Origin of the sequence: Haloferax chudinovii (assembly GCF_042663345.1) — an archaeon.
In the GTDB taxonomy this organism is placed as follows: domain Archaea; phylum Halobacteriota; class Halobacteria; order Halobacteriales; family Haloferacaceae; genus Haloferax; species Haloferax chudinovii.
This window is the reverse complement of record NZ_JBHTAB010000007.1, coordinates 164,161-206,903: the sequence shown is the minus strand read 5'-3', so window position 1 is coordinate 206,903 and position 42,743 is coordinate 164,161. Positions and strand designations below refer to the sequence as shown.

Annotated in this window: 42 protein-coding genes (1 of these 42 running past the window's edge); 18 read left to right on the top strand and 24 right to left on the bottom strand. The window is 67.8% G+C overall.

The genetic code is table 11. The features are described from left to right. Positions 1-498 precede the first annotated feature (498 nt). A complete protein-coding gene (locus ACFQI8_RS13800) occupies positions 499-813 on the bottom strand; it encodes a non-histone chromosomal MC1 family protein (protein ID WP_004968662.1) in 315 nt (104 codons plus the stop codon). Between the two features lie 238 nt (positions 814-1,051). Here ACFQI8_RS13800 and ACFQI8_RS13795 point away from each other — a divergent pair, with 238 nt between their 5' ends. From ACFQI8_RS13795 to ACFQI8_RS13785, 3 genes are all read left to right on the top strand, one after another. After that, on the top strand, positions 1,052-1,249 hold the full coding sequence (locus ACFQI8_RS13795; protein WP_004044784.1) for a hypothetical protein: 198 nt from the start codon (positions 1,052-1,054) through the stop codon (positions 1,247-1,249). Positions 1,250-1,309: 60 nt separating this feature from the next. Further along, positions 1,310-2,365, top strand: coding sequence for a quinone-dependent dihydroorotate dehydrogenase (locus ACFQI8_RS13790; protein ID WP_390245712.1), 1,056 nt, complete (start codon positions 1,310-1,312; stop codon positions 2,363-2,365). Between the two features lie 94 nt (positions 2,366-2,459). Further along, a complete protein-coding gene (locus ACFQI8_RS13785) occupies positions 2,460-3,809 on the top strand; it encodes a DUF6498-containing protein (protein ID WP_390245710.1) in 1,350 nt (449 codons plus the stop codon). 74 nt (positions 3,810-3,883) lie between these two features. On the opposite strand, the gene ACFQI8_RS13780 is transcribed toward ACFQI8_RS13785, so the two are convergent. The 4 genes from ACFQI8_RS13780 to pheS all read right to left on the bottom strand — a co-directional run bounded on the left by ACFQI8_RS13780 (position 3,884) and on the right by pheS (position 11,157). Further along, positions 3,884-6,496: a valine--tRNA ligase gene (locus tag ACFQI8_RS13780; RefSeq protein ID WP_390245708.1), complete on the bottom strand. Its 2,613-nt coding sequence runs from the start codon at positions 6,494-6,496 to the stop codon at positions 3,884-3,886. A 91-nt stretch (positions 6,497-6,587) separates the two neighbouring features. Then, complete coding sequence (locus ACFQI8_RS13775; protein WP_390245707.1) at positions 6,588-7,793, bottom strand: trans-sulfuration enzyme family protein; 1,206 nt, start codon at positions 7,791-7,793, stop codon at positions 6,588-6,590. 152 nt (positions 7,794-7,945) lie between these two features. Next, on the bottom strand, positions 7,946-9,658 hold the full coding sequence (pheT, locus tag ACFQI8_RS13770) for a phenylalanine--tRNA ligase subunit beta (RefSeq protein ID WP_390245705.1): 1,713 nt from the start codon (positions 9,656-9,658) through the stop codon (positions 7,946-7,948). Beyond that, entirely contained in the window at positions 9,658-11,157 is a 1,500-nt protein-coding gene (gene pheS / locus ACFQI8_RS13765) for a phenylalanine--tRNA ligase subunit alpha (RefSeq protein WP_390245703.1), read from the bottom strand. Before pheS ends, pheT begins: the two co-directional genes overlap by 1 nt. Before the next feature lie 309 nt (positions 11,158-11,466). On the opposite strand from pheS, the gene ACFQI8_RS13760 reads away from it, so the two are divergent. Beyond that, positions 11,467-11,739: a hypothetical protein gene (locus tag ACFQI8_RS13760; protein ID WP_390245701.1), complete on the top strand. Its 273-nt coding sequence runs from the start codon at positions 11,467-11,469 to the stop codon at positions 11,737-11,739. A 17-nt stretch (positions 11,740-11,756) separates the two neighbouring features. Here the strand turns inward: ACFQI8_RS13760 and ACFQI8_RS13755 are convergent, their stop codons facing one another. Then, positions 11,757-12,953, bottom strand: a complete 1,197-nt coding sequence (locus tag ACFQI8_RS13755; RefSeq protein WP_390245699.1) for an NAD(P)/FAD-dependent oxidoreductase — start codon at positions 12,951-12,953, stop codon at positions 11,757-11,759. Positions 12,954-13,044: 91 nt separating this feature from the next. On the opposite strand from ACFQI8_RS13755, the gene ACFQI8_RS13750 reads away from it, so the two are divergent. Further along, the gene (locus ACFQI8_RS13750) at positions 13,045-14,076 is read left to right on the top strand and encodes an ornithine cyclodeaminase family protein (RefSeq protein WP_390245697.1); all 1,032 of its coding nucleotides are present in this window, start codon (positions 13,045-13,047) and stop codon (positions 14,074-14,076) included. 130 nt (positions 14,077-14,206) lie between these two features. Here the strand turns inward: ACFQI8_RS13750 and ACFQI8_RS13745 are convergent, their stop codons facing one another. The 3 genes from ACFQI8_RS13745 to ACFQI8_RS13735 form a co-directional block, all read right to left on the bottom strand. Next, positions 14,207-15,841: a tryptophan--tRNA ligase gene (locus ACFQI8_RS13745; protein ID WP_390245695.1), complete on the bottom strand. Its 1,635-nt coding sequence runs from the start codon at positions 15,839-15,841 to the stop codon at positions 14,207-14,209. Beyond that, the gene (gene endA / locus ACFQI8_RS13740; RefSeq protein WP_390245693.1) at positions 15,838-16,857 is read right to left on the bottom strand and encodes a tRNA-intron lyase; all 1,020 of its coding nucleotides are present in this window, start codon (positions 16,855-16,857) and stop codon (positions 15,838-15,840) included. The genes ACFQI8_RS13745 and endA overlap by 4 nt, the downstream gene beginning before the upstream one ends. Before the next feature lie 167 nt (positions 16,858-17,024). After that, positions 17,025-17,756 carry a DUF91 domain-containing protein gene (locus ACFQI8_RS13735; protein ID WP_390245691.1) on the bottom strand — a complete coding sequence of 244 codons (732 nt, stop codon included), beginning with the start codon at positions 17,754-17,756 and terminating at the stop codon, positions 17,025-17,027. A 102-nt stretch (positions 17,757-17,858) separates the two neighbouring features. Between ACFQI8_RS13735 and ACFQI8_RS13730 the strand changes: the two genes are divergently transcribed. After that, entirely contained in the window at positions 17,859-18,509 is a 651-nt protein-coding gene (locus ACFQI8_RS13730) for an HAD family hydrolase (RefSeq protein WP_390245689.1), read from the top strand. 40 nt (positions 18,510-18,549) lie between these two features. Here ACFQI8_RS13730 and ACFQI8_RS13725 read toward each other — a convergent pair whose 3' ends face one another. Next, on the bottom strand, positions 18,550-20,889 hold the full coding sequence (locus ACFQI8_RS13725; RefSeq protein WP_390245722.1) for a DEAD/DEAH box helicase: 2,340 nt from the start codon (positions 20,887-20,889) through the stop codon (positions 18,550-18,552). 603 nt (positions 20,890-21,492) lie between these two features. On the opposite strand from ACFQI8_RS13725, the gene lipA reads away from it, so the two are divergent. The 5 genes from lipA (at position 21,493) to lpdA (ending at position 27,819) form a co-directional block, all read left to right on the top strand. Then, positions 21,493-22,428: a lipoyl synthase gene (lipA, locus tag ACFQI8_RS13720; protein ID WP_390245687.1), complete on the top strand. Its 936-nt coding sequence runs from the start codon at positions 21,493-21,495 to the stop codon at positions 22,426-22,428. Between the two features lie 317 nt (positions 22,429-22,745). Then, a complete protein-coding gene (gene pdhA, locus ACFQI8_RS13715) occupies positions 22,746-23,852 on the top strand; it encodes a pyruvate dehydrogenase (acetyl-transferring) E1 component subunit alpha (protein WP_390245685.1) in 1,107 nt (368 codons plus the stop codon). Then, positions 23,849-24,832, top strand: coding sequence for an alpha-ketoacid dehydrogenase subunit beta (locus tag ACFQI8_RS13710; protein WP_390245683.1), 984 nt, complete (start codon positions 23,849-23,851; stop codon positions 24,830-24,832). Before pdhA ends, ACFQI8_RS13710 begins: the two co-directional genes overlap by 4 nt. A gap of 3 nt (positions 24,833-24,835) precedes the next feature. Beyond that, complete coding sequence (locus ACFQI8_RS13705) at positions 24,836-26,392, top strand: dihydrolipoamide acetyltransferase family protein (RefSeq protein WP_390245681.1); 1,557 nt, start codon at positions 24,836-24,838, stop codon at positions 26,390-26,392. After that, entirely contained in the window at positions 26,392-27,819 is a 1,428-nt protein-coding gene (gene lpdA, locus ACFQI8_RS13700; protein WP_390245679.1) for a dihydrolipoyl dehydrogenase, read from the top strand. The genes ACFQI8_RS13705 and lpdA overlap by 1 nt, the downstream gene beginning before the upstream one ends. 31 nt (positions 27,820-27,850) lie before the next feature. On the opposite strand, the gene ACFQI8_RS13695 is transcribed toward lpdA, so the two are convergent. The 4 genes from ACFQI8_RS13695 to serB all read right to left on the bottom strand — a co-directional run bounded on the left by ACFQI8_RS13695 (position 27,851) and on the right by serB (position 29,553). Next, positions 27,851-28,063, bottom strand: coding sequence for a helix-turn-helix transcriptional regulator (locus ACFQI8_RS13695; RefSeq protein WP_390245677.1), 213 nt, complete (start codon positions 28,061-28,063; stop codon positions 27,851-27,853). Further along, positions 28,060-28,476, bottom strand: coding sequence for a DUF2178 domain-containing protein (locus tag ACFQI8_RS13690; RefSeq protein ID WP_390245675.1), 417 nt, complete (start codon positions 28,474-28,476; stop codon positions 28,060-28,062). The genes ACFQI8_RS13695 and ACFQI8_RS13690 overlap by 4 nt, the downstream gene beginning before the upstream one ends. Positions 28,477-28,662: 186 nt before the next feature. Further along, positions 28,663-28,854, bottom strand: coding sequence for a hypothetical protein (locus tag ACFQI8_RS13685; RefSeq protein ID WP_390245673.1), 192 nt, complete (start codon positions 28,852-28,854; stop codon positions 28,663-28,665). A 51-nt stretch (positions 28,855-28,905) separates the two neighbouring features. After that, entirely contained in the window at positions 28,906-29,553 is a 648-nt protein-coding gene (gene serB, locus ACFQI8_RS13680) for a phosphoserine phosphatase SerB (protein WP_390245671.1), read from the bottom strand. A 144-nt stretch (positions 29,554-29,697) separates the two neighbouring features. Here serB and ACFQI8_RS13675 point away from each other — a divergent pair, with 144 nt between their 5' ends. After that, positions 29,698-30,135, top strand: a complete 438-nt coding sequence (locus ACFQI8_RS13675) for a DUF7522 family protein (protein ID WP_390245669.1) — start codon at positions 29,698-29,700, stop codon at positions 30,133-30,135. Between the two features lie 30 nt (positions 30,136-30,165). On the opposite strand, the gene ACFQI8_RS13670 is transcribed toward ACFQI8_RS13675, so the two are convergent. Continuing rightward, positions 30,166-30,831 carry a DUF7504 family protein gene (locus ACFQI8_RS13670; RefSeq protein WP_390245667.1) on the bottom strand — a complete coding sequence of 222 codons (666 nt, stop codon included), beginning with the start codon at positions 30,829-30,831 and terminating at the stop codon, positions 30,166-30,168. Between the two features lie 139 nt (positions 30,832-30,970). Here ACFQI8_RS13670 and serA point away from each other — a divergent pair, with 139 nt between their 5' ends. Next, on the top strand, positions 30,971-32,548 hold the full coding sequence (serA, locus tag ACFQI8_RS13665; protein ID WP_390245665.1) for a phosphoglycerate dehydrogenase: 1,578 nt from the start codon (positions 30,971-30,973) through the stop codon (positions 32,546-32,548). 39 nt (positions 32,549-32,587) lie between these two features. Here serA and ACFQI8_RS13660 read toward each other — a convergent pair whose 3' ends face one another. The 6 genes from ACFQI8_RS13660 to ACFQI8_RS13635 all read right to left on the bottom strand — a co-directional run bounded on the left by ACFQI8_RS13660 (position 32,588) and on the right by ACFQI8_RS13635 (position 36,311). Then, the gene (locus ACFQI8_RS13660) at positions 32,588-33,049 is read right to left on the bottom strand and encodes a hypothetical protein (RefSeq protein WP_390245663.1); all 462 of its coding nucleotides are present in this window, start codon (positions 33,047-33,049) and stop codon (positions 32,588-32,590) included. Between the two features lie 135 nt (positions 33,050-33,184). Beyond that, positions 33,185-34,444, bottom strand: a complete 1,260-nt coding sequence (gene thrC, locus ACFQI8_RS13655; RefSeq protein ID WP_390245661.1) for a threonine synthase — start codon at positions 34,442-34,444, stop codon at positions 33,185-33,187. Between the two features lie 94 nt (positions 34,445-34,538). Next, a complete protein-coding gene (locus tag ACFQI8_RS13650; RefSeq protein ID WP_004044838.1) occupies positions 34,539-34,910 on the bottom strand; it encodes a helix-turn-helix domain-containing protein in 372 nt (123 codons plus the stop codon). Between the two features lie 83 nt (positions 34,911-34,993). After that, on the bottom strand, positions 34,994-35,233 hold the full coding sequence (locus ACFQI8_RS13645; RefSeq protein ID WP_390245658.1) for a hypothetical protein: 240 nt from the start codon (positions 35,231-35,233) through the stop codon (positions 34,994-34,996). A 102-nt stretch (positions 35,234-35,335) separates the two neighbouring features. Then, on the bottom strand, positions 35,336-36,028 hold the full coding sequence (locus ACFQI8_RS13640; RefSeq protein WP_390245656.1) for a DUF5828 family protein: 693 nt from the start codon (positions 36,026-36,028) through the stop codon (positions 35,336-35,338). Between the two features lie 73 nt (positions 36,029-36,101). Beyond that, positions 36,102-36,311 (bottom strand): hypothetical protein, encoded by a 210-nt coding sequence (locus tag ACFQI8_RS13635; RefSeq protein ID WP_390245654.1) that lies wholly within the window; start codon positions 36,309-36,311, stop codon positions 36,102-36,104. Positions 36,312-36,399: 88 nt separating this feature from the next. On the opposite strand from ACFQI8_RS13635, the gene ACFQI8_RS13630 reads away from it, so the two are divergent. Then, the gene (locus tag ACFQI8_RS13630) at positions 36,400-36,780 is read left to right on the top strand and encodes a cupin domain-containing protein (protein ID WP_390245652.1); all 381 of its coding nucleotides are present in this window, start codon (positions 36,400-36,402) and stop codon (positions 36,778-36,780) included. Beyond that, entirely contained in the window at positions 36,777-37,439 is a 663-nt protein-coding gene (locus ACFQI8_RS13625) for a DUF8052 family protein (protein ID WP_390245651.1), read from the top strand. The genes ACFQI8_RS13630 and ACFQI8_RS13625 overlap by 4 nt, the downstream gene beginning before the upstream one ends. A 53-nt stretch (positions 37,440-37,492) precedes the next feature. Here the strand turns inward: ACFQI8_RS13625 and ACFQI8_RS13620 are convergent, their stop codons facing one another. The 3 genes from ACFQI8_RS13620 to ACFQI8_RS13610 form a co-directional block, all read right to left on the bottom strand. Next, complete coding sequence (locus ACFQI8_RS13620) at positions 37,493-39,313, bottom strand: carbon starvation CstA family protein (protein ID WP_390245649.1); 1,821 nt, start codon at positions 39,311-39,313, stop codon at positions 37,493-37,495. Between the two features lie 136 nt (positions 39,314-39,449). Beyond that, positions 39,450-40,415 (bottom strand): ArsA family ATPase, encoded by a 966-nt coding sequence (locus ACFQI8_RS13615; RefSeq protein ID WP_390245647.1) that lies wholly within the window; start codon positions 40,413-40,415, stop codon positions 39,450-39,452. 1 nt (position 40,416) lies between these two features. Beyond that, on the bottom strand, positions 40,417-40,713 hold the full coding sequence (locus ACFQI8_RS13610) for a DUF7990 family protein (RefSeq protein ID WP_390245645.1): 297 nt from the start codon (positions 40,711-40,713) through the stop codon (positions 40,417-40,419). Positions 40,714-40,814: 101 nt separating this feature from the next. Here ACFQI8_RS13610 and ACFQI8_RS13605 point away from each other — a divergent pair, with 101 nt between their 5' ends. From ACFQI8_RS13605 to upp, 3 genes are all read left to right on the top strand, one after another. After that, the gene (locus ACFQI8_RS13605) at positions 40,815-42,176 is read left to right on the top strand and encodes a CobW family GTP-binding protein (RefSeq protein ID WP_390245643.1); all 1,362 of its coding nucleotides are present in this window, start codon (positions 40,815-40,817) and stop codon (positions 42,174-42,176) included. Continuing rightward, positions 42,173-42,409: a hypothetical protein gene (locus ACFQI8_RS13600; RefSeq protein ID WP_390245641.1), complete on the top strand. Its 237-nt coding sequence runs from the start codon at positions 42,173-42,175 to the stop codon at positions 42,407-42,409. Before ACFQI8_RS13605 ends, ACFQI8_RS13600 begins: the two co-directional genes overlap by 4 nt. Positions 42,410-42,517: 108 nt before the next feature. Beyond that, positions 42,518-42,743, top strand: the 5' end (the start) of a protein-coding gene (gene upp / locus ACFQI8_RS13595) for a uracil phosphoribosyltransferase (RefSeq protein WP_004044864.1). 455 nt of this gene lie beyond the right edge of the window; only the first 226 of its 681 coding nucleotides appear in the window; its start codon is at positions 42,518-42,520; its stop codon lies beyond the right edge, outside the window.

The window sequence follows — 42,743 nt, the reverse complement described above, 5'->3', positions numbered from 1 at the left end:
GAATCGCCCTGCAATCGCGGTGTGTCGTTCGCATTCATCCGAAATGCCTTGGACCACTTAAGGCCGTCGTATCGTGGCGACCCCCGGGAAGGTGTATCATCCCGGCGAGCGCCTGACGACCTTGGGGTCGGGGCGTTCGGTGGAAGCCGTCGGGGGGAGTACCCCCGTGCGCTTCTTCGCATTAGTCCGAATGGCACGGTTACATAAAAGGTCGTCGAACCGATGGCGCTTCGTCATGCGGTTTCATGGCGGGATTACTCATAAGATGATGACAGACTGTCGGCGAGAACGATGACTCTCGAAGAAACAGGTATCGCGCGACTGGAGGCCGGTCAGTCATCCCGCGCGTCGTACGTTCGGTCTGACCGGGTGTCGGTCGCGCAAGCAGACGCTGGCGGCGCTGTTTGAAAGGCGTATCGACTGCACCTGCTCTACGACCCGAATGGTGCTACGCGTGCGTACGCACGCCGAGAATAATGGCGCATGGCGCCGGTCGCGCTACTCGTCGAGGTGCTCGATACCCCTCTTTGAGACGTTCCCCTTGGTGATTTTTCCCTCCATCCAGCCGGGCTTGTCCTCGGGGGCACTGCTGTTCCACGCCCACGCGTCGAAGATGTGGACCTTGTCGGTCCCCTTCTCGCGGAGTCGAATCTCGACTGCGTCCGACTTCGCCTCGTCCTCGGACCCGGCGGGGTCGAGTCGTCGGGCCGCCTTGAGCGCCGCTTGTCTCGGCATACTGCCGGAAAACACACTCGTCTCTGTACCGTCCTCCTCTCGGAGCACGAAGTTTCGCTTACCGTCCTCGCGTACCATGATTTTCCACCTCTATGGCAATCAACCACATGGCACATGATAAATATATCGCCGGATTTCGACCGACGACGCCGTGTTGCTTATAAACTCGACCGCTTTGCCGGGGGGCCAACCCTCACCGAAGTAGCGACAATTTTCGCTGCGAGATGGTCCGGTTGCGGCGAAAATCACCACTCCACGGGCAGACGGAGACAACACTTATGTATCCCCTGCGGCGAACCAACGGATAGACCCCCAGATGGTCCGGAAAAAGAAGCTCAGTCCGAGTGGCGCCAAAGACGAGAACGGCGAGTACCACAACGTCCACGTCAACCTCCACGAAGACGAACTCGCGGTCGCCGGGATGGAGATCGGCGACGAGGTGTTCGTCCGCGTGCGGGACGGCAAAATCATCATCCAGAAAGCGGACCCAGACCAGGTCGAACACGACTTCTGAGCGCGTGATCCGTATCGTCTCGAACCAAGCCGCCGCCAGCGAGAGGCCCGACAGACAGCAATGAACCCCTACCGACTCGCCAAACCGCTCCTCTTTTCGTTCCCACCGGAGACCGCCCACCGGACCATCCACGGACTGCTCGCGACCGCTCGCGGCACCCCCGCCGAACCGCTCTTGGAACGGCGCTACCGCGTCGACGACTCCCGACTCGCCACGCGCGCGTTCGGCCTCGACTTCCCGAACCCGGTCGGCGTCGCGGCGGGCTTCGATAAAAACGCCGAGATACCCACGGTCCTCTCGGCGCTCGGCTTCGGACACGTCGAGGTCGGCGGCGTCACCGCGGAGCCCCAGCCCGGAAACCCGCGCCCGCGGATGTTCCGCCTCCCGGAAGACGAGGCGCTCATCAACCGCATGGGCCTCAACAACGAGGGCGCGGACGCGGTCGGAGAGCGCCTCGCCGCCGGACCCCATCCAGACATCCCGGTCGGCGTCAACCTCGCGCTCTCGGAGGTGACGCCCACCGAGGAGGCCCCCGAGGACTACCGCTACACCTACGAGCGCGTCGCCGACGGCGCGGACTACTTCGTCGTCAACGTCTCGTGTCCCAACAGCGAGGGGTTCCGCGACCTGCAGAACCGCGACTCCCTCGAAGCGATTCTCGGGACGCTCGTCGACGCCGGTGCCGACCCGCTCCTCGTGAAACTCTCGCCGGACCTCCCGGACCCCGCCGTGGAGGACGCGCTCGAAGTCGTCGACGACCTCGGGCTGGACGGCGTCATCGCCAGCAACACGACCACCTCGCGGCCCGACACCCTGCGGAACCCAAACCGGGCAGAACGCGGCGGCCTCTCCGGGAAGCCCATCGAGGCCGAGGCCACGAACGTGATTCGCTTCATCGCCGAGCGGACCGACGTACCCGTCGTGGGCGTGGGCGGCGTCTCGGACGCCGAAAGCGCCTACCGGAAGATTCGCGCCGGAGCCGAGATGGTCCAACTCTACACGGGCATGATTTACGAGGGCCCGTCCATCGCCCGCGACATCAACCGCGGCCTCCTCGACCTCCTCGACCGCGACGGCTTCGACGACGTGGCCGACGCCGTCGGGTCGGACCTGTAGCGTCGCCCGCGACGACCGCTCACCGCGATAACCGACCGCCCGCGTATCGGTGTCGAACCGAAAACTGATTTTCCGTCCAGTCGCTTGACGAGACGTGCGCCCTCCCTCCACACGTGACTCCGGCGTGCTCGCGGTCCTCGCCTCGAACGTGGTCGCGCCGGTCGGCGTCCTGTTCCTCGGGTGGTCCCCGACCGTGCTCTTCGGCGTGTTCGTCGCCGAAATCGCCGCCGTGCTGTGCTGGACGCTCGTGAAGATACCCTTCGCGGCGAAGCGCCCCAACAACGCCATCGGCGACGGGGACCGGCTGTTCGGCCCGTTGCAGGCCAAGCGAGGGTCAGTTTCGCTCCCCGGCCCCCTCCCGGAGTGCTACCCGCGGAACGTTCCGACGTTCCTCATCGCGGCGTTCTTGCTCGTCCCACTCGAACTCGCCGTCGCCTTCGTCGCCTTCGGCCTGACCGACCCGGTCGTCACCGACGAGGTCGCCGGGCAAATCCTTCTGGGCGGCGTGGGCGTGTTCGTCGGGCGGGGCGTCGAAACGCTCACCGGCTACTTCGCGGCGGGCGGCTACCGCGACCACTCCGCGCGGTCGGTGTTGCTTCCCCCGTTCAAGCTCCTGTTCGCCGTCGGACTGCTGATGTTCGTCTTCGGGCCGTTCGCCGTCGAACTCGAAAACGACGTGTTCCTCGTGGTCCTCGTCGGCCTGAAACTCCTCTACGACTGCCGCGCGCTCCAGCTCGAACGCGCCGACGAAAAGCGGGGCGTCTTCTACCGCCTCTACGGGAGCGAGGAGACCGAGATAGAACCGGTTCCGGTCGAGGAACCGACGGGAGCGCCGACCTATCGAACCACGCCCGCCCGCGCGGTCGCTCTCACCGATGCGGCCTACCAAAGCCTCCGGTACACGGTCACGAGCGGCGTGCTCTGGTGCTACGGCGTCGCCGCCGCGCTCGTCTTCTTCGGCGCGTGGACGCTCGCGCTCGCGCCGCTCGCCCTCGCCGCCGCGCTCGGTACCCTCCGAGGAGTCTCCCGCTATCTCGCCACCGGTCCCGTCGAGTTCCGGAGCTACGGTGACGTACTCGTCTCCCACGACGCGCTGTTGGGTGAGCCCCAAGCCCGCCTCGAACGCGGCGCGGTCACCGACGTCACCGTGTCCACCGACGCCGTCGACCGCCTGTTCGGCACGGAGACGGTACGGTTCGAGACCGGCGTGGACACGAGTCCGGACGTGCAACTCACTGTCCCTGACCCTGCGGAGGTCCGCGACGACGACGCGAACGCGAACCACCCGATGACGGTTCCCCACGTCGAAGACGCGGCCGCGGTGCTGGCCGCCTTCGATGGCGGCGGTGAGACCGAGGCTGAAGCCGAGTCGGAGGCCGAGACGGAAGCTGAGACCGAGGCCGAGGTCGAGACCGAAACACCAGTGTCGAGCCGCGACGACTAACGAGCCGTGGGCTGGGTGACTGGGTACTGAGAAAAGAACGCGAACGAAACCGCCCGGGCGACCGGGCGACCGACTCAGTCGCCGTGCTGGACGATGACGATGGCGTCGCCGGCTTCGAGCATGTCGCCGTCGCCGACGTACTCCCGGGACTCCTCGATGGTGAACATCTCGGGGTCAAGTTCGACGCCCGCGACGTGCATCACGCCGTCTTCGACCTCGTAGTCGTCGCGTTCGAGCGCGGCCTCGATGTCCGGGACCTGCGCGCCGTACTCGGGGCCGACGAGCGAGTAGTCGAGGTCGACGCCGGTGACGACCGACTCGATTTCGGGCTCCTCGTCGAGCAGTTCGAGCTCCTCGATGTGCATGACGCCGCTCACGTCCTCCTCGAAGCCGTGGATATCGCCGTACACCTGCACGAGGTCGACCGAGGCGTTCATCGAGAGCTGGTTGTCGCTTTTGTACTTCCGGAGCGCGCCGACGACGGCCATCGCCGTCTCGCCGGCCGCCACGTCGGCGTCGAGGCCGAGCGGTTCGGGCCACGGTTGGTCGTGGACGCTCGCCTCGTCGTACATGTCGCGCCACAACTCCTCCGTGACGTGCGCGAGGATGGGCGCGAAGCAGGTCAGGAACCGCTTGTGGGCGGTCTGGAGCGTGTACGCCGCCGAGGGGTCGTCGCCCTCGCGGACGCGCTGTTTGGCGATTTCGAGGTAGTCGTCGCAGAACGTGTGCCAGAAGAAACTGCGGAGGCGGTCGCGGGCCTTCGAGAACTCGCGGTTCTCCAGTTTCTCCGTGACGAACTGGAGTTCGCGGTCGAGCGAGGCCAGAAGCCAGCGGTCGATGGCCTTCAGATCGTCGTGGTCGAACGCATCCGGCGCGTCCTCGGTGAGGCTCTCGACGAGCTTCGAGGCGTTCCAGAGCTTCCGCATGAGCTTCTCGCCCGCGACGAGACCCTTCTCTTGGTACGGCAGGTCGTCGCCGACGGCGCTCCCGGCGGCCCAGTAGCGGGCGGCGTCGACCGGGAACTTCTCGAGGACCTCGTCGGGCGAGACGACGTTACCGACTGACTTCGACATCTTCTCACGGTTCTCGTCGAGGACCATCCCGTTTATCATGACGCTGTCGAACGGGACCTCGCCGGTGTGCTCGTAGCATTTAACGACCGTGTGGAACAGCCAAAAGGAGATGATGTCGTGGCCTTGCGGGCGCATGTCGAACGGGTAGAGTTCGGGCCGGTCGAGTTCCATCGCCTCCGTCTCGGGGTTCCAGTCCCAGCCGCCGTTGATGAGGGGCGTGAGCGACGAGGTGGCCCACGTGTCGAACACGTCGTCCTCGGCGGCGAACTCGTCGTGGCCGCACTCGGGACAGGACTCGACCGGCGGGTCGTCAGAGAGCGGGTCGACCGGTAGGTCCTCGCGGTCGGCGACGACGACGTGCTCGCAGTCCTCGCAGTACCAGACGGGGAACGGAATCCCCGACGAGCGCTGTCGCGAGATGGCCCAGTCCCACTGGAGTCCCTCGATCCAGTTCTTGTACCGCGTGAACATCTTCTCGGGGTACCAGTCCATCTGCTCGCCGGCTTCGAGGTACTCCTCGCGCTTGTCGAGCAGTTTGATGTACCACTGGTCTTTGACGAGGAACTCGACGCTCGTGCCGCACCGCTCGTGAACGTTAACCGTGTGCGTGATGGCGCGCTTGTCGAGGAGCGCCCCGGCGTCGTCGAGGTCGGAGACGATGGCCTCCCGCGCCTCGTCGGCGGAGAGCCCGGCGTAGTCGTCGGCCTCCGCGGTCATCGTGCCGGACTCGTCGATGGCGACGCGGAGCGGCAGGTCGTGGGCCTGATACCACTCGATGTCCGTCTGGTCGCCGAAGGTACAGCACATGACGAGGCCCGTCCCCGTTTCGAGGTCGACGCGCTCGTCTTCGAGGATGGGCACCCGCTGGCCGAACAGCGGGACCTCGGCTTCCTGCCCGACGAGGTGCGCGTTGTCGTCGTCGTCGGGATGGACGAAGACGGCGACACACGCCGGAAGGAGTTCGGGACGAGTCGTCGAGATGACGAACGACTCGTCCGAATCTTCGACGCCGAACTCGATGTCGTGGAAGTGCGAGGCCTGTTCGTCGTCTTCGGTCTCGACCTGCGAGATAGCCGTCTCGCACTCGGGACACCAGATGGCGGGCGCGCGCTGGCGGTACTGTCGGCCCTTCTCGTAGAGGTCGATGAAAGAGAGCTGAGAGACGCGCTGGACCTCGGGCGAAATCGTCTGGTACGTCTGGTCCCAGTCGATGGAGATGCCGAGGTTCTGCATCTTCTCCGTGAACTCGCCTTCGTACTCCGCGGTGACCTCGCGGCAGAGCTTCTGGAACTCGCGTCGCTCGTAGTCCTGGTGTTTGATGCCGAGTTCGTCCTCGGTCAGGAGCTCCGAGGCGATGCCGTTGTCGTCGTAGCCGAACGGGAAGTACACCTCGTCGCCGCGCATCCGGTTGAATCGGGCGACGAAGTCCTGGAGGGTGAAGCCGTAGACGTGGCCCCAATGCAAGCTCCCGGACACCGTCGGCGGCGGTGAGTCGATAGAGAAGACGGTGTCGGGGTCTACCGCACGCTCCGGGTACGCGTACAGGTCTTCGTCGACCCACCTCTCTTGCCACTTCGCCTCGACGGTTTCCGGATCGTATTCTCCGCTCGGCATTGCGTTGGCGTACCTACAGCCGGGCGGACTGTTAAACGCCTCGGTTAAGTGCCCGAGGGGACGGAATTCGGCCGCGCGAGCGCCGATACCCTCACAGAATCGACAGCGCCGACGCGAGGTCCGAACGCAGGTCGTCGACGTGCTCGACGCCCACCGACAGCCGCAACAGCGAGTCCGAGATGCCGAGCGTGTCGCGTTCGGTCTGCGACAGCGGCGAGTGCGTCATCGTCGCCGGGTGCTCGATGAGGCTCTCGACGCCGCCGAGACTGACCGCCAGCGGGAACTCCCGGAGTTCGCCGAGGAACTCGGCGGTCCCGTCGAGGTCGGTGTCGAGTTCGAACGACAGCACGCCGCCGAAGCCCGACTGTTGGCGCGCCGCGAGGTCGTGTTGCGGATGGGACTCCAGCCCCGGATACAGCACCCGCGTCACGGCCTCGTGGGAGTCGAGGAACTCGGCAATCTCCATCGCGTTGGCCTCGTGCTGGTGCATCCGTAGCGGGAGCGTCTTGATGCCCCGGAGCGTCAGATAGGAGTCGAACGGCGAGAGCATCGACCCCATGCCGACGCGCTGGAGGAACGTGAGCTCCTCCAGTACGTCCTTTCGGTCGGTGACGACCGCGCCGCCGATGGAGTCGGAATGTCCGTTGAGGTATTTCGTAGTGCTGTGGACGACCACGTCGGCCCCGAGCGACAGCGGGTTCTGGAACTGCGGGCTGAGGAAGGTGTTGTCCACGCCGAAGACCGCGTCGCCCTCGTCGGCGATAGCCGCGATGGCCTCGATGTCGCAGAGGTGCATAAGCGGGTTCGTCGGCGTCTCCATCCAGACGAGCGCCGTCTCCTCGCGCATCGCGGCCGCGACGTTCTCGGGGTCGGTGGCGTCGACGAACGACACGTCTACGTTCAGTCGGTCGGCGAACAGCCGGTTGAGCATCGTCTTCGTCCCGCCGTAGAGGTCCTCGAACGCGACGATGTGGTCGCCCGGCCGGACCACCGCGGTCATCGTCGCCGCGATGGCGGCCGTGCCGGAGACGAACGCCAGCGCGTGGTCGGCTCCTTCGAGCGCCGCGAGCCGGTGTTCCAGCGCGTTCCGCGTCGGGTTCGACAGCCGCGAGTAGAGGTACTCGCCGGCGTCGGGGTCGAGCGTCTCCAAATCCGCGTCGGGGTCGATGCTCGGTACCGCGTAGGTCGACGAGAGGTGGACCGGAACGACGACGTCCTCGACGCCCGGAGCCGGAGCCTGCCCGCGCTCGCCGTGGGTCACCGCTAGCGTCTCGCGGCGTACATCATTATCGTTCATACAGGAAACGCGACGACTCGCGTCCTAAAGGTTTCTATCGTGTTCTGACCAAATGCATGAAAAGAATTACTGGAGGCGTGGAATTACCCGAGGTTATCCGTATTCGGTTCGTGGACCCGCAAAAATCTGGACCAAAAACGAACCCGGAACGACTACGCCAGCGCCGACAAGTCGAACTCGAACGCCGCGACCGGCAGTTCGAGGTCGTGTTCGACGATGACCTTCGGGTGGAGTTCGCCGACGACGCCGACTTCCTCGCCGTCGATGACGACCGCGGCGGTGCGGCCGTCGATGAACGACGGGTGGTCGGTCGCGGGCGTCTCCAGTTCAACGTCGAAGTCGCGGCAGAGCGCCGCGAGGCGGGCCTTGGCGTCCTCGTAGGTCGCGTCGTGGCGGGCGAGGACGGCCGCGACGTGGCGGGCCTCGGCGACGCGGGTGTTCTCGTCGTCGTCGCGGTGGGCCACGTGGCCGATTTCCGCGAGGTCCTGCGGGTACGCCCGGTGGGTGTTGTTCTCCAGCACCATCGTCAGCGAGGGCAACACCCACGTCCGAAGCATGGTGTAGTCCTCACTGTACGGTTCGGTGATGGAGGCGGGGTCGCCGCCACCGAGGTAGTCGGAGCCGACCTCGACGTCCATGCGCTCGTAGTTCTCGCCCTCCGAAATCATGTGGAAGTTGAGTAGGTCCTCGAAGCCGAGGCCGACGAGCGAGGTACGGACGGCGTCTTCGAGCCGCGAGCGCTCGTGGCGCTGGCCGACCGTTCCCACGTCGGGGTAGCGCGGTTCGAGTTCGTTGAAGCCGTAGGCGCGACCCACGTCGTCCACGAGGTCGAGCGGGTGGAGTACGTCGACGCGGTACGGCGGAATCGAGACCTCGTAGACGGTCTCTTCACCCAGTTCGGCGTTCGCGTCGAGCCCGGAGCGCTCGAACAGGTCGATGACCTCGTCCAGCTCCAACTCGACGCCGAGGACCGTCTCGATGCGGTCGTGGGAGACGCGTTTCGTCTCGACTTCGAAGTCGGGCTTCGTGACGGTGCCCGTCTCGTACTGGACCTCGACGTCCTCGATGGTCGCTCCGCGGGCGGCCAGCGCGTAGCAGATGATGTTGCACATCCGGTCGATGGTCCACTGGTCGGTGCCGGTGAGTTCGACGAGCAGGTCGCGGGAGTCCGTCGAGACCTCGGTCCGGCGGCCGTTGATGACCGGCGGGAACGAGAACAGGCCGATTTCGTCGTAGATGGCCGGGTAGCGGTCGTACTCGCTGACGAGGTCGGCGTACTTCCGACCCGTGGCGTGCTGTTCGAGCACCTCGGCGGGCGTGAGTTCGTCGTTGGAGTCGAGCGCGACGAAGGTGTCGCCGTCGGGTTCGATGCCCGTGTACGTGATGGAGTTGCCGGAGGCGTTCTCCGAGAGCACGTCGCCTTTCAGCATCGTCAGGTCGTGGATGCCGATGGCTCCCTTGGCGCGCTTGCGGCCCATCGTCGCGTGGAGTTTCTCCTGCAACTGGATGAGCGAGTCGAGCGCGGCGTCGTCCAAGTCGACCCCGCGGACGACCGCGCCCGTGACGTAGGGCCGCTCGTCGGGCACGTCGTCGTCGACGACGAACGTCCAGTCGGGGTCGTTCGTGTTCGGCACGGAGACGCCGCGGGCGTCGCCGTACTGGTAGCGAAGCGAGCGGGCGACGCCTTCGACCGACAGGCGGTCGAGGCGGTCGGGACCGAACTCGAGTTGGAACGCCCCGTCGTCGGTGACGCCCTCGAACTCCAGTCCGAGCGCGAACAGGTCGTCTTTGAACTCCTCGTCGGACTTGTCTTCGTGGCCGGTCAGGCGGCGCAGTTCGTCGGGTTGAACGTCGACTACGGGCATTACTTGAGCACCTCCGTCTCGCGGAGCAGGTCGAGGTCACACAGCGTTCCGTGGACGTCGCGGATGTCGTCGAAGCCGTACATGAGCATCAGGAGGCGCTCCAGCGCGAGGCCCCACGCCATCACGTCGCACTCGACGCCGAGCGGGCGGAGCACCTCCTCGCGGAACATCCCCGAGTTACCGATTTCGATGAGTTCGCCCGTCTCGGGGTGTCGGCCGAACAGCTCGAACGACGGCTCCGTGTAGGGGTTGTAGTGCGGCTTGAACTGGATGTCCGTGATGCCGAAGTGGGAGTAGAACTCCTCGAAGGTGCCCATCAGGTCGCGCACGGAGAGGTCCTCGGCCATCACCCAGCCCTCTATCTGGTAGAACTCCAAGAGGTGCGTCGGGTCGAGCGTGTCGTTGCGGTACACCTTCTCGACCGAGAAGTACCGCTGGGGCGGCTCTAACTCGCCGACCTCGTGACCGGAGAGATAGCGCATCGACAGCGACGTGGTGTGGCCGCGGAGCGCGATGGCCCGCGCGAAGTCCTCGGACCACGGCGAGTGGTAGCCGTCGCCGTCGTCGCCGACGCCCTCCAAGTGGGCGTCGCGGACGTTGTCGATGAGGTCCTCGGGGATGTCCTCCATCGGCGGCACGTCGAGGGCGAAGCGGTCCCAGTGGGTGCGCGCCGGGTGGTCCTGCGGCATGAACAGACAGTCGTTAATCCAGAAGTCCGCGTCGGCGTGCGGGCCTTCCATCTCGGCGAAACCCATGCCGGTGAGCACGTCCTTCACGCGGTCGGCGGTCTGCCGGAGGATGTGCTTTTTGCCGCCGCGGGCCTCGGGCGCGTCGGCCTCGACGTTGTACTCGGTGAACTCCACGTCCTCCCACTCGCCGGAGGTGAGCATCTCGGGGGTGAGGCGGTCGACCGTCTCGGCCGCCTCGACGCCCTCCATCAGCGCCGTGACGCCCTCGTCGGTGAGGGTGACGGCGCGGATGGTGCGCTCGTGGCGGACCACGAGGTTCCGCGATTCGAGCCGGTCGAGCACGTCGCCGTCGACGGACTCGCCCGCGTCGAGGGCCGCGAGCGCGGCGGCCTCCTCGTCGGCGTCGGGGTCGGCGTCCGCGTCGGGCGTGAGTTCGCCCGAGTCGATGTGCCCGTAGCCCTTGCGCGCGAAGTTCGACAGCGCGATATCGACCTGCGGGCCGCCGAGGGAGGACGCGCCGATGACCTGTCCCATCGGGACCGCGTCGCCGTCGCCCGCGTCGACCGCGGCGCGGTAGAGACGGACCTCGGGGAGGCCCTCGCCGGCGTACTCGACGCCCTCGCCTGTCAGTTCGACGGACTCCGCCGTGGTCTCCGTGACCGAGACGAGTCCCTCGTCGCGGAGGTCGAAGACCGCGCCCGTCACCGTCTCGGGCTTCTGGTCCGTCGCCTCCGCGAGCTGTGCAATCGTTCGTTCGTCCGTGGCGCTCGCGGCGTGCAACACCGCGACCTGTGATTCCGGAAGTCGCATCTGGTTCGTTGTGGCGTTAGCCGTCTGGTGGTCGGTTAGCAGTTTCGAAGCCTCGCCGCGCTGGCGGGGCTGACCGGCGGGGTCGGTTTCGTCCGGCGGGCGCGGTGACGCCCGGCCGGAGTCCGCCGACCTCAGGCGGTCGGGAAAAAGAAGCCGAACCCGTCGGTGGTCGGTTCGCTCGCTCGCGTCCCGCGTTTGGGTTCGGTTGCCATATGCGACCGATTGTGAGTGCCGAGTAAAAACGTTCCGCGTCAGGGCCAAACGCAGATACGTTCTTGACGCCGGCCGACCGAAGAGATGCGAAGACGAATGCGAGACCTAGACGCGACTCTCTCCGCGATTCGCCTCGGCCACGAGGCGTCGCTCATCGTCAAACCCCCGCGCCGCCCGGACGACAGAGACGACGTCGAGGCCGTCCTCGTCCGGGCCGCGCCGCCCTACGAGTTCGACGACGGCGAACTGACCTACCGCGTCGTCGAAGGCGAGGGCGACACCGACTTTCGCGTCCTCGCGTCGCGCGATGTCGCCGACCCCGTCCGCGAACTCGGCGAACTCCGCGCCGTGGTCGATATGAGCGCGTAACGCGGCGTCGGACTCTCTCAGGCCACGTTCCGCTCGCGGAGCGTCTCGCCCGACTCGAACCGGTCGAGCGACAGCGCCGACACGTCCACCTCGCAGGCGTCCTCGCCGAGACACAGGTCGGCGACGGCCTCGCCGGTCGCGGGCGCGTGCTGGAAGCCGTGGCCCGAAAAGCCCGCGGCGACGACGAGGCCGGGGGCCGCCTCGTCCAGAATCGCGTGGTGGTCGGGCGTCACGGCGTACAGTCCGGCCCAGCCGTTGCGAATCCGCGTCTCCGGGCCGAAGTAGGCCGCGGCGTCGTCGGCCCGCTCGGTTGCCTCGACCGCCCACTCCACGTCCATCGATTCGTCGAACCGGTCGGGGTCCACGTCGGGGTCCGACGCCGAGAAATGCCCGCCGACGACGGCGGTCCCCTCCCGCTCCGGTCGGAAGTACGCCCCCGTGTCGAGGTCGATGGTGAGCGGGGCGTCCGCGGGGAGGTCTCCTTCGGGTTCCACGACGGCTATCTGTCGGCGGCGCGGCGCGACTGGGAGGTCGATTCCGGCGAGCGCCGCGACCCGGGCGGACCACGCGCCCGCCGCGACGACCACGGCGTCTGCATCGATGGGACCGTCCGGCGTCTCGGCGCGCCAGCCCCCGGTGTCGGGAGTGGCCGCCACATCGGCCGAACCGTCGTCGGAACCGCCGTCGCCGACGCGAGCGAGGTCGGTCACCGGCGTCTTCGTCCGAATGTCGACGCCGGCGGCGCGGACCGCGTCCGAGTAGCCCTGTACCGCGGAGTGCGGGTCGGCGACGCCGTCGGCCGCCGAGAACGTCGCCGCGACGAACGACTCGGTCCGGAGTTGCGGGAGGTACTCGGCGGCCTCCGCGGGCGAGAGGACGCGACTCGGCGCACCGGCCTCGGTCTGCATGGCGACGTTCTCTCGGAACGACGCGGCGGTCTCCTCGGTCCGGGCGAGAAAGAGGTAGCCAGAGCGCCGGTAGTCGATATCGACGCCGAAGTCGTCCGCGAAGGACTCCCAGACCGGGACGCTCGCGAGCGAGAGTTCGACGTTCACGCGGGTCGAAAACTGCGTTCGGATGCCGCCCGCCGCGCGACCCGTACTGCCGCCGCCGAGCGTCCCCGCCTCGCAGACGGTGACCTCGGCCCCGCGGCCGGCCAGCGCGTGCGCGCTGGCGAGTCCGACGACCCCGCCACCGACGATAAGGACGTGCATGGTCGTGTCTGATTCGCCACCGACATGAGTGTGTCTGTCACATACTGTCGAGGTGCAATGTTTTCACGCGGCCGCGGAGAGTAGTCAGGGTATGGTCCGTATTCTCTCCGCCGACGCCGTCGGCGAGTTACTCTCGCTCGCGGAGCTGTTTCCGGTCGTCGAGGAGGCGTTCGTCAAGCAGGGCCGCGGCGAGGTCGAACGCCCCCCGCGACCGCACTTTCCGGTCGGTATCGACATCGACAGAGTTCGCGACGGAACCGGCGGCGAGGGAGCCACAGGCTCGGCAGAGGAACCGACAGGGCTGGACGGCCCGCTCGGGACCGGCCTCACCATGCCGGCGTACATCCACGGCCGCGAGGTGTACGCGACGAAACTCGCCGCCGTCCACCCGGAGAACGCCGCCCGTGGCCTCCCGACAGTGAACGCGCAGGTCGTCCTCACCGACGCGACGACCGGCCTCCCGCTCGCGCTCCTCGACGGGACCACGGTCACCAGCGCCCGGACGGGCTGTATCGGCGGCCTCGCCGCGGAGTACCTCGCGGCCGACCCGATTCGCCTCGGCGTCCTCGGCGCGGGCGCGCAGGCCCGCTGGCAGAGCCGCGCCATCGCCGTCGGCTCCGCGGTCGAGTCGGTCACGGTCTACTCCCCCAGCGACTCTCGGGAGGCGTGCGCCGCCGACCTCCGCGATGACGGCCTCCCCGCCGAAGCCGTCGACTCGCCCGAGGCGGCCGTCTCCGGCGCGAACGTCGTCGTCACCGCGACGACCAGCGAGACGCCGGTGTTCGACGGTTCGTGGCTCGACCCCGGAACGCTCGTCGTCGCCGTCGGAGCCTACACGCCCGAGACGCGGGAGCTCGACGCCGAGACGTTCGAGCGAGCCGCGAGGGTGTTCGCCGACGTGCCCGAGGAAGTCGCCGACATCGGCGACGTGCGCGGGGCCGCCATCGACGAGTCCGACCTGATTCCGCTCTCGGCGGTCTTCGAGGGCGACGCCGGCCGCGACGACGCCGACGAGATTCTGGTCGTCGAGAGCGTCGGTTCGGCGGTGCTCGACGCCGCGACCGCCGAGTATCTCTACGAGAAGTCGAGCGCGCGCGGCGTCGGAGAAGAAGTGGGGTTGTGAGCGGTCGTGCGGTCGTGCAGTCGTGCAGTCGTCCGGTCGTCCGGTCGTGCAGTTTCGGTCGCGGTCGGCGGCCGCCGCTAGTCGGCCGCGACACCGCGTCGTCTTTCAGACGCCACGAGCCACTGCCTCGCTAGTGTTCGGCGGCAACGCCGCGCCGCTCCGTCTCTAGGTCGATGTCCAGCGAGTCGAGGACCGCCTCGGCCTCCTCGCGCTTTTCGTGGTGGTCTTCGAGGAACTCGCGCATCATCGTCGCCGCCTGCTCCTTACAGCCGCCGCAGAGGCGCTCGCCGCCGACGCACTCGTCGTAGATCTCCTTTGCGAGTTCGTCGTCGTCGCCCGTCAGCAGGTAGGCGTACAGCTCGTACACCGGACATTTATCGGCCTCGCCGCCGAGTTCGCGCTGTTCTTCGGCCGTGTCGCGGCCGCCGGTCGTCGCCGACTTCACCTTGTCGTAGCCCTCCTCGGGCGCGTCGAGAAGCGAGATGTGGCTCGCCGGAATCGACGACGACATCTTGCCGCCGGTGAGACCGGTCATGAAGCGGTGATAGATGGACGACGGCGGGATGAAGCCGTAGCCGCCGTGGTGGGCCTCGACCTCGCGGGCGAGTTCCTCGGCCTCGTCGACGCCCACGTCGAACGCGTCGATGTGCTGGTCGTACCGGCGCTTTTCGCCCTCGATGACCTCGATGAGCGCCTCGAACGCCTCGTCGGTCGCCTGCCGGGCGAAAAAGCGAATCCGCGGGCGGAGCGGTTCCATCCCGGCGTTTTCGAGCTTCTCGACCGCCGACTCGCGGACCGACTCGGAGACGAGCACGCCGGCCGCGTCGAGGTCGGCGTCGGCGAGCCAGTCGGCCGCCTCGCCGCATCGCGGCACGTCGCCGTCCTCGGCGTACTCCTCGCGGGCGTCGTGGGCGGCCGCGACGAGCGGGCGCTCGGCGTCGGCGAGTTCGAAGCTCGCGAACGCCTCGGTCACCTTGAAGAACCGCATCCGGGTGGCGAGGTCGCGGGCGAACCGGACGTGAGGGTCCTGGTCGGGCCCGACGGGGATGACCGTCGGCTTGGGGTCGTCCAACTGCGGGTAGAGGATGTCCGCCATCTGCGTGACGACCGACTGCATGTGCGAGACGTTAGTCTCGCCGTCGAAGCCGTAGATGGACTGGAACTCCGAGAAGTTGGCCTTCCCGCCGAGTTCGAACGCGAGCCGCTGGAGGCGGTCGTTGTCCGACTGCCGGTAGAGTTCGCCCGCCTCGGGGTCGAAGCCGAGCGCGATGAGCGACAGCAGGTAGTCGCGGCTGTGCTCGTTGATTTCGTCCCACGGGATGCCGCGGGCGGAGTGGGCCTCCATATCCGCGATGAGGCCGTAGGCGTCGCCGCCCTGCTGTTGATGCCAGATTATCTCGTCGAAGACGAGTTTGTGGCCGATGTGGGGGTCGCCCGTCGGCATGAACCCCGAGAGGACGGCGAAGTCGTCGCCGTTTCGCATGGCGTCGAGCACCGGCCGGTAGTCGCGGTGGCCGAAGATGACGCCGCGGCGCATCAGGTAGTGCGGGTTCGGCACCTCGTCGAGCACCTCGTCGAACTCCTCGATGCCGAACTCCTCGAACAGCTTCCGGTAGTCGGAGACGGTCGACGAGCCCCACGGGTCGAGGGCGACTTCGTCGACGGCTCCGCCGTCTGCAAGAGGTGTCTCCGACACCTCCCCGTCTTTCCCCTCTGCTGTGCCTCCATCGGTGCGGATGCGCTCCGCGGGTTCGTCGTCTGTCATGGCGTGAGCCGACTGACCGAAAGCCAGTCTATCTCTCCGTTGTCGCCGGTCAGCGCAAAAACCATTCGCTTGCGGACACCGCCGGCGAGGCGCACGTCGAGCGAGAGGTCCCGCGGGACGAACGTGTGGTCGGGCGCGACCACGCGAACGAGGAACTCCGAGTGCGAGAGGTCAGACACCGACTCGAAGTCCGTGTAGACGCGGAAGTCGGAGCCGAACTTGAAGCCGCTCTTGGGGACGGTCTTGGCCCCCCTGAGCGCGGTGTAGACCGCGAGTCGGCGGTCGAATCGGTCGCCTTCCACGTCGCGGCCGCGGGAGACCACGTCGCTCTCGTCGGTGGCGAGCGCGTCGGCGCGGGCGAGGTAGGCGGCTTCGAGAAGCGACAGTTGGAGCGGGCCGCTGTCGGCGTTTCTGCCGTACAGGCGCTGACCGAAGAAGCCGCGCTGGTAGAGCCGGTCGACGCCGTCCCAGACGAGCGCGCGGTCCGAGAGGAGTTCCGCGTCGAGGGCGGCGGGGAGGTCCTCCGCGGCCGTCCCCTCGGGGGAGTAGCCCGCGGTGTCGAAGTAGGTCAGGTCGCCGTCCTCGTCGACGATGGCGAGGACGACATCCCCGAGCGACGCGACGGGGATGCTCTCGCGCTCGCCGACGACGCGGACGCGGTGTTCGACCTCGCCGTCCCACGGCCCCTTCCCGCGGGGGTAGACGAGGAAGTCCGCGCCGGCGGCGTCATCGACGCCGGGCCAGCCGTCGCGGGCGGGCGAGAGATAGAACCCGCGGTCGCGGAGGTCTTTGTAGACGACGAAGTCGAGGGTGGTTCCGGTGCGCGCGACGAGTTCGCGCAGGCCCATCCCGTCCACGCCGTCGATATCGTCCCGCGAGAGCAGGTGGGCGGCCTCGACGGGCGCGACCTCCAAGTCGTCGCCGCCGGTGGGTCTCCCGTAGCCGCGGGAGTCGTGGAACCGCTGTCGAGCGTCGCCCGGGAGGTGGACGACGCCGTCTTCGAGGCGTCCTTGCATACCCGAATCGGGGCGCGGCGACGACAAAGGGTCTGCGATGCCGGCGGCGCGGCGCGCGAGAGCGTCGGGACCGCCGCCACCGTCTGCTCGTCGCGGGTGCGGACGCGTCCCTCGCGGCCGGCCGTGTCGCCAGCGACGGGGCCACGCCCGCCGGCCCTCGTCTCGACTCATCGGACCTCGCAGGTCGAGTCGAGACACCGCCGGCCGCGACTCGTCTCGAACGTCGGCAGGCCGCAGTCGCAGTCGTCGACGACGACGCCCGCGGGGAGCGAAAACGCCGTCTCGCACTCGGGGTAGGCGTCACAGCCGGCGAGCAGGCGGCCGCTCCGCCGGATGACTCGGAGGGGGGACCCGCAGTCCGGACACGACCACTCGCCGTCGAAGCGGTCTCTCACGTGGTCGTCCAGCGGGTCGCACCGGCGGTCGATACAGACCTCGAACGGCGCGCCGCGCTCGACGCGCATCACCGGCAGGCCGCAGTCGTCGCACGTCTCGTCGAGGACGGTCGAACCCGCCGGCAGGCGGTACTCGGTCCCCGAGTCGAGGGCGACGACGGACCCGTTTGTCCTGACGAGCGGGTCGCCGGTGTCGGGATGTAAGCCGACCGGAACGCCCGCGTCGCTCGCGGGGTACTCGGCGCGGCCGGTCACGTCGTTCGACTCGACGGTGAGCGTCTGGTCGCCCGCGCGGGCCACGAGGCCGAACGACCCCGGCCCGGACTCGACGGTCAGCGAGTCGGCGCGGGTCAGCCACGCGACGGGCTGGTAGCCCCCGGCGTCGTGGACGAGGACGGTTCGGTCGGGCTTGGCGACGACGACGACTCGGCCGCGCTGGGTGCGGTCGCGGGAGCCTTCGAAGTTGACGGTGCAGTCGCCGGCGAAGACGCGTATCGAATCCATGCGGCGGGGTGGTCGCCGGTTCCGGTTTGAACCTACGTGCGAGGGTTCACCGGGCATGCCGCGGCACGAAGGTCTTTGGTCGGCCGCGGCCGAGGGCGAACCATGGACGCGAACGTCGTGCTGTTCGACATGGACGGAGTGTTGGTCGATTCCGAGCAGTACTGGCACGCCTTCGAGGACGAGTGGGTGTTCGCCGACGCCATCGAGTCCGGCGACCCCGACCACGAGGAGATTACGGGGATGAACTTCCGCGAGATATACGACTACCTCGACGCGGAGTACGGGACGACCGTCACGAAAGACGAGTTCGTCGCGGCGTACCACGAGAACGCCGAGGGCGTCTACGGCGAACACGTCGTCCTGATGGACGGCGCGGAGGAGCTGTTTTCGGACCTCCGTGCGGCGGGCAAGCGGGTGGCCATCGTCTCGTCGGCCCCGCAGGACTGGATTTCGACCGTCCGCGAGCGGTTCGACCTCGACCCGCTCGACCTCGTGCTCTCGGCCGACGACATCGACGACCCCGGCAAGCCCGAACCCCACATCTACGAGCACGCCGCGGCCGAGTTCGGCGTCGCCCCCGAGGACTGCGTCGTCATCGAGGACTCGATACACGGCATCGAGGCGGCCGTGCGGGCCGGCGCGTACACCATCGCCTACCGCGGCGGACAGAACGCCGACCTCGACCTCTCGCGGGCGAACGAAATCGTCGACGGCCCCGCAGAGTTGCGGGCGGCGTTGCTCGGCGAGGAGTAGACGAAACGCGACCAGAAATCGGCAGTCCGCGCGGTGTCCGCTAGTCGACCCGAACCGTCCGCGACTCCCGAATCGGGAGTAGCGGCAGGTCGGGGAACGTCACTTCGACGGTGAACTCCAGTTCGTCGTCCGTCGCGCCGAAGACGCCGACGGGGACAGTCACGTCGTCCGAGAGGTAGCACGTCTTCGCCGACATCTCCACGTCGTTGACGGTGACGCGGATGCCGACTGAGCCGCCGCCGCCGTCGTTTCGCACGCGGATGTCGTGCATGTCGCTCTCTCCGCGGGCGACCGACTCGGGGAACGCCCCCCAGTCGACGTCGGGCGCGGGGAGGTCCTTCGCGCTCTCGATGACGCGCTCGGCGACGCCCTGCGCGAGACCCGCGCGGGTGAGCTCTTTCACGCCGGCGTCGACCACGTCGGCCGGGGTCGAGAGCCCGCCAGTTGCGAGCTTTCGCGCGCGGCCGGGTCCGATGCCGTCGACGGCCGTGAGCGCCGCGGCGTCACTGCTGACGCCGTTGTCGACGCGGGCCTCGACGCGCTTTGCGAGGTTGGCCGCGCGGGCGTCCACGAAGGTGTCGAGGAACTCGCGGAGCGCCGAGAGCAGTCGGAGCGCGTTCTGCTTGATGACCCACGCGTCGCTCCGGAGTTCGCTCGGCGTCGAGTTCGCCATGCTGGCGTGGAGGATGGCGAGCACCTTCTTCGGGCCGTCTTCGAGCGTGGTCGAGACGCCCGTCAGCACGGAATCGACGGCGTCCACCTCGGACTGGCGCGCCGACACCTGTCGGAAGTCGGCCGCGCCCGCGACGGTTTCGAGGATGTCGTCGGCGGTGATGCGGTCCCGTTCCGCGAGGTCGGCGAAGCGCGAGGCGGTCCCGAGCCGGAGGTAGTACTTCGAGGTGAGCCGCCCGAGCGGGGTCGCGTCGATTGAGAGGTCGTCGTCCATCTCGACGAACCCGCGGGAGACGAGGCGGTCGAGCACGTCGCGGACGCGCGAGCGGAGGTCCTCGAAGTCGTAGGCCGCGGGGTTCGACTGCGCCCGGCGGTAGTAGAACGTCGTCTCCAGCCACGACATGACGTCGTCGAGGTCGCGGATGGTCCCCATGGCGATTTCGGCGTTGAGGTGCGAGTCGAGGTCTTCTGCGAGCCGCGACTCGATTTCCTTGCCCTCGCGGAGCAGGCGGCGGTACTTGTTCTGGTCCGAGCGGTCGCAGACGACCCAGCCGTAGCCCACGTCGTCGTAGCCGGGGCGGCCCGCGCGGCCGAGCATCTGGAGGATGTCGAGCGGCGAGATGTCCACCTCACCTTCGAGCGGGTCGTGGTGTTTCGTGTCGCGGATGACGACACAGCGGGCGGGGAGGTTCACCCCCCACGCGAGCGTCGAGGTCGAAAACAGGAGCTGAATCTTGCCCTCCTTGAACCACTCCTCGACGGCCTCGCGGTCGTCCCGCGAGAGGCCGGCGTGGTGGAAGCCGACGCCGTCCAAGACGCCCTTGGCGAGCGAGTCGTTGCTCAGTTCCTTGGCCTCGTTGTGGAAGTCGTAGTCGCCGCGCGCGCCGATGGGCACGTCGCGCTTTGCGAGTTCGTCGCGGGCCTTGGCGGCCGCGCGGACGGCGTCCTGCCGCGAGGAGACGAAGACGAGCGACTGGCCGCCGTCGCGGATGTGCGGCTCCGCGAGGTCGAACGCCCGGTAGAGCCGGCGGTACTTGTCGGCGAAGGAGTTCTCGCCGTGGGAGTAGGTCTTGACGCCAGCGTGGAGGTCGACGGGGCGGTAGTCGTCGCCAAACTCGAAGGTGGTCTCGGCGGGTGCGTCGAGCCACGCCGCCACGTCGTCGATGTTGGGCATGGTCGCCGACAGCGCGACGATTCGAGGGTCGCAGATGCGGCGCATCCGGGAGACGGTGACTTCGAGGACGCCGCCGCGGGTCTCCGAATCCAGCAGGTGGACCTCGTCGATGACGACGCAGTCCACGTCCTCGATGAACGAGTAGCGCGCGGAGTCGTGTTTCCGGGTCGCGGAGTCGGTCTTCTCGGGCGTCATCACGAGGATGTCGGCGCGGGCGGCCCGCCGGGGGTTCAGGTCGCGCTCGCCGGTGACGACGTACACCGAGTAGCCGAGGTCCTCGAAGCGCTCCCACTCGGTCTCCTTCTCGGTGGTGAGCGCGCGGAGCGGCGCGATGAAAAGCGCCGTCCCCTCGTCGCGGAGCGTCCGGCAGATGGCGAGTTCGGCGAGCGCCGTCTTCCCGCTGGCGGTGGGCGCGGAGGCGACGACGTTGTGGTCGGTGTCGAGGATGGCGGGGAGCGCCTCGCTCTGCATCCGGTTGAACTCCTCGAACCCGAAGGCGTCTGCGAACTCGGGGACCGCCTCGGCGACTTTCACTGGGCGCACCTCCGGGTGTGCGCCGGCGTCGGGGACGAGACGAAGACGAGCGTCATACACGAAGCCGAGTCGTCCGTGGGGAAAGGCGTTTCTCCATCCGGCGCGGCGGCTCGGGAGCGTCGAACAGACGGAAAACGGGGGGTGAGGTTGGTCGGGGGAGTGGTAGGGAGGCGGCGTCGAGGACCGACGCGCCGACCGCTTACGCGGCGCCGGCGAGCGCGGCGATGAACGACCAGTTCGTCCCCGCGGTGGCCTCGTGCTTCTTCGATTCGGCCGTCGTCATGTTGCGGCGGTGTTTCCAGTTCATACTCGATAGAAGTCTTTACTCGAATATAAGTTTTTCAGTTATGTGATATATTTAGCACGGTCGTACATGGTGTTTGATGGAAAGTCGTGACATATGCGAACCGAACGTTTCGATTTCCGTGATAGAATCGTCCGTTTGAATGATTCTGAACGAGGCGTGATACCACGGGACGTGTGTCTGCTGGGCAAGGTCACTGGGACGCGGGTTCGGTCGTCTCGGCGAGGAGTTCTACCGCCAACCCGACAGACGGCGGACCAATCCTCACGTTTTTGCCCGTCGCCGCGCAAGAACTGCCTATGCGAACGCGGCGGAAGCCAGACTGGTTGAAGATGCGACCGCCATCGGGCCGGCGTTTCACCGATATCAAATCGACGCTCCGGGACCGGAACCTCAACACCGTCTGCGAGGAGGCGAACTGCCCGAACCTCGGTGAGTGTTGGAGCGGCCGCGACGGTCCCGGCACGGCCACGTTCATGCTCATGGGCGACCGGTGCTCGCGCGGGTGTAACTTCTGCGACGTGACGACCGGCGGGATGGAGCCGCTGGACCCCGACGAACCGGCGAACGTCGCCGAAGCGGTGACCGAAATCGGCCTCGACTACGTCGTGTTGACCTCCGTGGACCGCGACGACCTGCCGGACCAGGGCGCGGCCCACTTCGCCGAGACCATCCGCGAGATCAAGCGCCGCGACCCCGAGGTGCTCGTCGAGGTGCTGATTCCCGACTTCCAGGGCGACCCCGAACACGTCCGGAAGATAATCGACGCCGGACCCGACGTCATCGCCCACAACATCGAGACCGTCGAGCGCCTCCAGTGGCCGATTCGGGACCGCCGCGCCGGCTACGAGCAGTCGCTTTCGGTGCTCCAGCAGGTGACAGACGAGTCCGACATCCACACGAAGACCTCCGTCATGCTCGGCCTCGGCGAGCACGCCCACGAGGTCTACCAGACCCTTTCTGACCTCCGTGAGGCCGACGTGGACATCGTCACCTTCGGCCAGTACCTCCAGCCCTCTCGGAGCCACCTCGACGTGTTCGAGTACGTCCACCCCGACGCCTTCGAGACGTGGCGGCGCGTCGCGGAGGACGAACTGGGTTTCCTCTACTGCGCGTCCGGCCCGATGGTCCGGTCGTCGTACAAGGCCGGCGAACTGTTCGTGGACGCGCTCCTCCGCGAGGGGTCGAGCCTCGAGGAGGCGCGACAGGCCGCCCGCGCGGCCGCCGGACAGTAACGTCCGCGCCCGCCGCGCCGACTGCGTCCGCCGCTCCGCCCGCGTCGGCGCGACCCGACTGACCGGGTCCGACCCCGCGCCCGCCCCGAAACGGTCCTGCAATGCTGTCGATATTTCCGATTATTTCTCGGTGATGTGTGGGTTCACACTAATGAACGTCAGGAAGAATCGTTTAGAAGCGAAAATGTCCAATTTTACCTCGCATGAGTTTACATAGCACGGCGCGAGACGCAATATTCCGATCCAAAGTAAATTATATACGAAAACAATATAACGCCGGCGGGTGTCGATTTTGCCATGAACAGGAGGGTTCTCCCGTGAGCGTGCTTCAACGCGACCCGCAGGACCAGGTACGAGTGCTCGACGAGGACGGGACCGTCGTCGGCGAGGTCCCCGACGTCGACGACGAGACGCTCGTCGATATGTACCGCTACATGCGTCTCGCCCGACACTTCGACACGCGGGCGGTGAGTCTCCAGCGCCAGGGGCGGATGGGGACGTATCCGCCGCTGTCGGGACAGGAGGGCGCACAGATCGGGAGCGCGCTCGCGCTCGACGAACAGGACTGGATGGTCCCGAGCTATCGCGAACACGGCGCGTCGTTGCTCCGGGGGCTCCCGCTGAAGCAGACGCTTCTGTACTGGATGGGCCACGAGAAGGGCAACGAGATGCCCGAGGGCGTGAACCTCTTTCCGCCCGCGGTCCCCATCGCCTCGCAGATTCCGCACGCGACCGGCGCGGCGTGGGCGAAGAAGCTCCGCGGCGACGACGACACGGCCGTCATCTGTTACTTCGGCGACGGCGCGACCTCCGAGGGCGACTTCCACGAGGGGCTGAACTTCGCGGGCGTCTTCGACACCCCGAACGTCTTCTTCTGTAACAACAACCAGTGGGCCATCTCGGTGCCGCGGGAGCGACAGACCGCCGCCGAGACGCTGGCCCAGAAGGCGACCGCCTACGGCATCGACGGCGTGCAGGTCGACGGAATGGACCCGCTCGCGGTCTACGCCGTGACGAAGGCGGCGCTCGACAAGGCGAAAAACCCCGGCGAGGGCGAGGGCCGCCCGACGCTCATCGAGGCGGTCCAGTACCGCTTCGGCGCGCACACGACCGCCGACGACCCCACCGTCTACCGCGACGACGACGAGGTCGAAAAGTGGAAGGCGAAAGACCCGATTCCGCGGCTGGAGTCGTTCCTCCGCGAGACGGGCCGCATCGACGACGAGACCGTCGAGTCCATCGAGGAAGACGTGAAACAGCGGGTCGCGGACGCCATCGAGGCGGCCGAGTCCGACCCGCGTCCAGACCCGAGCGAGATGTTCAACTACGCCTACGCCGAGCGGACCCCGGAGATTCAAGCGCAGTACGAGGAGTTCGAAGCGCTCCGCGAGAAGTTCGGCGACGAAGGATTCCTCAGAGAATGAGCAGTCAGAACCTCACCATCGTGCAGGCGGTACGGGACGGTCTCTACACCGAGATGAACCTCGACGACGAGGTGCTCGTCATGGGCGAGGACGTCGGCAAGAACGGCGGCGTCTTCCGGGCCACGGAGGGCCTCAAAGACGAGTTCGGCGGCGACCGCGTCATCGACACGCCGCTGGCAGAGTCGGGCATCGTCGGCACGGCCATCGGCATGGCCGCGATGGGGCTGAAACCGGTCCCCGAGATTCAGTTCTCCGGCTTCATGTACCCCGGCTTCGACCAAATCGTGAGCCACATGGGGCGGTTCCGCAACCGAACCCGCGGGCGCTACACGCTCCCCATGGTGCTCCGCGCGCCATACGGCGGCGGCATCCGCGCGCCCGAGTCGCACTCGGAGTCCAAGGAGATGTTCTACGCGCACGAGGCCGGCCTGAAGGTCGTCATCCCCTCGACGCCGTACGACACGAAGGGACTACTCATCTCCGCCATCCGCGACCCCGACCCGGTCATCTTCATGGAGCCGAAGCTCATCTACCGGGCGTTCCGCGGCGAGGTCCCCGAGGAGGACTACACGGTCCCCATCGGCGAGGCCGCCGTCCGCCGCGAGGGGACGGACGTGTCCGTGTTCACCTTCGGCGCGATGACGCGCCCGACGCTCGAAGCCGTCGAGAACCTCGAAGAGGAGGGCATCGATGCCGAGGTCGTGGACATCCGCACCATCTCGCCGCTCGACCGCGAGACCATCGTCGAGTCGTTCAAGAAGACCGGCCGCGCGGTGGTCGTCCACGAGGCCCCGAAGAACGGCGGCCTCGGGGCCGAAATCACGGCGACGATTCAGGAAGAGGCGCTCCTCTACCAGGAAGCGCCAGTCAAGCGCGTCGCGGGCTACGACGTGCCGTACCCGCTGTACGCGCTGGAGGACTACTACCTCCCTTCGGTCGCCCGCGTCGAAGAAGGTATTCGTGAGGCGGTGAACTTCTGAACGATGGCGCTCAAGGAATTCAAACTCCCCGACGTCGGCGAAGGCGTCGCGGAAGGCGAACTCGTAACGTGGCACGTCGCGCCGGGCGACGAGGTAACCGAAGATCAGGTGCTCGCGGAGGTCGAGACCGACAAGGCGCTCGTCGACGTGCCCTCGCCGTTCAACGGGACGGTGGAGGAACTCCTCGCCGAGGAGGGCGAGGTCGTTCCCGTCGGCGACGTCATCATCACCATTCGGGAGGATGGCGACGACGAGGAGACCGCCAAGGCCGCGGACGCCGACGCGGACGCCGAAACGGCCGATTCCGAGACGGCCGAGAGCGACGACGCCGACGACGGTTCCAGTTCCGGCGGGCGCGTGTTCGCGCCGCCGAGCGTCCGCCGCCTCGCCCGCGAACTCGGCGTCGACCTCGACTCCGTCGACGGGAGCGGCCCGAGCGGCCGCGTGACCGAGGGCGACGTTCGCGCCGCCGCGGAAGACGACGGCGACGGCGACGAACCCAACGGCCCGCGGACCGTCCAGTCCAACGGGAAGTCCGCGACCGCGAAGCGCGACGAGGGAACGTCCGCGTCCGCCGCCGCGTCGGCCGAGAGCGCCGACCGCGAGCAGACGCTCGCCGCGCCCGCGACCCGCGCGCTGGCCAAGGAGGAAGGCGTGGACATCGACGCCGTCCCCGCGACCGAGATGCGCGACGGCGAGGCGTTCGTCTCGCCCGACGCCGTCGCGGAGTACGCGCAGGCCCAGCGCGAGGCGCAGGCCGCGGACGCCGAGGCGGTGGCCGCCGAGCCCGACGCCGGAGCCGCGACCGCCGAGGCGACGGGCGACGCGGCGAGTGAACCCGCACCGCCCGAGACCGGCCCCGGTGCCGGCGAGCGCGTCCCCTACAAGGGCGTCCGCAAGGCCATCGGCGACCAGATGCAACGGTCGAAGTACACCGCGCCGCACGTCACCCACCACGACGAGGTGGACGTGACGGAACTCGTCGAACTGCGCGAACAGCTCAAGCCCGTCGCCGAGGACCGCGGCTCGCGACTGACCTACATGCCGTTCGTGATGAAGGCGGTCGTCGCGGCGCTGAAGGACTTCCCGTACCTCAACTCGCAACTCGACGAGGACAACGAGGAAATCGTCCTGCGCGACGAGTACAACATCGGCGTCGCGGCCGCGACCGACGCCGGCCTGCTCGTCCCCGTCGTCCGCGACGCGGACCGCAAGGGCATGCTCGAACTCGCCGACGAGATGAACGAGAAGGTCGAGAAGGCCCGCAACCGCAAGATTGCGCCCGAGGAGATGCGCGGCGGGACGTTCACCATCACCAACATCGGCGGCATCGGCGGCGAGTACGCGACGCCCATCGTCAACTATCCCGAGGTGGCGATTCTCGCGCTCGGAGCCATCAAAGACAAGCCGCGGGTCGTCGACGGTGAGGTCGTGCCGCGAAAAGTCCTCACCCTCTCGCTGTCGTTCGACCACCGCGTCGTCGACGGCGCGCAGGGCGCTCGCTTCACGAACCGCGTCAAGGAACTGCTCGAAGACCCCAAACTGCTGGTGTTAGAATAATGGTCGTCGGAGACATCGCAACCGGAACCGAACTGCTCGTCATCGGCGCGGGGCCGGGCGGCTACGTCGCCGCCATCCGCGCCGCACAGAACGGCATCGACACGACGCTCGTCGAGAAGGACGCCTACGGGGGCACCTGCCTCAACTACGGCTGTATCCCCTCGAAGGCGCTCATCACGGGCGCGAACCTCGCCCACGAGGCGGGCAACGCCGAGGAGATGGGCATCCACGCCGACCCCGTCGTCGACATGTCGCAACTGCGCGACTGGAAGAGCGGCGTCGTCGACCAGCTCACCGGCGGCGTCGAGAAGCTCTGTAAGGCCAACGGCGTCAACCTCGTCGAGGGGACCGCCCGCTTCAAAGACGAAAACGCCGTCCGCATCGCCCACGGCGGCGAGGGGCAGGGCTCGGAGACCATCGAGTTCGAACACTGCATTATCGCCACCGGCTCACGCGTCATCCAGATACCCGGCTTCGACTTCGGCGACGAGCCGGTGTGGTCGTCGCGCGACGCCCTCGAAGCCGACACCGTGCCGGAGCGGCTGGTCGTCGTCGGTGGCGGCTACATCGGGATGGAGCTGTCGACGACGTTCGCCAAGCTCGGCGCGGACGTGACCGTCGTCGAGATGCTCGACGACATCCTACCGGGCTACGAGTCCGACGTGGCCCGCGTCGTCCGCGAGCGCGCCGAAGACCTCGGCATCGACATGCACTTCGGCGAGGGAGCCAGCGGCTGGCGCGACGAGGACGACGGAATCATGGTGACCACCGAGACCGAAGACGGCGAGGAAAACGAGTACCGCGCCGACAAGGTGCTCGTCGCCGTCGGGCGCTCGCCCGTCACCGACACGATGGACATCGAGAGCGCCGGCCTCGAAGCCGACGACCGCGGGTTCCTCTCGGTCGACGAGTGCCGCCGCACCGACGTGGAGCACATCTACGCCGTCGGCGACGTGGTCGAGGACACGCCGATGCTCGCGCACGTCGCCTCGAAAGAGGGTATCGTCGCCGCCGAGCACGTCGCCGGCGAACCGGTCGCCTTCGACAGTCAGGCCGTCCCCGCCGCCGTCTTCACCGACCCCGAAATCGGCACGGTCGGCATGACCGAAGCCGACGCCGAGGAGGCCGGCTTCACGCCCGTCGTCGGCCAGATGCCCTTCCGGGCGTCCGGCCGCGCGTTGACGACGAACCACGCCGACGGCTTCGTCCGCGTCGTCGCCGACGAGGAGTCCGGCTTCGTCCTCGGGGCGCAAATCGTCGGCCCCGAGGCCTCGGAGCTAATCGCCGAACTCGCGTTCGCCATCGAGATGGGCGCGACGCTCGAAGACGTGGCGTCGACCATCCACACCCACCCGACGCTCGCCGAGGCAGTCATGGAGGCCGCCGAGAACGCGCTCGGACAGGCGATTCACACGCTGAATCGGTGAGGAAGCGTCGGAAAAACGGCGAGATAATTTTTTACATGGTCAGGTCGGCGTCGAGCTCCGGTTCGAAGAGGTCCTCGACGTGACAGCCAAAGTACGCCGCTAGCTTGAACGCCAGTTCGAGCGAGGGGTCGTACCGCTCGCGCTCGATGGCGTTGATGGTCTGTCGGGTGACGCCGACCGCTTCGGCGAGTTCGCCCTGGCTGAGGTCGGCGGCCTCGCGGCGCGTTCGGAGCCCGTTTTTCATGTCCGAGCGCGGACCCAGAGGTAGCACAGGGCGAAGAGTCCGAACAGTCCGACGTAGCCGTACAGCGCGCCCGAGAGGAACGGCGAGACCTCGAACAGCCCGAGCGTCGCGCCGAGTCGGGCGGCGGACGCGCCGAGGACGAGGACCACCGCGGCGACGGTCATGGTGAGCTGACTCGCCCGCCGTTCGAGCGACCGGTCGCGCTCGTCGAACAGTGCGACGTCGGTGCCGCGCCAGGCGACGAGAGCGGCGACGATACCGAGCCAGTAGACGGCCTCCCCGAGCACGGGGTAGTCGAGGAATCGGAGGGCGAGGGAGGCGAGGACGCCCGCCCCGATGGAGCCGAACAGCAGGCGTCGGTACCGCCGTTGTCTGGAGAGCCGAGGCGTCGATGAGCGTTGGACCTGTGTCATAGTTCTGCGTAAAGCGCCGGTCGCGGGGGACCGGGTGGAAAGCTTGCTTTACAGTAAAGCGTACTTTACACGTCGACTTAATCGTTGTCCCGGTTCGGTCGCGTCGCTCGGAGGTCCGCGGAGTCGCAGAAAGAGCGGTTCAACGTCGGTTCGGGGCCGGAGTCGCGGTTGTAGTCGCAGTCGCACTCACCCGTCGTCGAACCACCACAGCGCCAGCATCGTCCCCACGACTGCCACGGCCGCGGGAATCGACTCGTCGACGCCGAGTGTGTGGAAATCGAGGAGGACGACGCCCTCGAACAGGGCGGCGAGCGCGAGGGCCACGAAGGCGAAGCCCGCCACCCAGAGTTCGGGCGTGTTGACGTCGCTGATTGACATGCGCGGGGCTACGGGCCAAGGTATGATAAGTGTTATCAGACCACAATTAGACTACTCGTCGGCGTCGAGCATCCCGTGGCTCTCAAAGAGCTTTCCGAGTCGGTCCATGGAGGCGACGACGGCGTCGCAGGCCGGTCGGACCGCGTCCTTGGGGACGAAACCGACCGAGAGGCCGGCGACTTCGAGCATCGGGAGGTCGTTCGCGCCGTCGCCGACCGCGACGGTGCGGTCCATGGACACGTCGTGTTCGGCGGCGTGGGTTTCCAGCGCCGTGTCCTTCGTGCCCTCGATGAGCGACCCCTCCACGTCGCCGGTGAGTCGGCCGCCCTTCACCGGCAGGCGGTTCGAGACGATGTCGTCGACCTCGACGCCCTCTTTTTCGAGCGCGCGTTCGACGCCGCGTTCGAAGCCGCCGGTGAAGATGGCGACGTGGTGGCCGTCGTCGCGGAGTCGCCGGATGAGGTCGGCCGCGCCGGGGCGGAGTTCGACCTCGCCGTAGGCCTCCTCGGCGAGCTCCGCTTCGAGGCCTTCGAGGAGGCGGGCGCGCGACCGGAGGCTCTCCGCGTAGCTCATCTCGTCGTTCATGGCCCGCTCGGTGATGTCCGCCATCTCGTCGGCCGTGCCGTTCTTCCTGCCGAGGAGGACCGTCATCTCGGAGTCCGAGAGCGTGCCGTCGAAGTCGAAGGCGATGATGCGCATATCTGCCCGTCGTCGCCGCGGGGTTTCAAAGCTTCCGCGTCGGCAGTTATGCGCCGAGGGAGAGACGCTGGCGAGTCGACGCCGGCGAGACGCGGGGAGAGGCCACACACAGCTATTTATCGGTCGTTTCCCTGACAAGCACGTATGGACGACCGCCACGACGCCGAACACGAGACGCTCAGCGACGTCGAAGCCGACCTGTCCGACGATTTCGGCGACGGGAGCGACAGCCCGCTCCGACAGTTCGTCCGAAGCCTCCGCGACCTCGACGACGCCGACGTGCGCGCGGTCGGTCAGTACGACGGCAAGGGTTTCGAACTCCTCTATCTCCGCGACGACATCGACGACGCCCTCGACGCTGACGCCCGTACAGAGCGCGTGAAGACGCTCGTGATGAAGGCGCTCGGCGAACCCATCAACGAACCCGGGCTCGACGACTACGGCCAATTGAACGCCGTCATCAGGTGGTTCGACGAAGTCGTCGTCGCCATCTATCCGCACGACGAGTGGTCGGGGGCCATCGCGACGTTCGACCGGGCGAACTCGCCGCTGGTCGACCTCGCGGTGACGCACCTCTCGTGAGACCGACCGAGAGACGACGGTCACGCGCCCTCAGATTCGAAGCGGCGTCCACGACCGCGGGCCGTCGTCGAGGCCGCGGACCCGGAACTCGGGGTCGCCGTCGGTGTCGCGCGTCTCGACGAAGCCGTCGAACGGCTGTTTGAGGAGCGCGAGTTCGCGCTCGTCGACGAAGCCGGTGTCGAGCGTGAACACGCCCGTAAACCCCGCCGCTGAGATACGACCCGTGATGACGTGCAGGAACTGGAACAGCCGCTTGAGGTCGGTGTACATCACGAGCGTCGAGAGGACGTGCAGGCCGACGCGGGCCGACCGGCTCGCCTCGTAGTGCTCCCGGAGCGACTCGGTCAGGTGGATGCCGATGCCGGTCAGGTCGGCGGGACTGGAGACGTACCGGAGGTTCCCCGCGTCGGCGCGGTCGCCGAGGAGGTCGGCGACGCTCGTCGTGTCGATGACCTCGAACTGCTCCGGGGGCGAGCCGCTGATGTACGACAGCTCCTGTGCGATGCTCGGAGCGGGCTTCTTCGTCGTCACGACGACCGTCCCCGCGTCGTCGCGCTCGCCGGCCGCGAGCATCGAGAGCATGAGCCGCCGCTTCCGCGTCATCGTCGGGCCGGCGATGAGCACGGACCCGGTGTCCGGAAGCGACACCTCGGGCGATTGCGTCGCCGGCGAAGCGTTCTCGGGGCGGAAGACCATCTATCGAATCTATCGGACTCGCGCGGATAATACTAGTGGGCGAGAACGTCGGGCGACCCAAACCGTGCGAGACAGTCTCACTGTCACGATATCGGCCGTTGTGACAACCCTTAACCCGCGCGGGTCTGACCCTATCCGCATGAAGGTACTCGTCACGGACCCGATCGCCGACGCGGGTCTGGACCGGTTACGCGAGGCCGGTTACGAGGTAGAGACCGCGTACGACGTCGAAGGTGACGCACTGCTCGAAGCCGTCTCCGACGCGAACGGGCTCATCGTCCGCTCCGGAACGCAGGTGACCGCCGAGGTGTTCGAGGCGGCGCCCGACCTCGTCATCGTCGGACGCGCCGGCATCGGCGTCGACAACATCGACATCGACGCCGCGACCCAACACGGCGTCATCGTCGCCAACGCGCCCGAGGGGAACGTCCGCGCCGCCGCCGAGCACACCGTCGCGATGGGCTTCGCCGCCGCGCGCTCGATTCCGCAGGCCCACGCCCGCCTGAAAGACGGCGAGTGGGCCAAGTCCGACTACCTCGGCAACGAGGTCAACGGCAAGACCCTCGGCGTCGTCGGCCTCGGCCGCGTCGGCCAAGAGGTCGCAAAGAAGTTCTCGTCGCTCGGGATGGACATCGTCGCCTACGACCCCTACATCGGCGAGGAGCGCGCCGACCAGCTCGGTGCCGAACTCGTCGAGTTCGACGCCTGCCTCTCCCGCGCCGACTTCCTCACCGTCCACACGCCGCTGACCCCCGAGACGGAGGGGCTCATCTCCACCGACGAACTCGAAACGATGGGGAGCGGCTACCTCGTCAACTGCGCCCGCGGCGGCGTGGTCGACGAGGCCGCCCTCGCCGAGGCCGTCGACGCCGGCGTCATCGACGGGGCCGCGGTCGACGTGTTCGCCGACGAGCCCGTCTCGCCCGACAACCCGCTTCTGTCCGTCGACGACGTGGTCGTCACGCCGCACCTCGGCGCGTCCACCTCGGCCGCACAGGAGAACGTCGCCGTCTCGACGGCCGACCAAATCGTCGCCGCGTTCCGCGACGAACCCGTCATCAACGCGCTCAACGCGCCCTCGGTCGACGAGAGCGCCTTCCCGCGCATCCAGCCGTACATCGGTCTCGCCGAGACCGCCGGGAAAATCGCCGCCCAACTGCTTGACGGTCGCCTCGGCGAAGTCGAAGTCACGTACACCGGCGACATCGCGGGCGAGGACATCGAACTCGTCACGGCCTCCGCGCTGAAGGGCGTCTTCGCGCCGCTCGAATGGCAGGTCAACGCCGTCAACGCCCCGCAGGTCGCCAAGGAGCGCGGTATCGAGGTCGTCGAGTCGAAGTCCCGCCAGTCGGACGACTTCCAGAGCCTCGTGACCGTCACCGTCCGCAACGGCGACGAAGAGATGACCGTCTCCGGGACGCTGTTCACCGGCGAGGACCCGCGCATCGTCCGCATCAACGGCTACCGGCTCGACGCCATCCCGTACGGCCAGATGCTCGTCGCCCGCAACTACGACAAGCCGGGCGTCATCGGCTTCATCGGGACCGTCCTCGGCGAGAACGACGTGAACATCGCCGGGATGTTCAACGCCCGCCGCGCGAAGGCCGGCGGCGAGGCGCTGACCGTCTACAACCTCGACGACGACGTGCCGGAGAGCGTCCGCGAGAAACTCCTCGCCGACGACCGCATCATCGACGTGGACCTCATCACGCTCTGAAGCGGCTGACCCGCACCTCTTTCTGAAAGAACTCCCGCGCTACCGTCGGCCGAGCGCCGACGCGACCCGGTCGACCACGCGACCGACGGCGGTCCGCACCGCGTCGGCCGCGTTCGACTCCGCCCCCGAGCGGCGAGACCGGTCGTTCCGCCGGCCCGAACGGCCGTGCGCCTGCGTTCGACTGCGACCCCGGTTCTCGGCCAACAGCCGTTCGTAGCGGTCGATTATCCGCTTTCGGTCGGCGTCGGCGCTGTCGAGGCGGGCGTTGAGCCGGGCGTTCGCGCGGCGGAGCGCCTCGTTCTCGCGCCGGAGGGCGTCTCGACCGCGGGCGTCAGCGGGGGACGACTGACGGCTGTGGGGCGGCGCGGACGCGGGTGAAGACGAAGACGGCGACGAGGCCGCGGTCGCGGACGACCCGGTCTCGGTTCCGTCCGGGGGGTACGTTCTCGACCCGGCCCCGTCCCGACTGACGGTTCCGGTCGGCATGCTACTGAGCGACATCGTGTGGCACGAAGTACCACAGAACGAAAAGAATGTGTCAGACGCGCACCCGACGCGCGTCATCGCCCCCGGTCTGACGGCTCCGCCAGCCCTCGTGTGCGACCGTCGACGACGGTCGGCACCGTGCCAGTCGTCCTACTCGGCGAGGTGTTCGAGGACCGCTTCGGTGTCGTTCGGGACGGGTTCGGGGTCGTCGCCCGCTTCGAACGCCGCGTCGGGGTCCTTCAAGAGGTGACCCGTCGTGAGACAGACGACCTGCTCGTCCGCGTCGACGACGCCCTCGGCGCGGAGCTTTCGGAGGCCGGCGACCGAGGCGGCGGAGGCGGGTTCGACGCCGACGCCCTCGGCCGCGAGGTCGCGCTGTGCCTCGGTGATTTCCTCGTCGGAGACGGCGACGGCCGTGCCGCCCGTCTCGCGGATGCCGGGGAGCGCCTTCGGCGCGTTGACCGGGTTGCCGATGCGGATGGCGGTCGCGCGCGTCTCGACGTCCTCCCAGCGGCGGGTCTCGTCCCAGCCGTTCTCGATGGCCTCGACCATCGGGGCCGCGCCCTCGGCCTGCACGCCGGTCAACTTCGGCACGTCGGCGGCGTCGAGTGCGCCCGACTGAACGAGTTCGCGGAACGCCTTGTAGAGCGCGGAGGTGTTGCCCGCGTTGCCGACGGGGAGGACGATGCGGTCCGGGTAGGTGCCGTAGTCCTCGTGGAACTCCTCTAAGATTTCGAGGCCGATGGTCTTCTGGCCCTCCAGTCGGAAGGGGTTCAGCGAGTTGAGGAGGTACGCCTCGCCGCGAGCGGCGAGGTCCTGCACGATGTCGAGACAGGAGTCGAAGTTGCCGTCGACTTCGAGGATGCGCGCGTCGTGGAGCGACGCCTGCGCGATTTTCCCGGCGGCGACCTTGCCGGCGGGGAGCAACACGAGCGTCTCCATCCCGCCGCGCGCGCCGTAGGCGGCGAGCGCCGCGGAGGTGTTGCCGGTCGAGGCGCAGGCGAGGCGGCCGACGCCGAGTTCCTTCGCCACGCGGACGCCGACGGTCATGCCGCGGTCCTTGAACGACCCGGTGGGGTTCATCCCCTCGTGTTTGACGCGGAGCGTCTCGACGCCCACGTCGGCTTCGAGGCGCGGGACCTCGTGGAGCGGCGTCGCGCCCTCGGGGAGCGAGACGCCCTCCTCGAAGGGGAGCGCGGCGTTGTAGCGCCAGACGCCGCGGCCCTCGAAGTCGTCCCACGTCGGCGGGGACGCGTAGCGGACTTCGAGGAGGCCGTCGCAGTCGTCGCAGGTGTACCGAACGTCCTCGAACGGCGCGAACTGCGCGCCGCACGCGATACATTCGAGCCAGGTGCCGTCGTCGGCGACGGATGGCTCCTCGGGGGCGGGTGCCGTGAGTTCGAGGCTCATTGCTCGGGCGGTGGCACCAGAGGGACAAAAGCGGGTGGGTTTGGGCGGCACCTGCCGGGCGACGGACTCGCCGGGAACGCGGTCGGCCGACAACCTACGACTCGCCGAAGGCGTCGATGCGGGCGTGAACGTCTTCTGCCCACTCGTCGAGCGCGGCGTGCATCATCTCCTTGGCCTCGGGGAGCGGGGTCGCCGTGTACTGGTAGACGTAGCCACCGGGGTCGAGCAGGCGGCGCTTGCGCTCGGTGAGGCCCTTGTCGAGGAGCGTCGTCAGCGAGCGGTTGACGTTGCTCCGGTCGCGGTCGAGCACCTCCGCCAGTTCGGCGACGGTGCTTCCGGGGTTGTCGAGTAGTGCGAGATACGTCCGGCTCTCGTGGCTCTGGATGCCGAAGACGCACGCGAGGACCTGTCCGAAGTTCGGGTCCTCGGTCTCCATCAGTTCGCCCATGTCCGGTGCGTCGGCCATGCACACCTGTTCGCCGTGTGTCGGATTAAACCCTCACCTACAGGCGAGCGGGCGGCCGCCGCGACCGGGACGCCGCATCGACGCTACTCCACCTTCGCGTAGCCCATCTTCAGCACGCAGGCTCGCATCCCGTCTTCGTCCTCGTGTTTGTGGAGCGTCGTCGGCGTGTCGCAGTAAAAGACCGTGCCGTCGTGGCGGAGCGTCACCTCGTGGATGCCGCCGAGCAGTTCCGCTCGAACGACGACGCGGCGGCCCTCGCGGAGCGCGTCGAGGATTTCGTCTGCGGTCAGTTCGCCGGACTCGACTCGGAGCGGCTCGGGCATACCGGAGGGTCGCGGGCGAGCGGTATCAGTATTGTCGATGGCGGCGAGCGCCGACAGACGCGCGTGTCGGCGGCGACGAGTCGAGCCGAAACCGGACCCGGCTCAGTTCGTCGTCCAGTTGGACCGGTGTTCCTCGTCCGTCGTCGGCGTCTCCACGCCCTCGACGGCCTCCGCGACCTCGGTCTCCTTCGGCGTGTCGATGTGCCAGCGGTCGATGTCGTCCTCGAAGCCCCGCAACGTCTCCGACACCTTCGACTTCAGCTCGTCGTCGTTGACGTTCACCTCGAAGACGAACCGCTCGTCGCCGGAGCCGCGGCCGACCCGCTGGATGTTCGCGCTCACGAGTTCGTTGTCGAAGTAGTACGGGGCCAACTGGGTCATCACGTTGCGGTAGACCGTGTCCTCGACCTTGCGGAGCGCCTTCCGACCGGCGGAGTCGGCCGCGCGAGCCACGTAGTTGATGGAGTCCTGCCACGACTCGACGGCCCCCTCGTTGTCGCCCTCTTCGACCCGCTCGTAGGAGCGGGAGAGCTTCTCTCCCGCCGTCTTGAGGTCGTCGTTGGGGGTCTTGCCCGCCTTCTCGCCTTCGCCCTCGCCGACGCTGGCCTGCTGGGCCGTCTTCTCGTTTACGTCCTCGCCGAGTCGCTCGTGGGACTTCGGCCGCCACTCGTCCCAGTCGTCGAAGGCGGTGCTGTCGACGTCGGCGTCGCGGAGCGCGCGGGTGATTCGCTCCCCGTGTTCGACGACGTCATCCCATGTGCCGCGGCGTTTGAACCCGGAGATGCTCTCTTCCATTGTCGTTGACGGGAATACGCGCCAAACGGTATAAACTCTACGAGGAGACTGGTTGGCACACGGGTGAGAACGTCTAGCGGTCGCCGTAGACGAAGCGCTCGGCCGCCGCGTCGAGGCGGGCCGACACCCGGCCGAGCCACGCCGCCGGCGATGCGGCCCGGAGCGCCGACGCGTCGAGCTCGATTCGGTCGTCGCCGAACGGGTCGCGGTCCTCGCTCGCGGCGGCGTCCACGACGGTCGTCATCGAACACCGGCCGCACGCCTCGCGGGGCGAGTCTGCCATGCGCCGCAGTTCGGAACCATCACGAATAAATCTTGGTTTCCGAGCGGGTCGCGACGGGCTTATAGGCTCGAACGTGTTGCTCCGTCTCATGGGATACCGCGTCGTGGACGCCACCGCTGTCGAACCCGCCGACGACCGCCCGTGCGAACTCCGCCGCATCAGCGGCGAGGGCGGCTTAGAGACCGTCGCACTCAACCGCTTCCGGGCCGCTCCCGGCGAGCAGGTGCCGCTCGCCTACCACTACCACACCGAACAGGAGGAGGCGTTCTACGTCCTCTCGGGGACGCTGTTCGTCGAGACGCCGGACGAGACGTTCGAGGTCGACGCCGACGGCCTGTTCGTCGCCGACCCCGAGAGCCCACACCGGGCGTACAACCCCGAGGACGCGGACGAGGCCGTCGAACTGCTCGCGCTCGGCTCGCCGGCCGTGTCGGGCGACGCCGTGCCCTACGACCCCGACGAGGAATGAAGAGCGTCGAACCCGAGGACGCTGGGGGGGCCGGAGACCCGGACGAGTCGGGCGAGTCGAGCGAGCCGGACGCATCGACATCTGGTCCCGCCCCCGACCGCCCCGAGTGGGACGACGCGTACCTCGACCGGACGGCCGAGCGGCTCATGTACAACTACGACTTGGAGCGGGAGTACGCCGTCCGCGGCGAGCGGTTCGACCTGTTCGGCTCGATGCGGATGGAGAGCCAAAAGCAGTTCCTCCACCAGTCGATCAACTACGCCAACCACCGCGCGATGGAGTACATGTTCGCGCGGCGGGTCGAGTCGGCGACGGTCGCCGAACTCGAACGGCTCGTCGAACTGGGCCACGGGCTCGCCGACGAGTGGATCGACCCCGACGAGGAGCACTACGGGACGGACTTCACCTTCGTACTCGTCGCCGACGCGGTGCCGGAGGAAGTCCGGGCGTTCGTGTCCGATTTCGCCGACCGAACGCTCCTGAAGTTCGGCTACTACGGCCACTACGAACTGAACCTCGCTGTCGTCGCGCCGACCGACGAGGACGCCGTTGCGAGCCGCAACGCCGACTCCGTCGCCGCGTTCACGCTCTGGAGCGACGGCTCGCCGGCGGTCGCAGACGGGCTGTTAGGCCGGCTTCTCGGGACGTTGCGTCGGTGAGAAAAACGGAGTCGAAGGGTCGGTGGTCAGAGGCCGAACCGGACGACCGCGCGTCAGTCGTCGCTCGGTCGCGGGCGACCGCCGCTACCGCCGCCGCCCGAACTCCGGGCGTCTCTGATGTTGTCGTAGCCGATTTTCGCCAGCGACAGCGCCAGATAGACGAGCACCAGCGCGAGGACGATTTGGACGACCGCCGACACCATCGTGAAGGTGCCCGCCGAGGCCATCCACTCGGGGTTCATGAACTTCGCGTAGATGTTGTCGTGGAACGCGAGCCACAGCAGGCCGAGCGACGTGATGGTCGTCATGAGCGCCATCGGCAAGCCCGTGCTGAGAAGCTGTTTGGAGTCGTCCCAGTTGGCCAGCCAGACGGTCGCGGTCAGAAGCGCCAGCGCGGCGAGAAGCTGGTTCGCGCCGCCGAACAGTTGCCAGAGCGTCAGCCACGAGCCGCTGGTGATGAGGATGTACGCCGGGAGCGACTGCACGAACGCGTTGCCGTAGCGGTTGGTCGCGAACTCCTCGACCGGCGTCTCGGGCGTCCCGACGATTTCCTCCATCATGTAGCGACCGAGGCGAACCGCGGTGTCGGTCGAGGTGAGAAGGAAGCTGACCAGCACGAGGGCCATGAACGGCCCGCCGAAGGAGGTCGGGATACCGAAGCTCGACAGGATGACGCCGCCGCCCGCCGCGAACGTCGGCAGGGCGAGGCCGATACCGCCGCCCACGTCGGGCGCGACGATGGCGACCGTCGCCAGCGCGACGGTGGCGAGGAGACCTTCGCCGAGCATGCCGCCGTAGCCGATGACGCGCGCGTCGGACTCCTTGTTCAGTTGCTTCGAGGTCGTCCCCGACGAGACGAGCGAGTGGAACCCGCTGATGGTCCCGCAGGCGATAGTGATGAACAGAAGCGGGAACAGCGGCGCGCCGGAGCGGCCGATGAACCCGTAGTACGGTTCGAGGTTCGTCACGAGCGGCTGAGTCGGGGTCGTGAAGAGCGTGCCCGCGACGATGGCGACGAGCGCGCCGCCGACGCCCGCGTACAGCAGGAACGACGAGAGGTAGTCGCGGGGTTGCAGAAGCACCCACACCGGAAGGGCGCTGGCGACCGCCCCGTAGACGAGGATAATCGGCACCCACGCCGCGGTGTTCCCGTTGAACGAGCTCGCACCGGGGAGCCACGCGCCGGAGCCGGAGAACAGAACGAACGTCTCGGCGGGCGCGCGGGCCGCAGGTTCGAACAGTGCAACCGGGAACTGAATCCCCGCGTAGACGCCGGCGAACATCGCGATGACGAACGCGACGGTCCCCAGCAGGAACGGGAGGTTCAGCTGGTAGAGGTAGATGCCGAACAGCACCGCGAGGACGATGTACACCAGACTCGCCGTGGCCGCCTCCGGATAGGCGTTGAACACGATGGCCACCACGAGGGCGAACACCGCGACGACGAGGACGATGGTGAGAAACGCGAACCACAACAGCATGTTCTTGCCGCGCTCGCCGACGTACTCGCCGATGATGTAGCCGATGGACTTCCCGTCGTGTCGCAGACTGCTCGACAGCGACACGAAGTCGTGGACGCTCCCGAGAAGCGGATTCCCGATTGCGATCCACGCGAGCGCGGGGGCCCAACCCCACACCACGCCCGCCGTAATCGGCCCGACAATCGGCGCGCCGCCCGCGATGCTCGAATAGTGATGCCCCAGTAACACCGGCTTTTTCGCCGGAACGTATTCTTGACCGTCTTCGTACTTGTGCGCTGGCGTCTCACGACTGTCGTCGAGTTCGACGAACTGCGCGAGATATCGGGAGTAACCGAGATACCCGACGGTAAACAACGCGAGTACCGTGACGACCATCCAAATGACTTGTACCATGGTACGCTGCCCCATTCGGTGACACGAAAATGCCCACCTTAACATTAACGATAGATAGGAATGTATCGTGTTCGAACGACAGGTTCAATCGGCGAGGGACGCCGAAAACTCTCGCTATTCGGCCCGTCGTGACAGCTTACTGAGTATCCAGCGCGGTGTCGACGGCGAGTTCGGCCGCCACCTCGCCGAGGAAGTCGCCTTTGACCTCGGCGACCCGCGTCTCGACGGCGGCGACGAGCGGCGGTGAAAAATTCTCGCGGAGGTCGGCGAGTCGCTCGCGCTCTGTCTTGACCCGCTCGCGCAAGAACGTCGCGCCCCGCCCCGACTCGTCGGGGTCGGGTTCGGGCGTGAGGCGGTTGACCGCGAGGCCGCGCACGTCGAGGCCGAAGGAGTCGAGTTGGTCGATGGCGCGCTCCGTCTCGCGGAGCGACAGTTCGTCGGGGTTCACGACGAGGAAGAAGGCGGCGGCGTCCTGTAGCGTCTCCTTTGCGAACGAGAAGTCGTCGCGGCGCTGTTCGAGGCGGGCGATGATAGGGTCGCCGTCCATCATCCGCCGGGGTTCGTTGTTACCGATGGCGGCGCGTTCGAACAGTTTGACCGACTCCTTACGCTTGTGGAGGAGCCGCTGAATCCAGCCGTCGAGGTACTCCGGCAGGGAGAGCAGTCGGAGCGTCCCGCCGGTCGGCGAGGTGTCGAAGACGACCCGGTCGTAGTCGTCCGCCGAGCGCATCACGTCGATGAAACGGTCGAACAGCGCCGACTCGTACGCGCCGGGCGTCTGGTGGGCCATCTCTATCTGCCGGTCAATCTCGTTGACCATCGCCGGGCTGACCTGGTCGCCCATCGCCCGCTTTGTCTCCATGAGGTGCTCGCGCACCTCGGTCTCGGGGTCGATTTCCATCGCGTCGAGGTTCGACTCGTCCGCGACGGCCGCGGGTTCGTCGGTGAACGACTGGTCGAACACGTCGCTCGTGCTGTGGGCCGGGTCGGTCGAGACGAGGAGCGTCCGGACGCCGTCGCGGGCGCACTTGACCGCGTAGGCGCTGGACATCGTCGTCTTGCCCACGCCGCCCTTGCCGCCGAAGAAGACGAATTTGCGCATGTTAGAAGTGATATTGGTGGCCCTTGCGTTCGAGGAGCGACCCGCGGTCCCACATCCGCCGCTCCCACGCCTCGAACTCGTCTTCGAGATAGGGGAGCAGTTCGGCGGTGTAGTAGGAGATGGGCGAGGGGATGCCGAACGCGTCGGGGAAGCACGCGAGCATGAACGCGTCCTCGTCGTCCTCGGCCTGCTGTTCGATCTTCTCGTAGGCGGGATGCGAAATCATCCCGTGGTAGAGGCCGCGGAGCCACTCTTCGACGAGTTCGCGGAAGGATTCGATGCGCACGGCGAGCGTCATCAGTTTACACACTCACCCGTTTTCGGACAAAAGGGTATCGTTCACGAACGTCCGCGCTGGTTACCTGCGATTTCATATGTGCGGACCCGGTAGGCCCGCTCATGAACGCGGGGGAGACGATTCCGGTGACGGTGCTCGGCGGGAGTCTCGGGGCGGGCAAGACGACGCTTCTCAACCACCTGTTGACGAACGCCGGCGACCGCGACATCGCCGTGCTCGTCAACGACATGGGCTCGGTGAACGTCGACGCCGAACTGGTCGCCGAGGAGTCCGACCTCGCGGTCGGCGACGGCGTGACCGAGCTCTCGAACGGCTGTATCTGCTGTGAGCTACAGGACGACCTCGAAACCGCGGTCGTCCGCCTCGCGCGCGAGCGGTCGTTCGACCACCTCGTCGTCGAGGCCTCGGGCGTCTCGGAGCCCGGGCCGGTCGCCCGGCTGTTCGTCACCTCGCGGGCGGCCGCCCGCTACGACGTGGCCGGCCTCGCGACGGTCGTCGACTCGCGACTGTTCGCGGACACCTTCGGCGGCGGCGACCCCGACCGAACCGTCGCCGAGGAGGGAGACGGCTCGGTGCGCCCGCTGTCGGACCTCCTCGTCGAGCAGGTCGAGAGCGCCGACCTCGTCGTCCTCAACAAGCGCGACCTCGTCTCCGACGCCGAGCTCGCGGCGGTCCGCGACGCGGTCGAGGCGCTTCGCCCCGGCGCGACCGTGGTGGAGACGGCCCACGGCGACGTGGACGTGGACCTGCTCCTGTCGGACCTTCACGACCCCGACGCGCCCGTCGGCTGGCGGGCCGCGTTGGAGGACGGGACGGGCGGAGACGACGGCGAGGGCGGCCACGACCACGCCGAGCACGCGGACGCAGACCGCGACGGCCGCGACGACCACGACAACCACAGCGACCACGAACACGACCGCGACGACCACGAACACGAACACGACTACAGCGACCACGACGAGACCCCGCACGCCGAGGCGACCTACGGCGTCACCTCGTTCGTCTACCGTCGCCGGGCACCGCTCGACCCCGACGGCGCGGCCGCGGTCCTCGGAGACCTCCCCGGGTCGGTCGTCCGCGCCAAGGGCTCGCTGTGGATCGCCGGGGCCGAGGACGTCCACTACACCTACAGTCAGGCCGGCCCGTCGGCGTACGTCGCCGCCGCCGGCCCGTGGGTCGCCTCGCGCCCCGAGTTCGAACAGGACACCTACCGCCGCAACCACCCCGAACTCGACTGGCACGACGACCACGGCGACAGGCGGACCGAACTGGTGTTCATCGGCCGCGGGATGGACGAAGGCGCACTCGCGGCCGCGCTCGACGCCCACTTGCTCGACCCCGGCGCGTCCGCGGACGCCGGCGACTACCCGACCGACCCCGGCGCGGAGGTCGCGCTCGCGGAGCCGACCCGGGAGCGCGAGTCGGTCCCGACCGCGGGCACGGCCCCGGAGGGCGGACGATGAGCGGCGAGTCTGAGCGAGCCGGACGCGACGACGAGGACCGCGGAGCCGACGAGATAGCGTGGGGCGAGGGCGACCCGCGGGTACTGTTCGTCATGAACCTCGTCCTCTCGACGGCGTTCGCGGCGGTAGTCGTCTACGGGCTGTCGTACCTCGACCTCGCGGCCTTCTCGGTCGTCAACGTCGCGTCGGCGGCCCTCGTGCTCACGGCGGTCACGTACCTCGTGACGAACTGAAACCACGGGATGAGTCACCGACCCACTCTACGCGTGAACTACCCGCAGGGAACCGCTTGCGGCCGATAGCCGCATTTATGTCCTTCGGGGAACCGCCTTCTCAGTAAGATGCCCATCGAAGACCGAGACGACGCGTACCTCATCACGCACGCGCTGGCGAAGGACACGCTCTCGCGCCTCCGGGACGTGGAGACGACGCAGGTCGCCTTCCGGAAAGGCCTCGTCAAACTCGGCCGCATCTGTGGCTACGAGATAATCGACGGCGCGATGGAGACCGAGTACGTCACCATCCAGACCCCGCTGGCTGAGACGACCGGCGAGCGCGTGAAAGGGC

Excerpts from the sequence above, each read along its gene's own strand:
- ACFQI8_RS13800 (WP_004968662.1), bottom strand. The coding sequence starts at position 813 with ATGGTACGCGAGGACGGTAAGCGAAACTTCGTGCTCCGAGAGGAGGAC.
- ACFQI8_RS13795 (WP_004044784.1), top strand. The coding sequence starts at position 1,052 with ATGGTCCGGAAAAAGAAGCTCAGTCCGAGTGGCGCCAAAGACGAGAAC.
- ACFQI8_RS13790 (WP_390245712.1), top strand. The coding sequence starts at position 1,310 with ATGAACCCCTACCGACTCGCCAAACCGCTCCTCTTTTCGTTCCCACCG.
- ACFQI8_RS13780 (WP_390245708.1), bottom strand. The coding sequence starts at position 6,496 with ATGCCGAGCGGAGAATACGATCCGGAAACCGTCGAGGCGAAGTGGCAA.
- ACFQI8_RS13775 (WP_390245707.1), bottom strand. The coding sequence starts at position 7,793 with ATGAACGATAATGATGTACGCCGCGAGACGCTAGCGGTGACCCACGGC.
- pheT (WP_390245705.1), bottom strand. The coding sequence starts at position 9,658 with ATGCCCGTAGTCGACGTTCAACCCGACGAACTGCGCCGCCTGACCGGC.
- pheS (WP_390245703.1), bottom strand. The coding sequence starts at position 11,157 with ATGCGACTTCCGGAATCACAGGTCGCGGTGTTGCACGCCGCGAGCGCC.
- ACFQI8_RS13760 (WP_390245701.1), top strand. The coding sequence starts at position 11,467 with ATGCGAGACCTAGACGCGACTCTCTCCGCGATTCGCCTCGGCCACGAG.
- ACFQI8_RS13755 (WP_390245699.1), bottom strand. The coding sequence starts at position 12,953 with ATGCACGTCCTTATCGTCGGTGGCGGGGTCGTCGGACTCGCCAGCGCG.
- ACFQI8_RS13750 (WP_390245697.1), top strand. The coding sequence starts at position 13,045 with ATGGTCCGTATTCTCTCCGCCGACGCCGTCGGCGAGTTACTCTCGCTC.
- ACFQI8_RS13745 (WP_390245695.1), bottom strand. The coding sequence starts at position 15,841 with ATGACAGACGACGAACCCGCGGAGCGCATCCGCACCGATGGAGGCACA.
- endA (WP_390245693.1), bottom strand. The coding sequence starts at position 16,857 with ATGCAAGGACGCCTCGAAGACGGCGTCGTCCACCTCCCGGGCGACGCT.
- ACFQI8_RS13735 (WP_390245691.1), bottom strand. The coding sequence starts at position 17,756 with ATGGATTCGATACGCGTCTTCGCCGGCGACTGCACCGTCAACTTCGAA.
- ACFQI8_RS13730 (WP_390245689.1), top strand. The coding sequence starts at position 17,859 with ATGGACGCGAACGTCGTGCTGTTCGACATGGACGGAGTGTTGGTCGAT.
- lipA (WP_390245687.1), top strand. The coding sequence starts at position 21,493 with ATGCGAACGCGGCGGAAGCCAGACTGGTTGAAGATGCGACCGCCATCG.
- ACFQI8_RS13710 (WP_390245683.1), top strand. The coding sequence starts at position 23,849 with ATGAGCAGTCAGAACCTCACCATCGTGCAGGCGGTACGGGACGGTCTC.
- ACFQI8_RS13705 (WP_390245681.1), top strand. The coding sequence starts at position 24,836 with ATGGCGCTCAAGGAATTCAAACTCCCCGACGTCGGCGAAGGCGTCGCG.
- lpdA (WP_390245679.1), top strand. The coding sequence starts at position 26,392 with ATGGTCGTCGGAGACATCGCAACCGGAACCGAACTGCTCGTCATCGGC.
- ACFQI8_RS13695 (WP_390245677.1), bottom strand. The coding sequence starts at position 28,063 with ATGAAAAACGGGCTCCGAACGCGCCGCGAGGCCGCCGACCTCAGCCAG.
- ACFQI8_RS13690 (WP_390245675.1), bottom strand. The coding sequence starts at position 28,476 with ATGACACAGGTCCAACGCTCATCGACGCCTCGGCTCTCCAGACAACGG.
- ACFQI8_RS13685 (WP_390245673.1), bottom strand. The coding sequence starts at position 28,854 with ATGTCAATCAGCGACGTCAACACGCCCGAACTCTGGGTGGCGGGCTTC.
- serB (WP_390245671.1), bottom strand. The coding sequence starts at position 29,553 with ATGCGCATCATCGCCTTCGACTTCGACGGCACGCTCTCGGACTCCGAG.
- ACFQI8_RS13675 (WP_390245669.1), top strand. The coding sequence starts at position 29,698 with ATGGACGACCGCCACGACGCCGAACACGAGACGCTCAGCGACGTCGAA.
- ACFQI8_RS13670 (WP_390245667.1), bottom strand. The coding sequence starts at position 30,831 with ATGGTCTTCCGCCCCGAGAACGCTTCGCCGGCGACGCAATCGCCCGAG.
- serA (WP_390245665.1), top strand. The coding sequence starts at position 30,971 with ATGAAGGTACTCGTCACGGACCCGATCGCCGACGCGGGTCTGGACCGG.
- ACFQI8_RS13660 (WP_390245663.1), bottom strand. The coding sequence starts at position 33,049 with ATGTCGCTCAGTAGCATGCCGACCGGAACCGTCAGTCGGGACGGGGCC.
- thrC (WP_390245661.1), bottom strand. The coding sequence starts at position 34,444 with ATGAGCCTCGAACTCACGGCACCCGCCCCCGAGGAGCCATCCGTCGCC.
- ACFQI8_RS13650 (WP_004044838.1), bottom strand. The coding sequence starts at position 34,910 with ATGGCCGACGCACCGGACATGGGCGAACTGATGGAGACCGAGGACCCG.
- ACFQI8_RS13645 (WP_390245658.1), bottom strand. The coding sequence starts at position 35,233 with ATGCCCGAGCCGCTCCGAGTCGAGTCCGGCGAACTGACCGCAGACGAA.
- ACFQI8_RS13640 (WP_390245656.1), bottom strand. The coding sequence starts at position 36,028 with ATGGAAGAGAGCATCTCCGGGTTCAAACGCCGCGGCACATGGGATGAC.
- ACFQI8_RS13635 (WP_390245654.1), bottom strand. The coding sequence starts at position 36,311 with ATGGCAGACTCGCCCCGCGAGGCGTGCGGCCGGTGTTCGATGACGACC.
- ACFQI8_RS13630 (WP_390245652.1), top strand. The coding sequence starts at position 36,400 with ATGGGATACCGCGTCGTGGACGCCACCGCTGTCGAACCCGCCGACGAC.
- ACFQI8_RS13625 (WP_390245651.1), top strand. The coding sequence starts at position 36,777 with ATGAAGAGCGTCGAACCCGAGGACGCTGGGGGGGCCGGAGACCCGGAC.
- ACFQI8_RS13620 (WP_390245649.1), bottom strand. The coding sequence starts at position 39,313 with ATGGTACAAGTCATTTGGATGGTCGTCACGGTACTCGCGTTGTTTACC.
- ACFQI8_RS13615 (WP_390245647.1), bottom strand. The coding sequence starts at position 40,415 with ATGCGCAAATTCGTCTTCTTCGGCGGCAAGGGCGGCGTGGGCAAGACG.
- ACFQI8_RS13610 (WP_390245645.1), bottom strand. The coding sequence starts at position 40,713 with ATGACGCTCGCCGTGCGCATCGAATCCTTCCGCGAACTCGTCGAAGAG.
- ACFQI8_RS13605 (WP_390245643.1), top strand. The coding sequence starts at position 40,815 with ATGAACGCGGGGGAGACGATTCCGGTGACGGTGCTCGGCGGGAGTCTC.
- ACFQI8_RS13600 (WP_390245641.1), top strand. The coding sequence starts at position 42,173 with ATGAGCGGCGAGTCTGAGCGAGCCGGACGCGACGACGAGGACCGCGGA.